Origin of the sequence: Variovorax sp. LjRoot84 (genome assembly GCF_964254305.1) — a bacterium.
Classification (GTDB): Bacteria; Pseudomonadota; Gammaproteobacteria; order Burkholderiales; family Burkholderiaceae_C; genus Variovorax.
In genome coordinates, this window is record NZ_CAXUTE020000001.1 from 1200649 (window position 1) to 1253806 (window position 53158).

At 66.0% G+C, this 53158-nt stretch carries 61 protein-coding genes and 1 tRNA gene (2 of these 62 running past the window's edge); 24 read left to right on the forward strand and 38 right to left on the reverse strand.

Annotation, left to right across the window (positions count from 1 at the left end; genetic code table 11):
• The 7 genes from ACSQ9I_RS06085 to ACSQ9I_RS06115 all read right to left on the reverse strand — a co-directional run.
• Window positions 1-686 carry the 5' portion of a phage tail sheath protein gene (locus ACSQ9I_RS06085; RefSeq protein ID WP_436312569.1) on the reverse strand. It extends 493 nt beyond the left edge of the window, so the window shows 686 of its 1179 coding nt (coding positions 1-686); the start codon lies at window positions 684-686; the stop codon falls past the left edge of the window.
• 69 nt (window positions 687-755) lie between these two features.
• The gene (locus tag ACSQ9I_RS06090) at window positions 756-1394 is read right to left on the reverse strand and encodes a hypothetical protein (RefSeq protein ID WP_436312570.1); all 639 of its coding nucleotides are present in this window, start codon (window positions 1392-1394) and stop codon (window positions 756-758) included.
• A gap of 17 nt (window positions 1395-1411) precedes the next feature.
• Window positions 1412-2488, reverse strand: coding sequence for a hypothetical protein (locus ACSQ9I_RS06095; RefSeq protein ID WP_436312571.1), 1077 nt, complete (start codon window positions 2486-2488; stop codon window positions 1412-1414).
• A 13-nt stretch (window positions 2489-2501) separates the two neighbouring features.
• Window positions 2502-3068 carry a phage tail protein I gene (locus ACSQ9I_RS06100; RefSeq protein WP_436312572.1) on the reverse strand — a complete coding sequence of 189 codons (567 nt, stop codon included), beginning with the start codon at window positions 3066-3068 and terminating at the stop codon, window positions 2502-2504.
• Entirely contained in the window at window positions 3061-3951 is an 891-nt protein-coding gene (locus ACSQ9I_RS06105) for a baseplate assembly protein (protein WP_436312573.1), read from the reverse strand. The genes ACSQ9I_RS06100 and ACSQ9I_RS06105 overlap by 8 nt, the downstream gene beginning before the upstream one ends.
• The gene (locus ACSQ9I_RS06110) at window positions 3948-4301 is read right to left on the reverse strand and encodes a GPW/gp25 family protein (RefSeq protein WP_436312574.1); all 354 of its coding nucleotides are present in this window, start codon (window positions 4299-4301) and stop codon (window positions 3948-3950) included. Before ACSQ9I_RS06110 ends, ACSQ9I_RS06105 begins: the two co-directional genes overlap by 4 nt.
• 5 nt (window positions 4302-4306) lie before the next feature.
• Window positions 4307-5080: a phage baseplate assembly protein V gene (locus ACSQ9I_RS06115; RefSeq protein ID WP_436312575.1), complete on the reverse strand. Its 774-nt coding sequence runs from the start codon at window positions 5078-5080 to the stop codon at window positions 4307-4309.
• A gap of 412 nt (window positions 5081-5492) precedes the next feature.
• Between ACSQ9I_RS06115 and ACSQ9I_RS06120 the strand changes: the two genes are divergently transcribed.
• Window positions 5493-6185 (forward strand): EAL domain-containing protein, encoded by a 693-nt coding sequence (locus ACSQ9I_RS06120; RefSeq protein ID WP_436312576.1) that lies wholly within the window; start codon window positions 5493-5495, stop codon window positions 6183-6185.
• 197 nt (window positions 6186-6382) lie between these two features.
• The gene (locus ACSQ9I_RS06125) at window positions 6383-6679 is read left to right on the forward strand and encodes a hypothetical protein (RefSeq protein WP_436312577.1); all 297 of its coding nucleotides are present in this window, start codon (window positions 6383-6385) and stop codon (window positions 6677-6679) included.
• Between the two features lie 48 nt (window positions 6680-6727).
• On the opposite strand, the gene ACSQ9I_RS06130 is transcribed toward ACSQ9I_RS06125, so the two are convergent.
• The 11 genes from ACSQ9I_RS06130 to ACSQ9I_RS06180 form a co-directional block, all read right to left on the reverse strand.
• On the reverse strand, window positions 6728-7186 hold the full coding sequence (locus tag ACSQ9I_RS06130) for a phage virion morphogenesis protein (protein WP_436312578.1): 459 nt from the start codon (window positions 7184-7186) through the stop codon (window positions 6728-6730).
• Window positions 7187-7196: 10 nt separating this feature from the next.
• A complete protein-coding gene (locus tag ACSQ9I_RS06135) occupies window positions 7197-7709 on the reverse strand; it encodes a phage tail protein (protein ID WP_436312579.1) in 513 nt (170 codons plus the stop codon).
• Window positions 7693-8247: a lysis system i-spanin subunit Rz gene (locus ACSQ9I_RS06140; RefSeq protein ID WP_436312580.1), complete on the reverse strand. Its 555-nt coding sequence runs from the start codon at window positions 8245-8247 to the stop codon at window positions 7693-7695. The genes ACSQ9I_RS06135 and ACSQ9I_RS06140 overlap by 17 nt, the downstream gene beginning before the upstream one ends.
• Complete coding sequence (locus tag ACSQ9I_RS06145; protein WP_436312581.1) at window positions 8244-8816, reverse strand: lysozyme; 573 nt, start codon at window positions 8814-8816, stop codon at window positions 8244-8246. Before ACSQ9I_RS06145 ends, ACSQ9I_RS06140 begins: the two co-directional genes overlap by 4 nt.
• Complete coding sequence (locus ACSQ9I_RS06150; protein WP_436312582.1) at window positions 8813-9121, reverse strand: hypothetical protein; 309 nt, start codon at window positions 9119-9121, stop codon at window positions 8813-8815. The genes ACSQ9I_RS06145 and ACSQ9I_RS06150 overlap by 4 nt, the downstream gene beginning before the upstream one ends.
• Window positions 9118-9543 carry a hypothetical protein gene (locus ACSQ9I_RS06155; RefSeq protein ID WP_436312583.1) on the reverse strand — a complete coding sequence of 142 codons (426 nt, stop codon included), beginning with the start codon at window positions 9541-9543 and terminating at the stop codon, window positions 9118-9120. Before ACSQ9I_RS06155 ends, ACSQ9I_RS06150 begins: the two co-directional genes overlap by 4 nt.
• A gap of 1 nt (window position 9544) precedes the next feature.
• A complete protein-coding gene (locus ACSQ9I_RS06160; RefSeq protein WP_436312584.1) occupies window positions 9545-9748 on the reverse strand; it encodes a tail protein X in 204 nt (67 codons plus the stop codon).
• Window positions 9748-10218: a head completion/stabilization protein gene (locus ACSQ9I_RS06165; RefSeq protein ID WP_436312585.1), complete on the reverse strand. Its 471-nt coding sequence runs from the start codon at window positions 10216-10218 to the stop codon at window positions 9748-9750. Before ACSQ9I_RS06165 ends, ACSQ9I_RS06160 begins: the two co-directional genes overlap by 1 nt.
• Window positions 10219-10333: 115 nt before the next feature.
• Complete coding sequence (gene gpM / locus ACSQ9I_RS06170) at window positions 10334-11050, reverse strand: phage terminase small subunit (protein WP_436312586.1); 717 nt, start codon at window positions 11048-11050, stop codon at window positions 10334-10336.
• Window positions 11051-11055: 5 nt separating this feature from the next.
• Complete coding sequence (locus ACSQ9I_RS06175) at window positions 11056-12063, reverse strand: phage major capsid protein, P2 family (RefSeq protein WP_436312587.1); 1008 nt, start codon at window positions 12061-12063, stop codon at window positions 11056-11058.
• 78 nt (window positions 12064-12141) lie between these two features.
• Window positions 12142-12984 (reverse strand): GPO family capsid scaffolding protein, encoded by an 843-nt coding sequence (locus ACSQ9I_RS06180; RefSeq protein WP_436312588.1) that lies wholly within the window; start codon window positions 12982-12984, stop codon window positions 12142-12144.
• Between the two features lie 213 nt (window positions 12985-13197).
• Between ACSQ9I_RS06180 and ACSQ9I_RS06185 the strand changes: the two genes are divergently transcribed.
• The 3 genes from ACSQ9I_RS06185 (at window position 13198) to ACSQ9I_RS06195 (ending at window position 16892) form a co-directional block, all read left to right on the forward strand.
• Window positions 13198-14934, forward strand: a complete 1737-nt coding sequence (locus ACSQ9I_RS06185; protein ID WP_436315717.1) for a terminase ATPase subunit family protein — start codon at window positions 13198-13200, stop codon at window positions 14932-14934.
• Window positions 14934-15971 carry a phage portal protein gene (locus ACSQ9I_RS06190; protein ID WP_436312589.1) on the forward strand — a complete coding sequence of 346 codons (1038 nt, stop codon included), beginning with the start codon at window positions 14934-14936 and terminating at the stop codon, window positions 15969-15971. Before ACSQ9I_RS06185 ends, ACSQ9I_RS06190 begins: the two co-directional genes overlap by 1 nt.
• Before the next feature lie 150 nt (window positions 15972-16121).
• Window positions 16122-16892: a DNA adenine methylase gene (locus ACSQ9I_RS06195; protein ID WP_436312590.1), complete on the forward strand. Its 771-nt coding sequence runs from the start codon at window positions 16122-16124 to the stop codon at window positions 16890-16892.
• A gap of 122 nt (window positions 16893-17014) precedes the next feature.
• Here ACSQ9I_RS06195 and ACSQ9I_RS06200 read toward each other — a convergent pair whose 3' ends face one another.
• Together ACSQ9I_RS06200 and ACSQ9I_RS06205 are read right to left on the reverse strand one after the other, a co-directional pair.
• Window positions 17015-17320 carry a hypothetical protein gene (locus tag ACSQ9I_RS06200; protein WP_436312591.1) on the reverse strand — a complete coding sequence of 102 codons (306 nt, stop codon included), beginning with the start codon at window positions 17318-17320 and terminating at the stop codon, window positions 17015-17017.
• A 35-nt stretch (window positions 17321-17355) separates the two neighbouring features.
• Window positions 17356-17736 carry a hypothetical protein gene (locus ACSQ9I_RS06205; RefSeq protein ID WP_436312592.1) on the reverse strand — a complete coding sequence of 127 codons (381 nt, stop codon included), beginning with the start codon at window positions 17734-17736 and terminating at the stop codon, window positions 17356-17358.
• A 1093-nt stretch (window positions 17737-18829) separates the two neighbouring features.
• Between ACSQ9I_RS06205 and ACSQ9I_RS06210 the strand changes: the two genes are divergently transcribed.
• Together ACSQ9I_RS06210 and ACSQ9I_RS06215 are read left to right on the forward strand one after the other, a co-directional pair.
• Window positions 18830-19600, forward strand: coding sequence for an RES family NAD+ phosphorylase (locus ACSQ9I_RS06210; RefSeq protein ID WP_436312593.1), 771 nt, complete (start codon window positions 18830-18832; stop codon window positions 19598-19600).
• Window positions 19601-19610: 10 nt separating this feature from the next.
• The gene (locus ACSQ9I_RS06215; RefSeq protein WP_436312594.1) at window positions 19611-20129 is read left to right on the forward strand and encodes a hypothetical protein; all 519 of its coding nucleotides are present in this window, start codon (window positions 19611-19613) and stop codon (window positions 20127-20129) included.
• 156 nt (window positions 20130-20285) lie between these two features.
• Here the strand turns inward: ACSQ9I_RS06215 and ACSQ9I_RS06220 are convergent, their stop codons facing one another.
• Window positions 20286-20771 carry a hypothetical protein gene (locus tag ACSQ9I_RS06220; protein ID WP_436312595.1) on the reverse strand — a complete coding sequence of 162 codons (486 nt, stop codon included), beginning with the start codon at window positions 20769-20771 and terminating at the stop codon, window positions 20286-20288.
• Between the two features lie 162 nt (window positions 20772-20933).
• On the opposite strand from ACSQ9I_RS06220, the gene ACSQ9I_RS06225 reads away from it, so the two are divergent.
• The 3 genes from ACSQ9I_RS06225 (at window position 20934) to greB (ending at window position 22606) form a co-directional block, all read left to right on the forward strand.
• Entirely contained in the window at window positions 20934-21326 is a 393-nt protein-coding gene (locus tag ACSQ9I_RS06225; protein WP_436312596.1) for a MerR family transcriptional regulator, read from the forward strand.
• A gap of 123 nt (window positions 21327-21449) precedes the next feature.
• Window positions 21450-21755: a hypothetical protein gene (locus ACSQ9I_RS06230; protein ID WP_436312597.1), complete on the forward strand. Its 306-nt coding sequence runs from the start codon at window positions 21450-21452 to the stop codon at window positions 21753-21755.
• Window positions 21756-22036: 281 nt separating this feature from the next.
• Window positions 22037-22606, forward strand: coding sequence for a transcription elongation factor GreB (gene greB, locus ACSQ9I_RS06235; RefSeq protein ID WP_436312598.1), 570 nt, complete (start codon window positions 22037-22039; stop codon window positions 22604-22606).
• Here the strand turns inward: greB and ACSQ9I_RS06240 are convergent.
• From ACSQ9I_RS06240 to ACSQ9I_RS06255, 4 genes are all read right to left on the reverse strand, one after another.
• On the reverse strand, window positions 22603-24858 hold the full coding sequence (locus ACSQ9I_RS06240; protein ID WP_436293905.1) for a RelA/SpoT family protein: 2256 nt from the start codon (window positions 24856-24858) through the stop codon (window positions 22603-22605). The two genes, greB and ACSQ9I_RS06240, sit on opposite strands and share 4 nt — an antisense overlap.
• 92 nt (window positions 24859-24950) lie before the next feature.
• A complete protein-coding gene (gene rpoZ / locus ACSQ9I_RS06245) occupies window positions 24951-25154 on the reverse strand; it encodes a DNA-directed RNA polymerase subunit omega (RefSeq protein ID WP_093109017.1) in 204 nt (67 codons plus the stop codon).
• 30 nt (window positions 25155-25184) lie between these two features.
• Window positions 25185-25805, reverse strand: a complete 621-nt coding sequence (gmk, locus tag ACSQ9I_RS06250) for a guanylate kinase (protein WP_093109016.1) — start codon at window positions 25803-25805, stop codon at window positions 25185-25187.
• 15 nt (window positions 25806-25820) lie between these two features.
• Window positions 25821-26738, reverse strand: a complete 918-nt coding sequence (locus tag ACSQ9I_RS06255; protein ID WP_436312599.1) for a YicC/YloC family endoribonuclease — start codon at window positions 26736-26738, stop codon at window positions 25821-25823.
• Window positions 26739-26829: 91 nt separating this feature from the next.
• Here ACSQ9I_RS06255 and ACSQ9I_RS06260 point away from each other — a divergent pair, with 91 nt between their 5' ends.
• The 7 genes from ACSQ9I_RS06260 to ACSQ9I_RS06290 all read left to right on the forward strand — a co-directional run bounded on the left by ACSQ9I_RS06260 (window position 26830) and on the right by ACSQ9I_RS06290 (window position 32147).
• Window positions 26830-27837, forward strand: a complete 1008-nt coding sequence (locus ACSQ9I_RS06260) for a serine/threonine protein kinase (RefSeq protein ID WP_093109014.1) — start codon at window positions 26830-26832, stop codon at window positions 27835-27837.
• The gene (locus ACSQ9I_RS06265; RefSeq protein ID WP_093109013.1) at window positions 27834-28739 is read left to right on the forward strand and encodes a PP2C family protein-serine/threonine phosphatase; all 906 of its coding nucleotides are present in this window, start codon (window positions 27834-27836) and stop codon (window positions 28737-28739) included. Before ACSQ9I_RS06260 ends, ACSQ9I_RS06265 begins: the two co-directional genes overlap by 4 nt.
• Window positions 28740-28766: 27 nt before the next feature.
• Window positions 28767-29498, forward strand: a complete 732-nt coding sequence (gene rph, locus ACSQ9I_RS06270) for a ribonuclease PH (RefSeq protein WP_436312600.1) — start codon at window positions 28767-28769, stop codon at window positions 29496-29498.
• A complete protein-coding gene (gene rdgB, locus ACSQ9I_RS06275; protein ID WP_436312601.1) occupies window positions 29495-30094 on the forward strand; it encodes an RdgB/HAM1 family non-canonical purine NTP pyrophosphatase in 600 nt (199 codons plus the stop codon). The genes rph and rdgB overlap by 4 nt, the downstream gene beginning before the upstream one ends.
• A 77-nt stretch (window positions 30095-30171) precedes the next feature.
• Entirely contained in the window at window positions 30172-31350 is a 1179-nt protein-coding gene (gene hemW / locus ACSQ9I_RS06280) for a radical SAM family heme chaperone HemW (RefSeq protein ID WP_436315718.1), read from the forward strand.
• A 10-nt stretch (window positions 31351-31360) separates the two neighbouring features.
• Window positions 31361-32023, forward strand: a complete 663-nt coding sequence (locus ACSQ9I_RS06285) for a TetR/AcrR family transcriptional regulator (protein WP_436308617.1) — start codon at window positions 31361-31363, stop codon at window positions 32021-32023.
• A gap of 39 nt (window positions 32024-32062) precedes the next feature.
• Window positions 32063-32147, forward strand: a tRNA-Ser gene (locus ACSQ9I_RS06290).
• A gap of 22 nt (window positions 32148-32169) precedes the next feature.
• Here the strand turns inward: ACSQ9I_RS06290 and ACSQ9I_RS06295 are convergent.
• Window positions 32170-33201 carry a tannase/feruloyl esterase family alpha/beta hydrolase gene (locus ACSQ9I_RS06295; RefSeq protein ID WP_436312602.1) on the reverse strand — a complete coding sequence of 344 codons (1032 nt, stop codon included), beginning with the start codon at window positions 33199-33201 and terminating at the stop codon, window positions 32170-32172.
• A 425-nt stretch (window positions 33202-33626) separates the two neighbouring features.
• Between ACSQ9I_RS06295 and ACSQ9I_RS06300 the strand changes: the two genes are divergently transcribed.
• On the forward strand, window positions 33627-35456 hold the full coding sequence (locus ACSQ9I_RS06300) for a pectate lyase (RefSeq protein WP_436312603.1): 1830 nt from the start codon (window positions 33627-33629) through the stop codon (window positions 35454-35456).
• A 65-nt stretch (window positions 35457-35521) separates the two neighbouring features.
• On the opposite strand, the gene ACSQ9I_RS06305 is transcribed toward ACSQ9I_RS06300, so the two are convergent.
• Genes ACSQ9I_RS06305 through ACSQ9I_RS06315 form a run of 3 tightly spaced genes read right to left on the reverse strand, consistent with a single transcriptional unit; the run spans window position 35522 to window position 38965 of the window.
• Entirely contained in the window at window positions 35522-36301 is a 780-nt protein-coding gene (locus ACSQ9I_RS06305; protein ID WP_093109008.1) for a plasmid replication/partition related protein, read from the reverse strand.
• A 33-nt stretch (window positions 36302-36334) separates the two neighbouring features.
• Window positions 36335-37174, reverse strand: a complete 840-nt coding sequence (locus ACSQ9I_RS06310; protein ID WP_436312604.1) for a GNAT family N-acetyltransferase — start codon at window positions 37172-37174, stop codon at window positions 36335-36337.
• On the reverse strand, window positions 37175-38965 hold the full coding sequence (locus tag ACSQ9I_RS06315) for an acyclic terpene utilization AtuA family protein (RefSeq protein WP_436312605.1): 1791 nt from the start codon (window positions 38963-38965) through the stop codon (window positions 37175-37177).
• Window positions 38966-39095: 130 nt separating this feature from the next.
• Between ACSQ9I_RS06315 and ACSQ9I_RS06320 the strand changes: the two genes are divergently transcribed.
• The 3 genes from ACSQ9I_RS06320 to ACSQ9I_RS06330 are packed head-to-tail and all read left to right on the forward strand — an operon-like array spanning window position 39096 to window position 43885.
• Window positions 39096-40271, forward strand: coding sequence for an acyl-CoA dehydrogenase family protein (locus tag ACSQ9I_RS06320; protein ID WP_436312606.1), 1176 nt, complete (start codon window positions 39096-39098; stop codon window positions 40269-40271).
• A 19-nt stretch (window positions 40272-40290) separates the two neighbouring features.
• Window positions 40291-41910 carry an acyl-CoA carboxylase subunit beta gene (locus ACSQ9I_RS06325; protein WP_436312607.1) on the forward strand — a complete coding sequence of 540 codons (1620 nt, stop codon included), beginning with the start codon at window positions 40291-40293 and terminating at the stop codon, window positions 41908-41910.
• A 4-nt stretch (window positions 41911-41914) separates the two neighbouring features.
• Window positions 41915-43885 carry an acetyl/propionyl/methylcrotonyl-CoA carboxylase subunit alpha gene (locus ACSQ9I_RS06330; protein ID WP_436312608.1) on the forward strand — a complete coding sequence of 657 codons (1971 nt, stop codon included), beginning with the start codon at window positions 41915-41917 and terminating at the stop codon, window positions 43883-43885.
• Window position 43886: 1 nt separating this feature from the next.
• Here ACSQ9I_RS06330 and ACSQ9I_RS06335 read toward each other — a convergent pair whose 3' ends face one another.
• The 5 genes from ACSQ9I_RS06335 to ureE form a co-directional block, all read right to left on the reverse strand.
• Entirely contained in the window at window positions 43887-44579 is a 693-nt protein-coding gene (locus tag ACSQ9I_RS06335) for an aspartate/glutamate racemase family protein (protein WP_436312609.1), read from the reverse strand.
• 41 nt (window positions 44580-44620) lie between these two features.
• Window positions 44621-44890, reverse strand: a complete 270-nt coding sequence (locus tag ACSQ9I_RS06340; RefSeq protein ID WP_093109002.1) for a hypothetical protein — start codon at window positions 44888-44890, stop codon at window positions 44621-44623.
• A gap of 151 nt (window positions 44891-45041) precedes the next feature.
• Complete coding sequence (gene ureG / locus ACSQ9I_RS06345) at window positions 45042-45692, reverse strand: urease accessory protein UreG (RefSeq protein ID WP_093109001.1); 651 nt, start codon at window positions 45690-45692, stop codon at window positions 45042-45044.
• A 6-nt stretch (window positions 45693-45698) separates the two neighbouring features.
• Window positions 45699-46388 carry an urease accessory protein UreF gene (locus ACSQ9I_RS06350; protein ID WP_436312610.1) on the reverse strand — a complete coding sequence of 230 codons (690 nt, stop codon included), beginning with the start codon at window positions 46386-46388 and terminating at the stop codon, window positions 45699-45701.
• Window positions 46388-46966: an urease accessory protein UreE gene (ureE, locus tag ACSQ9I_RS06355; protein WP_436312611.1), complete on the reverse strand. Its 579-nt coding sequence runs from the start codon at window positions 46964-46966 to the stop codon at window positions 46388-46390. The genes ACSQ9I_RS06350 and ureE overlap by 1 nt, the downstream gene beginning before the upstream one ends.
• 75 nt (window positions 46967-47041) lie before the next feature.
• Between ureE and ACSQ9I_RS06360 the strand changes: the two genes are divergently transcribed.
• Window positions 47042-47266 carry an AbrB/MazE/SpoVT family DNA-binding domain-containing protein gene (locus ACSQ9I_RS06360; RefSeq protein WP_093108998.1) on the forward strand — a complete coding sequence of 75 codons (225 nt, stop codon included), beginning with the start codon at window positions 47042-47044 and terminating at the stop codon, window positions 47264-47266.
• Complete coding sequence (locus ACSQ9I_RS06365; protein ID WP_436312612.1) at window positions 47263-47655, forward strand: type II toxin-antitoxin system death-on-curing family toxin; 393 nt, start codon at window positions 47263-47265, stop codon at window positions 47653-47655. The genes ACSQ9I_RS06360 and ACSQ9I_RS06365 overlap by 4 nt, the downstream gene beginning before the upstream one ends.
• 6 nt (window positions 47656-47661) lie before the next feature.
• Here ACSQ9I_RS06365 and ureC read toward each other — a convergent pair whose 3' ends face one another.
• The 4 genes from ureC to ACSQ9I_RS06385 form a co-directional block, all read right to left on the reverse strand.
• Complete coding sequence (gene ureC / locus ACSQ9I_RS06370) at window positions 47662-49380, reverse strand: urease subunit alpha (protein ID WP_436312613.1); 1719 nt, start codon at window positions 49378-49380, stop codon at window positions 47662-47664.
• Window positions 49381-49382: 2 nt separating this feature from the next.
• Window positions 49383-49688 carry an urease subunit beta gene (locus ACSQ9I_RS06375; RefSeq protein WP_093108995.1) on the reverse strand — a complete coding sequence of 102 codons (306 nt, stop codon included), beginning with the start codon at window positions 49686-49688 and terminating at the stop codon, window positions 49383-49385.
• Between the two features lie 88 nt (window positions 49689-49776).
• Window positions 49777-50373: a HupE/UreJ family protein gene (locus ACSQ9I_RS06380; RefSeq protein ID WP_436312614.1), complete on the reverse strand. Its 597-nt coding sequence runs from the start codon at window positions 50371-50373 to the stop codon at window positions 49777-49779.
• Window positions 50374-50392: 19 nt separating this feature from the next.
• The gene (locus ACSQ9I_RS06385; protein WP_436312615.1) at window positions 50393-50695 is read right to left on the reverse strand and encodes an urease subunit gamma; all 303 of its coding nucleotides are present in this window, start codon (window positions 50693-50695) and stop codon (window positions 50393-50395) included.
• 54 nt (window positions 50696-50749) lie between these two features.
• On the opposite strand from ACSQ9I_RS06385, the gene ACSQ9I_RS06390 reads away from it, so the two are divergent.
• Window positions 50750-53158: the 5' portion of a hybrid sensor histidine kinase/response regulator gene (locus tag ACSQ9I_RS06390; protein WP_436312616.1), read on the forward strand. 1125 nt of this gene lie beyond the right edge of the window; only the first 2409 of its 3534 coding nucleotides appear in the window; its start codon is at window positions 50750-50752; its stop codon lies beyond the right edge, outside the window.

A 53158-nucleotide genomic window follows, 5' to 3' on the forward strand; every position in this document is an offset into this window, starting at 1 on the left:
ACGGCCACGTTCGAGAGGGTCTTGTGCCAGCCGATCTCGGTGTCGATCTTCGAGCGCAGGCCGAGCGCGCGGGCGACGGCCGGGGCCGCGGCGTTGGCGTTGGCAACGCTGTCCCAGGCAAGGAAGTCGGGATAGATGACCATCAGCTCGCGGGCGCCGAACTGGTCGCGGTAGGCGGTGGCTTCTTCGATCGTGTCGCATCCCCAGGCGCTGACGTAGGCGAAGGCGCGCAGGTCCTGGGCGAGCGTGGCGAAGGCGGCGGCCACCGGTTGCGTGTCGAGGCCTGGTGCGCCCAGGATGCGCGGCTTGATGCCGAGCTTCGCCTGCGCGGCAAGCAGCGCCTTCATGCCGGTCTTCTGGCCGCTCGGCAGCACGGTGCCGATCACGTTGGTGGTGGTCGCAGCTTCGTCCGCGCCGAGCTCCACGCGCACGACCACGGTGATCGGCCGCGCCTGGTCGGCAATGGCCTGCAGCGTCTTGGCCAGGGTGCCGCCGGTGCCGGCCTTGGCCAGGGCGCTGTACACGTTGGTCACCAGCACGGGCGTGTTGAGCGGGAAGGCGATGGCGTCGGCGTCGGGCGCCGTGGCCACCAGACCGATGATTGACGTGTTGATGACGCGGATCGGTCGCGTGCCCTCGTTGATCTCGAGGACGCGAACGCCGTGGTGGTAGTCGGTGAGGGCCATGGGTTTTTCCTATGAAGGGTTCGAATTGCTGAGTGGGCGTGCGTGGTCAGTAGGCGGACGGGGGCCGGTTCATTCGGGTTGCTCGATCGGTTCGTCCGGCTGTGGCGGCGCAGGTGGCGCGGGTGGGGCGGGCGGCGCGGGATCCGGCAAGCCTTCGAGCGGCGGCAGGAGGCCGATGAGCGCTTCCTTGCTGGGTTCTTCGGCTTCGCCCGCCTGTACCTGGGCCAGCAGGGCGTAGCAGGCCTCCCACACGAGCGAGCGCCAGGCCCGGAATGCTTTGCCTTCGAGCTGAAACTTCGCCACGGCGGGCTCTTCCGCGTAGGTCACTGCGGTCTTGATGTCGTCGTATCCCAGCGACCGCGCCATGGCGTCCATGTACGCCTGCACTTCCGTGCGCAGTGCCTCCACGCGCTCTTCAAATGTCGGCTGGGGCGGGTCGGACGGCTCGGGGACGGGCGGCAGCTCTGGGTCCGGAACCTCAGCTTCCGGGATCTCGGGGACCGCTTCCAGCGTCCATGCGCCGTTCGACCTGACGGCGCGCATGCCGGCAGGCGTGTTAGGCGGTGCATCCTCCACGGCCAGCAGCGGATTGAGCAGCGCGTACACCGGCTCGCCGGCGCGCTCCGTTTCGACGGGATCGAGCGGGTGCAAGGATTCGCCCATGAACACGCCGGTGGCGGCGTCGAGCAGATAGATGATCTTGGTCATGAGGTGCGGCTTCGGGTTCAGTAGGAGAGCCATGCCGGAAAGGCGATGCTGCGCGGGCGAGCCTCGGAGCCGCTGGCGACGATCGCGAGGCCCGTCGCACTGGCGGATAGCGTGATGCCCGTGCCTGAGACGCTGATGCCGACGTTGTGGGCGTGGTTGCCGGCGGGATCGGTCGTTTGAGCCACTGCGCTGCCGACGTCCGTGTCGCCCGGGGTGCCCGCATAGTTGTTCCTGCCACCCGTCCATCCGTTGTTTGAAAGCGTGTGAGCGTGATAGCCCTGCGCGTCGGTCCAGCCGGTGTGCGCGTGGCCGGAATCGTTCACAACGTGGCTGTGGGTCGCGTTGTTGGTGGCGTGGGTGTGCGACTGGTTGTCGCCGGCAACCCACGAGCGCAGCGCACGACCCGCGTCCACGCCGCGCCCGTTGTCCAGGCAGCGGATGAATTCGCCGCGCAGCTCGACCAGCGCGAAGGTTCCTTCGCCGGAGAGGCCCAGCCGGGCCACCAGGTCCGGATAGTTGGCCTGGCTGTAGCTCACGTCCGCGCGCACGGGCAGGTGGCCCGGAATGCTCGCCGGGTTGTCGTAGCTGTACAGCACCATGCCCGGTTGGTGCCACGGCGCGCGCACATAGGCGGTCCCGTTCCAGATCATCTGCCGCAGGTGCGGCGTGGTGACCGTGATGACATGGCCCACGTACGCGGCAGGCACCGCGGCGAAGCCGCTGCGGAAGGCGTATGCGGGGTGCGGATCGGCCTTCGCTTCGTGCGCTTCGACGGAGTCACCGAGCAGCTCCGCGAGCTCCGCTGCTGTGTGGGCCCAGCGCACCCACTTCGTCGGGTCGGTGCCGGGCGCCACGCCGGTGCTGGCCGCGATGCTCTTCCATGTCTGGCCGCCATGCTGCACGTAGGCGTGCTCGGGGTAGTCGTAGGCGGCCACCCAGGTGCTCACGTTGCGAATGCGCTGGAAGAGCGTGCGGTTCGCGAGCTGCCTTGTCGGCACGTTGTCGATGCCCGTGGGACCGCCGAGGACGGGGTCATCCTCTTCCCATTGGTAGATGCCGTCTTCCCAGAGGCCGGTTTCAGTGAGGTTTGCCATGAAGGTTTCAGTGCTACGCGCTACCGCGGTTGAAGGCGCCATCGCGGCGCGTCGCGCCGTTGTGGCTGTTTGCGACCGCCGCGTAGCGCAGGCCCACGAGGTGGCAGCGCGCCGGCGCGACGGATGGAAGAAGCGAGCGGATGCGCTCGGCCTGGTGGTTCGTGATGGGGCGATCGAACACCACCTTGTAGGTCGCCCAGGTCGAGGAGATCGGCGCCCTCGGGTACTCGCCGTTGTGCGATGCGAAGCCGTTGCGGGTGATGCCGCCGACGCGCTCGATGATGAAAACCTCGCCGAAGCCGAGCGCGCGGATCAGGGCACGGATCGCCCACGGGGTGCCCTTGCGGCGATGGATGTTGATGCTGTCGAGGATGACCGCGCGGCGCGCCTCCTCGCTGCGGGCATCGCTCCAGCCTTCGACGGTCAGTGCCCAGGAGAGCCAGGGCAGCGCCTCGGCCAGGCAATCCCGGGCGCTCCACAGGTGGCGCAGGCCGTCGGTGTCCAGGGCGAGCGTCGACACCGCCGCCAGTGCAGATTCCAGCGCGCTGCGGTTGGGCGGCAGCAGCTGTGCATCAGTCATGGACCACCTCTTCGGTGATCGTGATGCCCGTCACCCGTGCGCATTGCGTTGCGTCGCACAGGATGTCGGCTGCGGGGGAGGTCAGGACCACGCGGTCAATGCCGGGCTGGTGCAGCGCGGCATCAATGCCCGAGCGCGGGAGGCCGGCGGCGAGCCGGCGAACCTTCACGAGCCACGCACCGAGCGCGGTGCGCGCTGCCGCGGCAGCGATATCGCCGGCCGGGCCGCTCTTGCGGTGCAGCACGGCGACGATGTCCGTCTCGATCATCTGCGCGGCTTGCACGGTGACCAGGTCGCACAGCGGGCGGACGTCTTCGGCGCTCAAGGCGTTGCGCACGGTATTGAGCAGGGCCTCGTCGGCGATGCCACTCGCGTTGTCGGCAAGGACCGTGACCCGGACCTGGCCGCTGCCCGGATCCGGGCTGTCGATCCTGGCGTCGGCCACGTGTGCGCTCGCCGTCATCGCGTGAAAGCGATAGCTCTCGCGGGGGCCGGCTGTGGTGATGCCTTCCAGCGCCGCCTGCGCGCGTTCGCGCAGCCTGTCGTCGCTTTCGTAGACGGCCTCGGCGGGCGGGATCGCGCTCGGATCGGCCGGGGTGACCACCAGCCGCTCCACGTCCAGGTTGGCAGCGAGGTTGTCGAGGTCGGTGCCAACCGCATAGGCAAGCATGCTGGCCTTGGCCGCATCGTTGATGCGCTGGCGCATCAGCAGCTCCTGCCAGGCCATGACCTCCAGCAGCTTGATCGCCGGATCGGACTCCAGCACGAGCGTGAAGTCCGGATAGAGCTCCTGGAATTTCGCGAGCCGCTGCTGATAGATCGTCTCGTAGTCGAGCACCTCGATCACGACCGGCGCCGGCAGCAGGGTCAGATCCATGCTCATGCGGCCGCGCCCATCTGAAGCGGCACGCGCAGACCGAGCACGCTGCGGCGCTGGCCGGGCGGCGTATAGATGCCTTCGAGGTCGAGCACGACCTGGCCTGGCCGCTCGCCGCTGAAAATCCGAATGCGCGACAGCCGCAGCCGAGGCTCCCACTTCATGAGCGCGCCGGCCGTCGCCGCGTACAGGCGCACGCGGGTGGCGCCGTTGTCCGGGTGGTCAATCAGCTCGGGCCAGAGGCTTCCGTAGTCGCGGCGCATGACGCGGCTGCCCAGTGGCGTGCCGAGAATGTCGGCGATGCTCTGGCGCAAGTGCTCGATGGCGTCGAGCGGCTTGCCGGTGCTGCGGCTCATCCCACTCATGACACAGGGCCTCCGCTGATGTCGCCACCGGCGACAACGTCAGCCGTTCTGTGCCGCTGTAGGCTGATGTCGCCGGCCACAATGTCGCCGCCGTCCGTGGTGATGCCGTGGCCGTCGATGAACGCCATGTTGCAGTTGACCTGCGCACCCTTGCCGCTGGGGCCGACGCCGGAGCCCACCATGCCGGCCTGCCAGGTGAGCAGGCCCTGCACGACCATCTCGCCTGTGGCGACGGTCCTCGGCGCGTTCAGGGTGATCTCCTGCGAATGCACCTTGGCACTTTCGCTGGCCGTCACATCGGCGGTCTTGCACTTCACCGTGATCGAATCGGGCACGGTGATGTCGGCGGTGCCGCCGCCGGGCAGGGTGACCTTGAGGGCGTGCGCGACGTGGTCGTATTCGAAGACGGCGCCATCCGGGAACGTGGTCCGTTCCACGTCGCCGCTGCTGCCGTTGGCCCGCATGCTGTCGCTGTACAGGCCCACGAGCACGAAGCCCGAGGCCATGTCGCCACCGGGCGAGAGCACCATGCACTGCTCGCCGACGAAGGGTGGCGACCAGTGCCGCACATCGCCTGCGCGGCGTGCAAACCATGGCAGCCAGTTGGTTTCGTTGCCGCCCGACTTCACCCTGCACAGGTGGGCGCCATGGTCCACTGCCATGACGGTGCCAGCGCGCACGAGGTTCTCGATAAGGCGCAGCAGTTCGACGGGCGACGGGGTCTTTCCAGACATGCCGTCGATGGTGCCCAGCATGCGCGCGCGAAGCACGCGATGGCGGTTCTAGATCGGCGTTCTAAAACCGGATTCTTAAGGGTGCTGGATTTTCGAGAGTCGTAGCTGCTGTGACTTAAGTCTTTGTTGCTAATCGAGCGCTGCGTGGCGGAGATCGAGTCATCCGTCGGCGAGAAGAGACACGTCGGCTTTGACTGACAAGTATCCGTTGCCTTATGTGCAAAACTTGCTTACGTTTTTTGATGACGTTGGAGGGCCTCGTGGATCTGTCTGTCTACTTCGCCGGGGGATTCCTGGTGTTGGGCGCCGGTCGGGTGCTCTCAGCCCCTCGAAGAGCCAGCGCCGGTTCTCATCAAGTCTATGGAAGGTATGAAGCGATCCGCCGAGTTGATCGACGCCATCTCCGGCACGCCATTGCGTTGACGTGAACATGCCGGATCTCGGGCCTATGACGGACTTCACGATGGCATTTCAGCCCATCGTGGATGTGGCGCGCAGGGAAATTTTTGCGCACGAGGCACTGGTGCGCGGCACTCAGGGTGAAGGTGCGGCGGCGGTTTTCGCGCGGATCGAACCTGAAGAGCGCTTCGCCTTTGATCAGGCATGTCGCGCCAAGGCGATCGAGCAGGCCGCCACGCTGGGTATGCGGTCGAAGCTCAGCCTCAACGTGCTCCCCAGCGACGTATGCGGCCACGAGGAGTGCTTCCGAAAGGCCATGGAGGTTGCCGAGCGCTGCAATTTTCCGGTTGATCGATTGATCTTCGAGATTACCGAAGCCGAGCGCACCGAAGACATTCCTCGTCTGGTCTCGGTTTTCAAGACCTATAAGCAGTACGGATTCACCTCGGCCATTGATGACTTCGGCGCCGGTTTTGCCGGCTTCGAACTCTTTGCGGGCTTCCAGCCCGAAATCATCAAGATCGACATGCACTTGGTGCGCAATATTCACACCGATCGTGTCCGTCGGGCCATCGTGAAGGGGTTTGTCGCCATCTGTGAGGAACTCGATATCAAGGTGATTGCCGAAGGCGTGGAAGCAGCTGAGGAGGTTCATGTCCTGCGGGAACTGGGCATCGTTCTGTACCAAGGCTACTTCTTCGCAAGGCCCACTATCGAGGCATTGCCCATGGTGAATTGGTAGACGTAGATAACGCTGGAGCGCTTTGAGACCTTGGGAGCGCGGCGGCCTCCTACGCTTGAAATCGCCTCGGATGCGACATCGTTCACTGTTCGGCGCACTGGCGATTAACAGGTACGGCGCTTTGAGCGCACAGTTCATCTTTGGCGTCGTTGTTGTCCACCGGCCGACCCGAGCCTGATCCCTTCTCATAAAGTCCAATGAGAACCTTCATCTGCGGATTGCTTCTCCTGCCGATGGTCTGCGTCGCACAGCCAACATCGACGGCAAGCATCGCATCGGCCACCCTCAGGCTCACGGTGGTCATTCCGCCGGTGTTCCGCGTACTGCAGGTGGCGCCCGTGGCGGGCGGGCATGAATACCGCGTCTGGACCAACACGAAATCGGTGGTCATCAACGGCCGCAAATACCATTTCGACAAGGTCGGGGAGGCGACGCTGACAGTGCGGACGCCGATGAACGGGTCGAATGAGCTGTTCATCGTTCACGGCCTCTAAGGCGAGCTCGGAGCACCAAGCTTTAGCTGTGAAGCAGGCTTTGAGCGGTCATGGTGCCCCACCGAGGTGTTGCAGCAGCAGGTCCTTGACCTGCTCGCGCTCGGCGTCCGTCAGGCCGAGCAGCTGGCGCGCCGTGTAGTCGTACTGCGGCCCACCAGGTTCAACTTCGTCGCGCAGGCCGAGGTGGTGCACGCGCGCGATGCGAGCCGTGCGACCGAGGAATCCCACTGCCACGCCGTCATCGCCAGCCTGAACCCTGAGATGCCGTGCTGCACGCAGCTTCTCAAACATGGTGCGGCGGATGCTGCCCTTCTGCGAGCGAGCCTTCGTGACCTTGCGCGGCTCGTAGGCGCTGCCGTCAGGGTTCTTCTGCGCCGCGATGCGTGCGGCCTGCCCGCGCCGCAGCGCCTGCCCGATGCGGCGCGCCAACGCGCGGCGCTTGGCTGGCGTGAGGGCCGCCAGCAGCGGCGCTGCCCAAGTTTCGAGCGCGGAGAGATCGTCGGCCACGTCAACGACCTCAGTACTGCTGCGGCACGAAATCCCACTCGGCCAGCGGCTTGCCATCTAGCCAGACTTCCCAGTGCTCTGCGTCCTCGACGGTGCCGACGTGCGGCGGCTCCGCGGCATGCGTCACGTCGTAGCGCCGCGTCGTTTCCTTCGAGCTTGGGTCGGTGCCTGGTGCGACGATGACCCGTTCGGTGAGATCGACCTCGATCGACAGGTCGAGCGTTTCCTTGTTCAGGTATTCGGCCTCGAAGCGGATGCTGCGCTCGCGCAGATCGGTGTTCTCGAAGATCTCGATCTGCTGGGTGCGCAGCCAGGCAAGCAGCGGCACCATGATTGCGTCGGCGTGGCTTGCGTAGTCGAGGACCACGAGCTTCAGCTTGTAGCGGTACTCGAAAGAGATCGACCCGGCACCGGCGGCCACGATGCGGCCATCGGTGATGAAGATCGTCAGCTTGTCCGGATCGTTGCGAAGCTCAGGCGTGGCAGCTGTGAGGTGCGCACGCAGACTATGGGGCTTGAGCATCGTCGGTCCATGTCGGTGAGGTCAAGGCGTTGCTGCGGGCGCGGACATCGTTGTAGCGGTCGATGCAGGCATTGAGGTCGACGATTGATCTGTCGCCGTCGCTGGTGATTCGTGCCACAGCTGTCGCAAACGCTGGGTCAAGTTCGGCTCGCGCTTCACCAGCTGCGCCGGCAGGGGCGGGATCTGCAGCGCCGGCGGCCGGGCAGGCGCGAGATCGGGCGAGGGCAGGGACTGACACCCGCACAGTGCCAGTGCGCAGCTGCTCAGCAAGCCGATCGCGTTCAGACGTGACATGTTCAATTTCCTTTCGGTGTTGTTGGTCGCGCGCGGCGAGTACGTCGCCGAGGCTTCGCTGCGCGTCGAGGGTGCGCTCGATCGCGTTGGCTACCGCGCGCGCATTCGCCGTGCGTTCGGTCTGCCATTCGAGGCGGACCGCGTCTTCGCGCGCAGCGCCTCCAAACTGATAGGCCACCGCGGTCCAGGTGACGCCGAGCGCGACCGCGGCGAGAAACGGCAGGGCCTTGAGCAGCCACGTCATGGGAACTTGGCCAGGGCCGCGGCGATGGCGGACTTCGGATCGCAGCCGAGAAAGAGCAGCCGCTCGGCCTCGCGCCGGCGCTGCAGGCCCTTGCGCACCAGGCCGCCGGACTTGTTCCAGCGCGGAAACTCGGCCTCCGCCGCGGCGCGGTTGCCACGATTGAGCACGCGCACGAGCGTTGAATCGCGCATCGCCTCGGCGCCGCAGTTGTAGAAGATCGATACCAGGGCGTCGAATTCCCGCTGGCTGAGCTGCACCCCGACGGCTGAGCGCACTGCCGGCTCGAACTCGCCAGCCATGCACCGCGCGTAGCGGCGATCCGCTTCGGCCTGGTCGATCACGAGGCCGGGCACCACGTCCGGCCCGGTGTCACCCCAGCCGATCGTCCATGGCCTGCCGCTCAGGTGCGCGAGTGCAGGCGGCACGGCAGCCAGGCTGTAGGGGTCGATGCCGGCGCTGCGCAGCGCGGCGAAGAGGGGCGAGCCGGGATCGGGGTAGGCGCGCAGCTTGCACTGCTCGAAGTAGTGGGCGACCTCGTGGCCGTCCGGCCCCATGTGCTGTTTGCTCATGTGTGGCCTTCGTCAGCGCCTCGGCGACCGCGCAGCCCGTTGTTCTCGGAGGGGAACAGCCGATTGATGGCGAAGCCCACCTCCGCGAGGACCGAAAGCACGAGGCCGAGCAGCAACCAGGGGTGCAGCGTGTGCCCGAGATACGCTGCCCAGCTCAAATACCCGCACAGCAGCGACAGCCCAGCGACCTTGACCCGGCGTGCCTTCTCCTTCAGCGGCGCGTCATGGATGTCCGGCGCCCCGTGCACGGCGAGCTGCATGACGGCTGCCAAGCCCAGCAGCACCGCAACGATCCACATCGTCATGGCTTGCCCTTCTCGTCGTGCAGCGGCGCGGGATCGGTAATGCCGGCACCACCGCTTCTGCGCGCCGAGTAGTCGCGGCCGCGAATCGCATCCAGCACGCGCACGAGGAAGCCGAAGGGATCGCGCCGCATGGTGCCTCCCAGCGTGCGCAGGCCCATCCAGATGTCCTCGCTGACGACTGCGCACCCGCCGACGATGGCAAGACGCAAGGTCTCGGAGGCCACGAATCCTTCAATGCCGAGCCCGACGATCACGGCAACCGCAATGCCGGTGAGGACGGCACGCAGGAATCCGCCCCAGCCGCCGTGCCGCTTCTCGACGACACCCTGCGCCAGGCCGGCGAAGAGGCCGACAGCCGCGCTGGTGACGATGATCCCCAGCGTCTGAGGTTCGGCGAAGAGTTTTTTGAGCCAGTCCTGCATATCAGTCCCAGAGCTTCACGGTCGGCCGCGTGGCCACGCTGGTGGGGTGGGCCAGCTCGACCAGCAGGCCGCCCGGCAGGATCGGGCCGCGGTCGGCGAGCCCGGGATTCAGAAGCAGCGTGGCCTCGACCACGCCCTGCGTGCGCTGGAGATTGCGCCAGCACAGCAGGTCGACCGTGTCGCCTTGGAGGGTGCGCACCTGCATCAGATCAACTCCACCGTCGTGCGCCGGAGGCTGAGCAGATCCGAGATCGCCCACCGGACGTCGCGGCGCAGATCGTCGGTGCGCAGCTCCAGCTTGTCGGCGGCCTTGTCGCCGGCGCCGGTCGTGTCGTAGTCGCGGTAGCGCTCGATCAGATCGGCCTGCACATAGCTGTAGACCGCGCGCAGGTAACGGACGACCTGCGCGCTCTTGCCGTCGATGCTCGGCGCGGGCACGTCCTCGAGCTTGGCGTGCCCGAGCAGCTGCTGCGCGCCCTTGTAGCCCGACAGCTCGGCGTTGATGCTGAGCACCGCCGTGAGCGTGCTGTAGCGCAGGCGCTCGGGCGTGGCCGTGCCGTCCACCCGAGCGGTGGCGCGCAGCTTCGCCAGGTCGATGTCCGGGAACCAGCCGTCGTTCGGCAGTTCTGCCTCTTCGGCTGCGGTGGGTGAGGGCGGGTTGCCGAGGAAGTTCATGGCGAGGTGGAAAGCGATCGGTCATGAGGTCGGCGGTGGTCGGGCGTCATCCGTGGGACCGATGGGGGCCTTCAGGAATCAGCCCGAGCCGCCGGGGTTCCGGGGTCCGGAATCGTTACGGCGCCGGCGGCTCGGCAGGAAGCTCGCTTCTCAGCCGGCGCTCCAGGCGCTCGATGTCCTTCTTCACGCCGACCTGGTCGAACAGGACAAGCGCCCGCTGCAGCTGCTCCAGCGCCGCGCGCGCATCTGGTGTCGTGACCTTGTCGTACTCCACGTCCGCCGGGCTGGTCTTGCCCAGGAGGGCATAGCCGAAGGCCTTGTGCAGCTTGGCGCGCGCTTGGTCGGGTGCGTCCAGCCGCTCGGTGCCGAAGAGGACCTGCGGCAGCAGCTCGCGCGCGTCGGTGTTCTCCATCTTTCCCGACAACGCCGCTGCGGCGAACTCGTCGATCAGGATGGTGCCGAGGTTCCGGTCGTACTGGTCGGGCGGTGCGAGTTGGTGGGCCACGGCGTACTGCGCGATCTGGATCGCGCGGCGGTAGTTGCCGGCGTCGATGTGCCACACGAGCACCGTGGTGAGCACCTGGTCCTGCGCGCCGTTGCCACCGGTCAGCGCCCCGTCGACCCACGCGTCGTAGTCCGGCAGAAAGGCGCGCTTGGCCTCGATCTTGCGTTCCACCGACTGGATGTCCTTGAGCGATCGGCGGTGCTCCGCCAACTGGGCCAGCATGAGTTCGTAGGCGCTGCCCTGCAGCTCGCCGCCGGCCGGCGCCGCGGCGGACGCGACGATGGCGAGCTTGCGCTGCAGGCTGCGCTGTGCAGGTGTCTGGCGCATGGCGATCAGCCCGCGATCTCGATGTTCTCGATGAGCGCCGCGAGACCGTAGTCCTCGACCACGAAGGCGTCATTGCTCGATTCGTAGTTCTCGATGCGGTCGCGCTTCGCGTTGTCCTCGACCTTGCGCCGGCGGGCCGAGCGCTGGAAGTAGATGGAAAGATTGTCCAGGCGCGTGACGAGCACCTTGTTGGCCGGGAAGTAGGGCACGGTCACACCGGGCAAGCCACCGAGACGGCGCTGGCTGCGCACGATGTCGGCGGCCAGGATCTCGGTCGGCGCATCGGGATCGCTCACCAGCGGGAAGAGCTTGTCGTGCATCAGGTTGCGCCCGACGATGGCCACCAAGCCGCCGTCTTCGCGATACCACGGGTCCAGGAGGGTCTGGTACGCGTCGTAAACCAGCGCATCGAGGTTCTTGTAGTCACCGGCGGGACCGACCGTGATCTTGTCGGCCGCTGCGCCGTCGTTGAGCACGCGCGCCGGCGCCTCGGTGCGGATGTGCTGCAGCCAGCCGATGTTCACGTCCTGCAGCAGCGGGTTGGCCACCAGGTTGGTGTCCGCCGCGGCGCTCATGCCGTTGAAGCCGATCATGATCCGGTCGAGCGCCTGGCGCTTGACGATCACGTCGCGCACACGGGTCTGGAAGTCGGGGAATTTGGCCCAGGCGTCGAGGGTGGCGTATTTGATGGCCGTGTCGTAGTTGGTTTTCTTGCACTCGTAGCCGCGATCCTCGAGCGTCTCGACCTGGCGCGGCGCGCGGTCGGCGTTGTCGGTGTTGGTGCGGCTTGCGATCGGCCCGCTGACGCCGAGGCCGAGCTTCTCGCCCTTCATCTCGTCGACGCCGATGATGTTGATCTTGCCGAGGAACTCGCTGGACTCCTGAATCTTCGTTTCGAGGGTCTGCTGCACGGTCGGCTCGACCGCGAACTGCTCGCGTGCCGAGGGCACGCCGTTGAGTTCGCTCAGGCGATCCATGAGCTTGTTGAAGACGAGACGGGTGGCGTTTTGCATGGTGGCTCCGGTGATACGTGATGGGCTTGGGCTGGTGGCGCGGTGCTGGCGTTGGGCGTTGGCGTTGGTGGGCGTCGATCAGCAGTCGGTCGGCTGCAGCTTGGCGTCGCCGCCGGTGGCGGGTGGCCGCTGCGAATGCTTGGCCGCGTCGGTGGTGTCGATCGTCTGGAACTTGGCCTTCAGATCCTGGTGCTCGACCTTGAGCGTCGCGAACTTCTTCTGCAGCTCGGCCAGCGCTTTGGAGCCATCGCTGTGTCGCTGCGCGACTTCGCCCAGCGCGGTGCCCATGTCCTCGACCACACCGAGCAGCTCGCCCAGGGTGTCGTCGGTCTTCTTGGTGAAGCCGGCGAACTTCTTCTTGAACGAGTCGCCGAAGCCCTTCACGCGATCGAGCAGCGTGTTGTCGTCGGCTTGCTCCTCGAATTCGAGGGCGACCTCGACCGCTTCTGAGAACAGGCTGTCGGGCGAGGTCTTGCGGCTGGTGAAGGGATTCGCCTTCGGGTTCTGCGCCGCGAAGCTCAGCACCTCCGTGCCCAGGCTGGCCGGGCTGTCGGTGACCGCGAGTCCCACGAGATAGGCCTCGTTGGTGTCGGCAAACTTCGGGTTGACCTCGATCGAGGTGTAGATCTTCTGCTTGGCCTTGGTGGTCATCGCGACCAGGTCGGGCAGGGGGGCGATCTCAGTGAAGAGGGCGAGCTTGCCGTCCTCGACTGCGCGGGCCTCGACCGAGAGCACATCGCCGTAGGCGCGGAACGAGCTGTCGGGATAGATGCCGCGCATGTGTTCGAGCCAGACGCGGGCGCCGTACTTCTTCGGGTCGAAGTTCTTCGCCATCTGCTCGATCCACGAGCGCTCGATGCGGCGACCGTCGGTGGTGGCGCCTTCGGTGGCGACGCGGAACATCTTGGACTTCTGTGCCATGGTGGTGTGCGGGTAGGTTGAGCAAGTGATGGCGCCGATGGTCGGCCGAGCGCGCGCGTGGCTCAACGCAATTGAGTTCTAGACCGGGGATCTAGAACCGAAAGCAGGCCTGCGGGTGTCGCGAAGAGGGGGAAGCGCCCATAGCCTCACCCCATGTCTTCATGCAGCGATGTCGCCGATGCGGTGGTGGCGCCAATCTCGCCGATCACGCCAATGGTCGAGCAGCGCCGTTCTGCCCGTCACCTCTATTGGCAGGGCTGGCGCATTTCCTCGATCGCGGAGTTCCTCGGAATTCCGCGCACGACTGTGCACGGGTGGAAGGATGCCGAGCAATGGGACAAGGCGCAACCGATCGAGCGCGTCGAAGGCGCACTCGAAGCCCGGCTCGTGCAACTGATCGGCAAGGACCAGAAGACCGGCGGCGACTTCAAGGAGATCGATCTGCTCGGCCGGCAGATCGAGCGCATCGCGCGCGTGCACAAGTTCGAGCAGACCGGCAAAGAGGGCGACCTCAATCCCAACATCGAGCGGCGCAACGCAGGACCGAAGAAGAAGCCGCAGCGCAACTTTTTCACCGACGACCAGGCCGAGCAGCTTTTCGAGGCCTTCAAGGATTCGCTCTTCGGACACCAGAAGGTCTGGTATCGCAACGGGCAAGAGCGCACGCGCATGGTGCTCAAGAGCCGGCAGATCGGCGCGACCTGGTACTTCGCCCGCGAGGCGCTGACTGATGCGCTGCAGACCGGGCGCAATCAGATCTTCCTCTCGGCCAGCAAGGCGCAGGCGCACATCTTTCGCCAGTACATCGTGCAGTTCGCGCACGAGGCCTGCGGCGTCTCGCTGACCGGTGATCCGATCATCCTGCCCAACGGCGCCCACATCTACTTCCTCGGGACTAACGCACGCACCGCGCAGGGCTACCACGGCAACTTCTACTTCGACGAGTTCTTCTGGACCCACCGCTTCGAGGAATTGAACAAGGTCGCGAGTGGCATGGCGATGCACAAGCGCTGGCGCAAGACCTATTTCAGCTCGCCGAGCTCGATCCAGCACGAGGCCTACGCACGCTGGAGCGGCGCGCACTTCAACCGCCATCGGCCGAAGGATCAGCGTGTCGAGATCGACCTGTCGCATGCGCGCCTGGTGGGCGGCTTCACCGGCGAGGACAAGGTGTGGCGCAACATCGTCACCATCCTCGACGCCCAGGCGGCCGGGTGCGATCTCTTCGACGTCGACGAGCTGCGGCTCGAATACAACCCCGAGGAATTCGCCAACCTGCTGATGTGCGAGTTCATCGACGACACGCAGTCGGTGTTCCCGATGTCGGAGCTGCAGGCCTGCATGGTCGATTCGTGGGTGGACTGGGCCGACGTCTACAAGCCGCTCGCGCCGCGGCCCTACGGGCACCGGCCGGTGTGGGTGGGCTACGACCCCTCGCACACGGGCGATACGGCCGGCTGCGTGGTGCTGGCGCCGCCCGAGCGGCCCGGCGGCAAGTTCAGGGTGTTGGAGCGCCACCAGTGGCGCGGGCTGGACTTCGAGGCGCAGGCCGAAGCCATCCGCAAGATCACGCTTCGCTACAACGTGACCTTCATTGGCATCGACACCACCGGCCTCGGCCAGGGCGTCTACCAGCTGGTGACCAAGTTCTTCCCGGCCGCCAAGTCGATCAACTACTCGGTCGATGTGAAGACGCGGCTCGTGCTGAAGGCCAAGAGCGTTATCAGCAAGGGCCGCCTCGAGTTCGACGCCGGCTGGGTTGACCTGGCCCACGCCTTCCTCGCGATCCGCAAGACCCTGACGGCCAGCGGCCGAAACATCACCTTCGAAGCCGGCCGCACCGAGGACACCGGCCATGCCGACCTCGCGTGGGCCTGCATGCATGCCCTCGACAACGAGCCGCTCGAAGGCATCACCACTGCGAACAGCAGTTTCATGGAGATCTCCTGATGGAACAGACAGCGCTTGCCGCTTCCGCCAATGCCTCAGCCCGCATGGAGGCGTTCACCTTCGGCGACCCGACGCCGGTGATGGACCGGCGCGAAATCCTCGACTACATCGAGTGCTGGATGAACGGGCGCTGGTACGAGCCGCCGGTGAGCTGGGAGGGCCTGGCCAGGTCGTTCCGCGCCAGCACGCACCACAGCAGTTCCATCTTCTTCAAGCGCAACATCCTGCTGAGCACCTTCGTTCCGCACAAGCTGCTCGATCGAGCGACCTTCAGCGCCTATGCGCTGGACTACCTCATCTTCGGCAACGCGTACCTCGAACGACGGCTGACGCTCACCAACCGCACGGCCGGCCTTAAGCACGCGCTGGCGAAGTACATGCGCCGCGGCGCGGACCTCGACGCCTATTTCTTCGTGCGTGGGTGGAAGGATGAGCACGAGTTTCGCAAGGGCAGCGTCTTTCACATGCGCGAGGCCGACATCAACCAGGAGGTCTACGGCCTGCCCGAGTACCTGAGCGCGCTGCAGTCGGCCTGGCTCAACGAGTCGGCCACGCTGTTCCGGCGGCGCTACTACAACAACGGCAGCCACGCGGGCTTCATCCTCTACATCAGCGACCCGGCGCAGCAGCAGGAGGACATCGATGCGATGCGCACGGCCCTGAAAGAGAGCAGGGGGCCGGGCAACTTTCGGAACCTGTTCCTCTACTCGCCCAATGGCAAGAAGGACGGGGTGCAGTTGATCCCGGTGAGCGAGGTTGCGGCGAAAGATGACTTCTTCAACATCAAGAACGTCAGCCGCGACGACGTACTTGCCGCGCATCGCATCCCGCCGCAGCTGCTGGGCATCGTGCCCAGCAACACCGGCGGCTTCGGCGCTGTGCTGCCGGCGGCCCAGGTATTTGCCCGCAACGAGATCAAGCCGCTACAGGAGCGGTTTCGCGAAATCAATGCGTGGCTCGGCGAGGAGGTGGTGACCTTCTCGGACTACGAGGTGCCCACGGGCGTGGACAAAGCCGAGAGCGCGGCCACGCCCTGATCACAAAAAAAGACGGGCGACCTTTGCAGGTGTTGGAGCACCTGCGCAGGACCCAACGTGCAGGACACGCCTGCAAGCCGGCGAGGCCCGCCACCCTGTACAGAGTGGGCCAAGCCTATCAGTATTTTTTAGAGTCAAAGGCTTGCACAAATGGAATTTTCAGCAAAGCCGCTCGTGCCGTGGATCGGCGGCAAGCGGCGTCTCGCAAAGCACATCCTCCCGCTACTGCCGGAGCACAGCTGCTACGTCGAGCCGTTCGCCGGCGCGGCGGCGATCTTCTTCATGAAGGAGCCGGCAAAGGTCGAGGTGCTCAACGACGTCAACAGCGACCTGGTCAACCTGTACCGCGTGGTGCAGCACCACCTTGACGAGTTCGTGCGGCAGTTTCGTTGGGCTTTGACCAGCCGCGAGCTGTTCGGCTGGCTCAAGGCGACGCCGCCGGCGTCGCTCACGGACATTCAGCGCGCGGCGCGATTCTTCTACCTGCAGAAACTGGCGTTCGGTGCCAAAGTCGAAGGGCAGACCTTCGGCACTGCAACCACCAGCCCGGGGCGGTTGAACCTGCTGCGCATGGAGGAGGATCTGAGCGCAGTCCATCTGCGGCTGCACCAGGTCACCATCGAGCATCTCGACTGGGGAACGTGCGTGCAGCGCTACGACCGCAGCCACACGCTTTTCTATCTCGATCCGCCCTATTGGGGCACAGAGGGCTATGACGTGGCCTTCGAGCTCGAGCAGTACGACCGGATGGCCGAGCTGCTCAAATCCATGAAGGGCAGGGCGGTGGTGAGCGTGAACGACATACCCGAGATGCGCCGAGCTTTCGCAGGCCTGCGCATGCGTCCTTTGTCGATTACCTACACCGTCGGACAACCTGGCCATCGGTCGGCGTCGGACGAATTGATCATCACCAATTTCTAGCCATCGCTGGCAGCCGGGCCCGGGGCGAGCCGGTGGCCCCGCAGCGGGCCGCGCTCCTCTCGCGGCCCATGCACCGTCGCTCGAAGGCGGGCGAGGTCGCGTGTTCTTACGCCCTTCCGCAGTTATCGCTCTGCAAAGCGGTTTGGGAACAGGATTTCAATGACGTCTCGGACGAGTTGCACACCCTTGCTCTTCTCTCCGTGCAGATAGCACTCATGAGCGGCCACCAGCAGGGCATCGACGATTTCCGTTCGCTCTGCACCGAATTCCGGTTCAAAGTGCCGAGCCGCTTCCCGAAGCTCCTGAAACGCATGTTCCAGGTCTCGTACGGCGTCGCCGCTGAATGGTGCTGCCTTTGGGAAATTGTCGGGTGCACCCATCACCACCAGTTGGAGGTGGGCCCTTAGATCAGACAGCCTGTCGATCATTGTCGTTTCCCTCTGTCGAACGCCTGGCCTGTGCCTCAGTCTGCACCGGACAAGATGAGCGCCGCACGGTAGGCGACACGGCCCGCGTCCTTGACCTCATTCACTAGCCTTTTGCGATCACCCATCTGCTCCCGCGGCGAGCTGGTGACGGGCTGTTGAAGCAGCGATCGGCAGACGTCGAGCAGCTGACTTGATGAGGCCAGGCAGCACTGGAGAGCTGCCCATTCGGGACGCGCCCGGTGCGCTTCCGCCTCGATGCGCAGCGCTTCGCTCTGGACCTTAGGCGTCAATGCACCCAGATCGGTTGGGCGGAGGAACGGAACCGTTTCGCGCCCACCGACGATGAACGCCTTTGCCCTCTCGACGGCTGCAATCGCATCCCGAATTAAGTCTTCTCCAGTACTTGTATCGTCCATCTTCCACCCATTCAAATGTTGATTTCCAAGAGGGTATTGGTCGGACCTCCCTCCGATCGATCCTTTCTTATATCTGAGAGCGCAGGGCCACGTGTAGGTCGATTTCGTATTTGTGAATTTGTCCTACGCCAAAGGTTGACGGTTTTCGAACGCCAGGCTGGTCCTGAAGCCATTTGCCGTAAACGACGTCTGACGAGGCTTTGTAGCCAATGACGTCCTCGAATGCGCCCGGGCTTTTGCAGGGGCCGCGCGTTCGTCCTTTGTCGATCACCTAGACGGTCCGGCAACCCGGCCATCGGTCGGGGCTGGGCGACCTGGTGGTCGGCGTGCCGGCGCCGCCGTCGCGCCTGCGAGCGGCCCATCGATCCCCACAAACCCGATCGCCTTCGACGCGCGTACCGAACTTCGGCCGCGGCGCGCGCTCGGGACCCCGCCCCGCCCGCCGGCTAAAAGGGTCGATTTCGACGCCGGTGCCGGCAGTGGCCGCCGCCAAGGCTGGCGCGGCCTCGCGCGGGCTCGCGGGCCGTGTTTCGCCGATGTGACGTGACGGCGTTTGCTGCCGGAGAAGGGTCTGCCGGGGCCACTCCTGTCCCGGGGCGTCGAGGGGGCAAATCCGTTTCGGTTCGGGGAAAACCTGATATTCCTAATCGGAGGGCAAAACCGCCCGGAAACCCGCATGGCGCCTAGCGATCACCGGTTAGGGTGCAAACCTGATATGGCCTAACAAGAACCCTGATATTTCGCTAAGTTGTTGATTTATATAGGGCCAGCCGACGCCGAAAATCAGGAATCACGACCCTGATATGGTTAGGTTTCTGTTAGAAAAATATCAGGTTTGTAGGACACTGCGGAAACCCGCATGGATAAAGGCTTTGAGGCGCTTTTCATCGTGTCGATTAGGAATATCAGGCTTTTCCCGACCCCCCGCCGGAATTCTGGCCCGGGGCGTTTGGTCGAGGCGTGGCAGGACCTGGTGTTGCAAGCGATTTCGATTCGAGCTGGAAGTGGCGGTGCCGCGCCTGACCACCGGGGGACGGGTGGCCTGCAGCCCCCGCGAGTCCCCCACGTCAAACGCTAAACATCCCGAGCACATATGGCGCACGAGTTCCCGTCCTGGCAGAGCTACTACGACTTTGCGAATCGCGTGAGGCGGAAAGAGCGCTACGTGCGAAGCCTGGAAACGGCGGCCTTCTTGGACACACTCGTTTCCACGTCTACAAGCCGCCAGCGCCGTATGGCGGCTGGCACGATTCTCTGGCGCGCCCAACTCGGCTTCGACGTCCGAACGGTTGAGCAAGATGGAACGCAGGGCGAAATGCCGGCACCACACCCGCCGCAGCGAATGAAGCCCCTGCCTATCGCGCCGAAGGACGGCAGGGTCAACCCTGCCGGCATATCGACTCTCTACCTGGCCACTGACGAGAACACCGCAGTATCGGAGGTGCGGCCATGGATCGGCAAGCATGTCTCTGTTGCGCAGTTCGAATTGCTGCGAGACGTTCGCGTTGTTGACTGCTCGCTTGAGCACTCGCAAGACATCCTCATCTACGACGAGGAGCCTGAACCTGGCGAACGCGAGAAGGCAGTTTGGCGTGACGTGGATAGATCGTTCTCCGAGCCTGTTGCCGCAGACGATCCAACTACCGAGTACGTCCCAACACAACTTATTGCAGAGCATTTCCGCGCACACCAAGTCGAGGGTGTCGTCTATCAAAGCCTGCTCGGTGGCGGCAAGAATGTCGCCCTGTTCGATCTCGCCGCCGCAGACTTGCTCAACTGCGCTCTTCACTATGTTCGCGGAGTAAGCTTTAGCTACGACCAGGTCGCCAACCCTTACTTCGTTCGCAAGCACTACCCAGAATGAGGATAGCGATATGAGCACCTATTGCGCATATTCCGACGAGTTTAAGAATCGCCAATCACCACAGTGGTGGTACAACAAAGCTTCGCAACTTCATGCCAGTGCAGCGGTTATTTGGCACTTCGGAGTTGCCAATAAGGTTCCTGATTCGATTAAAAAGGAACTTGGTTTCCCAGCGGGCTTTTCTTTAGATGCCGGCTGCTTTCCTGTATTTCCATTGCTTTGTGGACTTGCTGTTGAAACTCTTCTCAAGGGCATTATTGTCCTTTCGGGAGGTCAAGTAGAGTTCACTCATAATTTGGTTGATCTCGCGGAAAGCGCTGCGCTTGAGCTAGACGAAGCGCTGAAGAAAAATTTGCGTTTCCTTTCGGAAGAGGTGATTTGGAATGGCAAATATCCAGTGCCTACGCGAGAGGATTTCCTACGAAATCACTGTCTTGAAAATTCGGATATCAGTTGGTCCTGGGCTGAGCATAGGAAAATTTGGGATCGCTTCGCCAATGAGTTTTTTGCACGCAAAAGAGGCGCTTAAGGATAGTCTGAGAAACGCGGTATGCCGAAGCTGCTGATCAAGTCTTCCTTCATGGCGATCAATTTTCTGTGCCTTGATGCATTTCGAGGGCGACCGAGGCGTGAAACGCCTCGTCATACAACTCTCCCCCTGTCCTTGTGTGATGTGCATTTCAGGTCATTCTTTCGAATCAGTGCTTCGCTGAGCGGTCATGGCGCCTTGGTCTCCGAGGCTCTCATTCGCGGCAGGATCTGAAAGGGCGAGCGCTGCGCGGTAGGCGGCGCGACCGGCGGTCTTGGCATCGGAGGCCAGCTTCTTCCACCGCCGCTCGCGCTCGCTTGGCGATTGGGTCACTGGTTGCTCAATCAGTGAATGGCAGATGGCAAGCGTTGCCATGGACGACGCAAGGCAGAAGTGGATGGCCGACAGCGTGGGCCGTGTCCGGTAGCTTGCCGTCTCATCGCTGCGGATGCGTTCTTCTTCGTTCGGGCTAAGCGAAAGCAGATCGGTCGGTGCAGTAAACGGCACATCGGGCTCACTGTCCAAAATATGATGGGCTGCCTGCTCAAGGGCGTCTACCGCCTTTTCCAGCAAATCGAGCGAGGTAGAGGAGGTGGTCATGAATTTCTTGGCCTTCTTCTTTGCAGGCTGCGATTTCGTCAAGAAATCTTGAGCCCTTGATTGGGTGCACGGCAGCACGAGCCTGAAGGATCGGCATTCACCAAGCCATGGCCGAACGAGCAGATCACGCAAGCGCGGCTGTCGGACCCTTACGATTGCTCACAATGTAAATTCCGTACCATGGTACAGAGTCAAGGGCGCAGCATGATTCCCGAGATGTCGATAGGGCGCCTTGCCGTGCAGGCGGGTGTGAATGTGGAGACGATCCGCTACTACCAGCGGCGCGGCCTGATGGCTGAACCGGATAAGCCATCCAACGGGCACCGCCGGTACGCTGTCGAGGCAGTCAAGCGGGTGCACTTCATCAAGCGCGCACAGGCGCTCGGCTTCACCCTTGAGGAGGTTGCCGGCTTGCTGAAGCTCGACGAGGCGACTTCCTGTTGCGAAACTCGGGCGTTGGCTGCGCGCAAACTTGACGTCATTGAGAGCAGGCTCGCTGAGCTAGGTGCGATGCGCAACGTGCTGAGCGCACTGGTAAGTGAGTGCGGCGCGGGCGATCGCCCGTGCCCGATCATCCGCACCTTGGCGGCGGACTGATCGCAAGGCGGTCAGGCGACCGGCTGACAGCGAGGGCGTGATCGCCCGTCACTTTGGTTGCCCACCGCAGTGCAGTCGCTGCGGCAGGCGCGCGACGCGACGATTCGCGAAAATGTGCGGCTTATGACGATGATCCTCAAAGTCCCGGGCGCGAGCCCAGAAGAGTTGGCCCGCGGCCTCGCCGCAGCTCAGGCTGTACTAGACGCCGCTGGCGTCACCGACGTGGAAGCAGTCCGGGCATTTCTAGAGCTGGATTTCTGGGACATCAGTTCCTCCAAGGAATTTCGGAAGCTGACACCCAAGGAGATAGCCTCGGCCACTGCACTAGGCGATGCGAGGGCGGCCGCGCTCCGGGCTTGTTGTGCGGGCTGGCCGAAAGTCCCGACGATTCACGAATGGTCGCTGGATGTGATCATCCCGGGAACCTGACCCCGTAGGCGACTCCTTTCTGGCCGGTGGGATAGCCATAGGCTTGGCGCGTATACGCCAGGCGGTGCGTGACTTTTGCGTGACTCTCTTGGGCACAATGCTGCGCAACTAGGCAAATGCGGTCGATGTGGGCGCCGCTATGTCGTTGATTTACATGATGTGGTGACGGCTCTTGCGGGCTACGAACCAAGGGGTCGTGGGTTCAATTCCTGCCAGCCGCACCATCATCAGGAAAGCCCGCAACGAAAGTTGCGGGCTTTTTTTCATTGGAGCTTTCTGCGATGAGCAAGGCATTCACCAAAGAAAACGATGCAGGCGATGATGACGACGGTACGGCCGGCGCCGCGCCGCCTCTCCCCGCCGGGAGCAAGAACTACATTACCCCGCAGGGCTACGCGCGCCTGCGTGCCGAGCTGCTCGAACTGATGGATGTCGAGCGGCCCAAGGTCGTGGAGGCCGTGCACTGGGCGGCCAAGAACGGCGATCGCTCGGAGAACGGCGACTACCTCTACGGAAAGAAGCGGCTGCGCGAGATCGACCGGTGGATCCGCTTTCTCACCAAGCGGCTCGAGGTGGCGGAGGTGACGGACCCTTCGGTCCATCATGGCCGCGACCAGGTCTTCTTCGGCGCCACCGTGCGCTACGCCGACGAGACCGGCGAGGAGCGCGTCGTGACCATCATGGGCATCGATGAAGCCGAAAGCGCGCAAGCGCAGGTCAGCTGGATTTCTCCGATTGCCAGGGCACTGCTGAAGTCGCGGGAGGGGGATGTGGTCAAGCTTGCGACGCCGGGCGGCGTGCACGAGATCGAGATATTGGCGGTGAGCTATCCGCCGCCCGCTGCAGCTTAAGGGGCCGGCACTGTCCGTGCGGCCGCGAGCACGGATGGCGTACGCCGCGCGGCCCGCAGCACGGCCTCGAGATGCGTGCGGTCGCGCACTGCGATCACGAAACGCAGATCGGTGGAGTCCTGCGGAGTTTCGTCGGCCATCTCCACGTGGGTGATGTCAGCCTCCGCGTCCGCCAGCGTTGCGGCGACGCGTGCGAGCACACCTTTGTCGTTGCGCACCGTGATGACGACGCCTGTCTCGAAGGTCCGGACCGGGTCGTCGGCCCATTCCACGGCAAAGAAACGTTCGCTGTCCTTGTGGCGCAAACGTTGGCCAACCCCGCACGCTTCGGTGTGCACGACCAAGCCTTCGCCATGGCCGAGGTAGCCCATGATCGGGTCGTCCGGAATGGGGCGGCAGCAGAGCGCGAAGCGGACCGAGGAGTTCTCGCTGCCGTCCAGCGTGACAGCCCCTTGCGAGACGGCTTCGTGCGCGGTGAAGCGCTCGCGGCTCAGCATCAACGCATCGGGCTTCTCGCCGCGTTCTGCCAGGAGCGCCATGAGCCGCTTCGCAACGATGCTGGCGATGCGCTTGCCGAGACCGATGTCGGTCAGCAACTCCGAACGCGTGCGGTTGCCGGTGAATCGCAGCAGCTTTTCCCAGATCTGCTGGTGCTCCTCGTCATCGTCGGGCAGGTTGCCGAGGCCCTCGGCGCGCAACGCCTGGGCCAGGAGTTTTTCGCCCAGGCCTTCGGATTCGGCATGCGCCAGAGTCTTGAGGTAGTGGCGGATCTTGGAGCGGGCCCGTCCGGTTCGCACGAAGCCGAGCCACGCGGGATTTGGCGTCGACACGGGCGCCGTGATCACCTCGACCACGTCGCCATTCTTTAGCTCGGTGCGCAGCGGAACCTGGTCGCCGTTGATGCGCGCGGCTGAAGTGTGGTCGCCGATGTTGCTGTGGATCGCATAGGCGAAATCGACCACCGTCGCGCCGCGGGGCAGCGCCAGGATCTGGCTCTTGGGCGTGAACACGTAGACCGCGTCGGGAAACAGGTCGACCTTGACGTGATCCCAGAATTCGGCCGCATCGCGCGTTTCATCCTGGATGTCGAGCAGCGACTGGAGCCACTTGGCGCCCAGACGATCGCTGGTCGCCGCGCTGGGCTCGGCCGCCTTGTAGAGCCAGTGAGCTGCCACGCCGGACTCGGCCACCACGTGCATGGCCTCGGTGCGCAGCTGGAATTCGACGTTGACGCCGGCCGGGCCGACCAGCGTGGTGTGCAGCGACTGGTAGCCGTTGAGCTTGGCGATCGCGATGTGGTCCTTGAACTTGCCGGGCAGGGGCTTGTACATCTGGTGCAGGATGCCGAGCCCGGTGTAGCAAGCGATCACCGTCGGCACGATCAGGCGGAAGCCGTAGATGTCGGTCACCTGGGCAAAGCTCAAATGCTTTTCTTCCATCTTGCGGTAGATGGAATAGAGCGTCTTCTCGCGGCCGGCCATCCGCACGCTCATGCCAGCTGCCGCGAAGGCAGTTTCGAGTTCCTGCTGCACCTTCTGAATCAGGTCGCGGCGTCGGCCGCGGGCCTTGGTGACCGCTTTTGCGAGGATCGCATAGCGCCAGGGCCTGAGATGGCGGAACGACAGATCCTGCAGTTCCCTGTAGGTCTGGTTGAGCCCGAGCCGGTGCGCGATGGGCGCGTAGATTTCGATCGTCTCACGCGAGATCCGGGCCCATTTCTCGCGCGGCGCATCGTCGAGCGTGCGCATGTTGTGCGTCCGGTCCGCCAGCTTGACGAGAATCACCCGCACATCGCGCGCCATGGCGAGCAGCATCTTGCGGAAGGACTCGGCCTGGTTCTCCTCGCGCGTGTTGAAGCGGAGCTTGTCCAGCTTGGTGAGGCCGTCGACGAGCTCTGCGACCGGTGCACCGAAGCGCTCGATCAGCTCCGACTTGGTCACGCCGCAATCCTCGATGGCATCGTGCAGCAGGGCGGCCATCAGGGCCTGCGCATCGAGCTTCCATTCGGCGCATTGCGCCGCCACCGCGATAGGATGCGTGATGTAGGGTTCGCCGCTGTTGCGCAGCTGTCCCAAGTGCGCCTCATCGGCGAAGCGGTAGGCGCGGCGCACCTGTTCGACGTCTTCGACGCTCAGGTAGTCGAGCCGGTCTGTCAGCGCAGCGAAGCTGGCGGCAGCCGCGTTCAACGCCGCCGGACTCGGCCGTGGCGTGCCTCGGGGGGCATCGGACTGGGACTTGACAACCACGCTCATGGCTTCCACTTTAGCGTGGCAGTCGATTCGACGCGTCCAGGCATAAAAAAAGCACCGCAAGGCGGTGCTCTTTGTTGCAAGCGTGCGTCAACTCAGCCGGGCACTTTCTTGAGCATCTCGATCCCGATCTTGCCCTCTGCGATCTCGCGCAGGGCAGTGACACCGGGCTTGTTCTTGCTCTCGATCTTCGGCGCGTGGCCCTGGCTCAGCATGCGCGCACGGTAGGTGGCTGCCAGCACCAGCTGGAAGCGGTTCGGAATGTGTTGCAGGCAGTCTTCGACGGTGATGCGGGCCATGAGGATCTTTCGACGTACAGGTGATCGGGATCAGGGAATGTTCAGCGCGGCAAAAGTGTCGGCACGCGCGCGGCGCTGTGCGGAATACCGGAGCCGCTGAGCGTGGACAATCGCCTTGAGGTCAAAAAGTGCGCGCTCAAATAACTCGTTGATTATAACGAAGTCGAATTCGTTTGCGCGTGCCATCTCCTCGGCGGCGTTCTGCAGCCTCAGCTCGATGACCGCGGCGCTGTCCTCCCCGCGCCGTTCGAGCCGGGACCGCAGTTCCTCCCAACTCGGCGGCAGGATGAAGATCGTCACCGCGTTGGCAAAGGTCTTTCGGATCTGGAGCGCGCCCTGGAAGTCGATTTCGAGGATGACGTCCGCGCCTTGGGCGATCCGCTCTTCGATTGCCTTCTTCGAGGTGCCGTAGCGCTGGCCGTGAACGTGCGCCCATTCGACGAAGGCATCGGAGGCGACCATCGCGTCGAACTCCGAGTGCGAAGCGAAAAAGTACTCGCGACCATGCTTTTCCTGGCCGCGCGGGGGGCGGGTGGTGTGCGACACCGATGGCTGCACGGCGGAATCGAGCTCCATCAGGGCCTTGACCAGGCTTGATTTGCCGGCGCCGCTCGGCGCTGCGACCACGAAAATGTTGCCGGGGTAATCCATTCGCTCGTTCTCTACTTATTCGATGTTCTGGACCTGCTCGCGCATCTGCTCGATCAGCACCTTCATGTCGACGCCGATCCGGGTGAGTTCGAGCGTCGCCGATTTGGAGCCCAGGGTGTTGGCCTCGCGATGCAGTTCCTGGATCAGGAAATCGAGGCGTTTGCCGATCTCGCCGCCCTTCTTGACCAGCCGCTCGATCTCTTCGAGGTGCGAGTTAAGGCGCGTCAGCTCCTCGGCGACATCGATGCGGATCGCAAAGGCCGTGGCTTCGGTCATGGCGCGATCCTGCGCCGCTTCCGGTGGCGTGCCGCCGGCGGCGAGGCCCATGGCCTCCTGCCAGCGCTCGAGAAAGCGGGTGCGCTGCTGCTCGACGAGCTTGGGCACCAGCGGCAGCGCCTGCTCGACCAGCTTGCGCAGCTGGGCAAGGTGATCCTGCAGCATCCGCGCAAGCCGGGCGCCTTCGCGTTCGCGCGCCGAAACAAGCGCCTTGAGCGTCTTCTCCGCCACCTCGGACAGCTCAGGCCCCAAGTCACCCTTCGCCTGTGTGTCGCCGGCCGCCAGGCGTAGCACGTCCGCCACGCTGAGTTCCCGGGCAGCCGGCAGCCAGGACTTGATGTTGTCCTGTACGCCGTTGAGCCGCTGCAGCAACTTGGGCGAGGGTTCGCCGATGCCCGCGGTACCGCCGCCTTCGATCGAGGCGCGCAGCTCGACCTTGCCGCGCTTGAGCTGCCCCGTCAGCAGTTCGCGCAAGGCCGGCTCGTGCTGGCGCAACTCCTCGGGCAATTTGAAAGTGAGGTCGAGAAAACGGCTGTTGACCGAGCGAATCTCGACCCCGAGCCGGCCCGCGCCATGGGGCCGCGGCTCGGTGTCGGCGTGGCTGCCCGCGGGGCCGTTCTGGCCGCTGGCATAGCCGGTCATGCTGTAAACTGGCATTGCGCCTCGCTGTGAAATTGTGTGTACGCACCGAGACGACGGCACGGCGTTCGCTTGCCGCACCATCGCCTTCGGGCGAAACTCCCGGATTATGTCAAAGGTCAAACCTTCGCCCCTGTTGCCTGACACGGTCATCGGCGGTTATCGCGTCGTGCGTCGGCTTTCTGCCGGTGGTTTCGGCGTCGTCTACCTCTCCGTCGACCAAAGTGGCCAGCAGGTGGCCATCAAGGAATACCTTCCTTCCTCCCTGGCAACCCGGGGCACCGGCGAGCTTGCGCCCCAGGTGCCGCCCGAAAAGCTGTCGCTCTACCGGCTGGGGCTGAAGAGCTTTTTCGAGGAAGGGCGTTCGCTCGCACAGATCTCGCATGCCTCGGTGGTCAGCGTGCTCAACTTCTTCCGCGAGAACGAAACCGTCTACATGGTCATGAACTACCTGGAGGGCGCCACCCTGCAGGATTTCATCGTGACCGCGCGGGACCTCAAGAAACAGAAGGTCTTCCGTGAGTCCACCATCCGTTCGCTGTTCGACGAGATCCTGCGCGGCCTGCGCATCGTGCACCAGCACAAGATGCTTCACCTGGACATCAAGCCGGCCAACATCTTCGTGACCGACGACGATCGCGCGGTGATGATCGATTTCGGCGCCGCGCGCGAAGTGCTCTCCAAGGAAGGCAACTTCATCCGCCCGATGTACACGCCCGGCTTCGCGGCGCCAGAGATGTACCGCCGCGATTCGTCGATGGGCCCCTGGACCGACATCTACGCCATCGGCGCCTGCATCTATGCCTGCATGCAGGGCTATCCCCCGAACGACGCCCCGCAGCGCATCGAGAAAGACCGGCTCGGTCTGTCGCTCTCGCGCCTGCGCGGCATCTACTCCGACAACCTGATCGAAGTGGTCGAGTGGTGCATGTCGCTCGACCCGCTCTCGCGTCCGCAGTCGGTCTTCGCGCTGCAGAAGGAGCTGAGCCGCGAAGGCGAGCGCCGCTACACCAAGCTCACGGTGAGCGAGAAGGTCCGGCTGTCGATCGACAACATGCGGTCCTTCGAAAAGAAGGGGTTGCCGAAGGCGGCAGCGCCGACGACACGTCCGGCATGAAATTCTCCGTCTTCCAGGTCAGCCGCAAGGGTGGCCGTCTCAAGAACGAAGACCGCATGGGCTACTGCTACACGCGCGAATCGGGCCTCTTCGTGCTGGCGGACGGCATGGGCGGGCATCCCGAAGGCGAGGTGGCGGCCCAGCTGGCGCTGCAGACCATCGCGGCGCTGTACCAGCGCGAGGCGCGACCGATCGTCAAGGACGTCAAGGCATTCCTGACTGCGTCGGTGATGGCCGCGCACCAGCAGATCATGCGCTACGCAGGCAACAAGGGCATGCTCGACACCCCGCGCACGACGGTGGTTGCCGCCGTTCTGCAGGGGACCACCGCCACCTGGATCCATTGCGGCGACTCGCGGCTCTACGTGGTGCGCGACGGCGAGCTGCTGACCCGCACGCGCGACCACTCCCACGCCGAGCGGCCGCGCGCCAACGCCGGGGCCGAGATCGTCAACCGCAACCTGCTGCTGACCTGCTTGGGTTCCCCGACCACGCCGCTGTTCGACATCTCGGCGCCGCTGCAGCTCCAGCGCGGCGACCGCATCATGCTGTGCTCCGACGGCCTCTGGGGCGTGCTGGACGAAGCCCTGATCGTGCACACGCTCTCCTCCGGCAAGCCCGTCTCCGATGCGGCGCCCGACCTGGCCGAGATGGCACTGCGCAACGGCGGCACCCACAGCGACAACGTGACGCTGATCGCGCTCGAGTGGGAGATGCCCGAGGCGACGGGCCAGGCACGCGGCGTGTCGACCGACAGCATCAGCGACGGCGTGTTCGCCTCGACCATCCAGGCCGGCATGCCCTCCGACAGCGAACTCGACGACCTCGACGAGGACGCGATCGAACGCTCGATTGCCGAAATCAACGAGGCGATACGACGCTCCGCTGCGCGCAAAGCCTGATTTTTCTTCCTTCTTTTTTCGCTCCACATGACAGTTTTCGTACGAAGCGGCGGCCGTGCCGCCGACCAGTTGCGCCCCGTGCGCGTCACGCGCGGTTTCACGATTCACGCCGAGGGCTCGGTGCTGATCGAGTTCGGCCAGACGCGCGTGTTGTGCACCGCCTCGGTCGAGGAAAAGGTGCCGCCGCACAAGCGCGGCAGCGGCGAGGGCTGGGTCACGGCCGAGTACGGCATGCTGCCGCGCGCCACGCATACGCGCAGCGATCGAGAAGCGGCGCGCGGCAAGCAGAGCGGCCGCACGCAGGAAATCCAGCGCCTCATCGGCCGCTCCATGCGCGCCGTGTTCGATCTGGCCGCGCTGGGGGAGCGCACGATCCATCTCGACTGCGATGTGCTGCAGGCCGACGGCGGTACGCGCACGGCCGCGATCACCGGAGCCTTCGTGGCGGCGCAGGATGCAGTCGACAAGCTGCTGGCCGCGGGCAAGATCGCGGCCTCGCCCATTCGCGGCCACGTGGCCGCGGTCTCCGTCGGCATCGTGCAGGGCACGCCCTTGCTGGATCTCGAATACATCGAAGACTCGGCCTGCGACACCGACATGAACGTGGTGATGACCGGCGCCGGCCATTTCGTCGAAGTGCAGGGCACGGCCGAAGGAGCGGCCTTCTCGCGCGAAGAGATGAATGCGCTGCTGGTGCTGGCCGAAAAGGGTATCGCCGAATTGACTGCGCTGCAGGCGCAGGCATTGTCGAACGGATGAAGCTGGTTCTGGCCTCCAACAACGCCGGCAAGCTCGCCGAGCTGCAGGCCTTGTTTGCGCCGCTCGGCGTCGAGCTGGTGCGGCAGTCTGAACTCCAGGTCGGCGAGGCCGAGGAACCCTTTCTCACCTTCGTCGAGAACGCGCTGGCCAAGGCGCGCCACGCCTCGGCAGCGACCGGCCTGCCGGCCATCGCGGACGATGCGGGCCTTTGCGTCGAGGCATTCGGCGGGCTGCCCGGCGTGGCCACCGCCTACTACGCCACCCAGTTCGGCTACGAGAAGGGCGACGCGAACAACCTGCGCGCGCTGCTCGAGCAGATGGCCGGCGTCGCCGACCGCCGCGCCGCGCTCGTCAGCACGCTGGTTGCGCTGCGCCGCGCCGACGATCCCGAACCCTTGATCGCGGTGGGCCGCGCCGCGGGCGAGATCACGCGCGAGCCCATCGGCGACAACGGCTTCGGCTTCGATCCGGTCATGTGGCTGCCGCAGTTCGGCAAGACCTTCGCCCAGTTGCCGACCGAAGTGAAGAACGCCAACAGCCATCGCGGCCAGGCGGCGCGCACGATGCTGGCCTTGATGCGGGAGCGCTGGCTGTGAGCCTCGTCGTCCCGATCACCAGCAACGCGCAGGAGCGCGCCGGTGGTGCGGCTCATGCCAACGACGTGCTGCACCTGATGCGGCCGGGGCCGCTGCAGCTGTCGGCGCTGCCGCCGCTGTCGCTCTACGTCCATCTGCCCTGGTGCCTGCGCAAGTGCCCTTACTGCGACTTCAACTCGCACGAGTGGCGCGGCGGCGATGGCGACGCATTGCCGGAGCAACGCTATCTCGATGCGCTGATCGCGGACCTCGACGCCGCTCTGCCCCTGATCTGGGGCCGCAGCGTGCACACCATCTTCATCGGCGGCGGCACGCCCAGCCTTTTCTCGCCGGCCGCCATCGACCGCCTGCTCGGCGACCTGCGTGCCCGGCTCAAGCTCGCGCCCGACTGCGAGATCACGCTGGAGGCCAATCCCGGCACCTTCGAGCGCGATCGCTTCCGGGCCTACCGGGCGGCCGGCGTCACGCGGCTGTCGGTCGGCGTGCAGAGCTTCAACGACGAGCACCTGAAGGCGCTCGGCCGTGTGCACGACCGCGCGCAGGCCATCGCGGCGGTCGAGGAGGCAGCGCTCGCCTTCGACACCTTCAATCTCGACCTGATGTACGCGTTGCCGGGCCAGACCCTGGAGGGCCTCGACGCGGACCTCGATCAGGCGCTGGCGCTGGCGCCGCCGCATCTGTCGGTCTATCACCTGACCATCGAGCCCAACACCTACTTCGCCAAGTTTCCGCCGGTGGTGCCGGAAGACGACGCCGCCTACGCGATGCTCGACCGCATCACCGAGCGCACCGCGCGGAATGGTCTCAACCGCTACGAGATATCGGCCTATGCGCGCGTGGGTCACCATTGCGCGCACAACCTCAACTACTGGCAGTTCGGCGACTACCTCGGCATCGGCGCCGGCGCGCACAGCAAGCTGAGTTTTGCGCACCGCGTGGTGCGGCAGGTCCGCTTCCGGGAGCCGCGTCTCTACATGGACAATGCGCTCGCCGGCCAGGCAGTCGCGCAGAGCGACGAGGTCGGCCTTGCCGAGCTGCCCTTCGAATTCATGCTCAACGCCCTGCGCCTCAAGGAGGGCTTCACGCTGGCGCAGTTCGGCGAACGCACCGGGCTGGCCATCACCGCCATTCAGCGCGGGCTCGAGGAAGCCGAGCGCAAAGGCCTGATCGAGCGTGACCTCGCGCGCGTCTGGCCGACGGCGCGCGGCTTCGACTTCCTGAGCGATCTGCAGGCCATCTTCCTGCCGGATGCGTGAGCGGAAAACCATGCCGAACCGAACGCTCCCGGATGAAACCCAGCGCAGGTCGCGTGGACGACCCAGTCCAGAGCAGGCGGCGGCCCTGCGCGAGTCCTTCCTCGCTGCTGCATTGAAGTCTTTTCTCGAGAACGGCTACGCGGCGACAAGCATCGAGGCCATCGCGCGCGATGCGGGCGTCGCCAAGATCACCATCTACCGCCAGTTCGAGAACAAGGAGGCCTTGTTTCGGGAGGTCGTGCACCGTGCGGTCAGCAGTGCCCGCGACACCATGCAGGCCACTCTCGTGCGGCACGGTGCCGACGAAAGGGAGATCCTGCTCGACCTGGTCGAACGCATGTACCTCGGCGCCACCGAGCCGAAGACGCTGGCCCTGCTGCGCCTGGTGATCGCGGAGGCCGTGCGCTTTCCTGAACTCGCGAAGTCGCTCTATGCCGAGAACAGCTACGTGCTCGCACCGGTGGTCGAGTACCTGGCCGAGGCGCACCGCACCGGAAAGCTGCACGTGCCTTCTCCGGAACTGGCGGCGGTGCAGCTTTCGACGCTGGCCTTTGGCGGCGTGCGTTTCTTCATCTCGAAGCCGCTCGCAGGCCCCGAAGAGCGCCGCGCCTGGGCCACGGGCATTGTGGACCTGGTGATGCGCGGGTGGGCCCCGACTCCGCCCGGCGACTAAAATCGCCCGCACGCCTTCGCGCAAAGCGAAGACAGTCCCGGAGAGTTGGGTGAGTGGTTTAAACCAGCAGTCTTGAAAACTGCCGACGGGCAACCGTCCGTGAGTTCGAATCTCACACTCTCCGCCGGCCAGGTGCGCACCGGCCGCTATCGGCACGCGAAGCTGGAGGCCGATTCGACGCTGTCGCCTACGTAGGCCGCCGTTTTTGGATACGGGCACAGCGGCCGCGTGCGATCGGCCGACCAGTCGGCAGTCAATTCGGTGTTGACCACATTGGCGCCCGCCCCGCGAGCCGCGGCAATGATCGCCGTAGGCGCCTTGCCCTGTTCCACCCACGCGACGAGCGGCGTCAGCATGTCGAACTGGTCGGTGGCTGGGCCGCGCCCGCAATGATTCATGCCGGGCACCGGAAAGAAGCGAGCAAAGCCGGATGCATCGCCGCCGTTCGCCGCGCGCAATTGCTCGTACCAACTTGTCGTGTCGTCCGACGAGAACACCGCATCGCTGGTGCCGTGATAGACGATGAGCTTGCTGCCGCGGGCGCGAAGCGCGGAAGGTTGCTCGGGTTCGGCGGCGTCATGAAGGACATCGATGACTCGGTGTAGAGCGCAGTGCTCGCGAAGATGCTCGGCGCATCGATGTCCATGCTGAATCCGAGCGCGAAATCGATGCCGGACGGGCGGCTCGGTCCCAGCGGCGGGGTGCTGAAAACGAAGCCGACCGCAGCGGTATCCAGGCTTTGCGAATTGGAGAACTCCCACTGGCGCCAATCGGCACGGTTGATGCCGGCATCGTAGGGAAAGCTGCTGTAGATCGCCGTGCCCGCGCTGTTCCTCGCGCCGGAGAAGACGTTGTCGAGCACGCTCTTTTGCGCGGCCGTGAGGCAGCTGCCGTCGCGCGCCGCCGCATGTGGGTACGGCGGTGGCCAGATCGAATGCCTGTTTGCACATCTGGACGTCCGCGACCATCCCGTCCGCCGCTCCGTCCAGTGCGTCGCAACGCGCGAGCACCGCGTTGGCCACCGTGTTCATCTCCGCTTGCGTGAAGGCGGACCGCACGGCCCTCTGAGGTGAGGCGGTTCGTGGGCCATCGATGTGACCGCGAAAACGGGGCTCGTCTTCAATGCCGACGGGGCGAGCATCTTGGACTCCTGGCCCGGGGTGGACCCGGGTAGTCATAACGTTATTTCAAATAATCAATATAGTTTTCAGAGATAACTAAAAAATGGGGGAAACCCGCAGGACCTCGGTCGACACGGCGGCAGCGCGATGGCGTATCACACGTCTATGTCGTCTGATGTCATAAGTGTGCAGACGGACCTGATCCGCAGCCGTTGATTGCACTTCAGTGGCGGGCGTACTGTGCCAGTCATGGTTTCCACCAGTCCTGACCGGAAGCTCAAGTCATACGATGACCGACGACATGCTGCACCGTGGCGCCAAGAATCATGACAACCAGGCGTTCCGGCGCACATGCCGTCGAAACCGTGCCGTGCGCTCGCCGCCCGGCCGGGTCTCGTCCACGGCCCGATCCCCGGCCACCAGGGCATGAGATTCCCCCGGTGTTACCGGAGGTGGGCGAATCCACCTTTTGAGGAGCAGCGATGAAACGCAGAAGATTCGTGATGTCCGGACTCAGCCCGCTGGCCCTGGCCGCCTGCGGTGGCGGCGGCGATGGCGGGGCCCCAGCCCTTGCCAGCGCCGGGAACTCGAAACCCGACGCTGTCGCGGACGAGAAACCTGATGCCGCAGACAAGTTCCGCAAGCGCGTCCGCTCGGCGCTGCGGCAAGCGGTCCGCTTCATGGACGAAGAAGTGTCTTACCGAGGCGGCTACGTCTGGGCCTACCTGCCCGACCTGTCGGTCAGCTGGGGCGAGATGGAGGCCAAACGCACCATGTGCTGGATCCAGCCGCCCGGCACGCCTTCGGCCGGCCACGCCTTCCTAGACGCCTACCACGCGACCGGCGACGAGCTCTTCTACAAGGCCGCCGAGCGCACCGCGCTTGCGCTGATTGCGGCGCAGCATCCGGCCGGCGGCTGGAACTACATCCATGACTTCGCCGGCGAGGCCTCGCTCAAGCATTGGTACGAGACGATCGGCGCCAACGGCTGGCGGCTCGAGGAGTTCCAGCACTACTACGGCAACGCGACCTTCGACGACGCGGGCACCGCGGTGGCGTCGCAGTTCCTGCTGCGCATGTACCTCGAGAAGCGCGATCGGCGCTTCCGCGGCCCGCTGTACAAGGCGATCGACTTCGTGACCGGCGCGCAGTTCAGCAGCGGCATCGCTGACGGCGGCTGGCCGCAACGTTATCCGCCGTTCCCGGGCTCGGTCTCGTCGATGCCGCTGCCCAACCCGCAGCAGCTGCCGCCGGGCGCGACCCAGGGCATGGAAGACGGCGACTACACGCGCCAGATCACGTTCAACGACGACGTGGCCGGCGAGAACATCAAGTTCATGCTGATGTGCGTGGTGGGACTCGGCGAGACCCGCTTGATCGAACCGGTGCAGCGCGCGATGCAATGCCTGCGGCGCCTGCAGCAGCCGGGGCCGCAGGCCGGCTGGGCGCTGCAGCACCTGACCGAGGACCGCGACGGCCGCCCGGCCGGGGCGCCGGCCGGCGCGCGCACCTACGAGCCGCGCTCGCTCGCGACGCACACGACGCAGACCAACGTGCTGCAGCTGTTCCACTACTTCCGGCTGACCGGCGACAGGACGTTCCTGGCGCGGGTGCCGGAAGCGATCGCGTGGCTCAACAGCTGCAAGCTGACGCCCGAGATGATTGCCGACAACCCGCAGCTCGCCGGACGCACGCATCCCACCTTCATCGAGCTGGGGACGAACCAGCCGCGTTTTGTCCACCGCTACGGCTCGAACATCTGGAACGGTGCGTACTACTTCGATCACGACCATCGCGCCACGCTCAGCCACTACTCGGCGGGCCGCAGCGTCAACATCGGCAGTCTTCAGGCAACCTACGACCTGCTCGCGTCGATGAGCGATGCCGCGATTGCCGAGATGACTGCGGGGTCGCCGCTGAAGGTCAGCAGGCCGAGAGACCTGCCGAAGTACTTCTCGCTGCGCGAAGTCGACTTCCCCGACCTGTTCGCGGGCGCGACGATGACCAGCCCGACGGTCACCGAGGCGCAGGCACAGGCGGTGGTCGACGCGCTCGGCGACAAGGACTATTGGCTCTCGCCGATCGCGTTCGTCACCAACCCGTTCCGCGGCAACGGCCCCACCACGCCGTATACGGGCGACGCCTACCGCAGCAAGCACGTGGGCGACGTCTACGACACCTCGCCGTACGACCCGCTCACCCCGCCCGAGATCGAGCCCTACCAGCCGCGCGAGCGGCCGCTGGGCATCTCGACCAGCGACTTCGTCGCCAACACGGGCAAGCTGGTCGCGTTCCTCGCTCCGGTGGTGTGAGAGCGCAGCGGGTGAATCCGCTGTAACAGAAAGGCTGGTGCAGCAGAGGGGCACCAGCCTTTCGGCTAGCCCGTCCGCTGCGCCTGCAGCAGATCGGCCACTTGCCTGCGCAAGTCTTCGTTCTCGGCCGTCAGTTCGGCCACGCGCTGTTCCAGCCGTTGCACGAGATCGGGCTTTGCCGAGTCGTCGGATGGCGCCGATTCCTCGCGCGGCTTGCGCCTGGCCTCGCGGACGCGCTTGGCGACCTGCTTCAGTTCATCCTTGCCGGCGATTGCGGCAGCCACCTGTTCTTCGGCCGGCAAGCTCGCCACGGCCGCCGCGGCATTGATCGAGATCGTGCCGGACTTGACGGCCGCCACCAGCTCGGGCGCGGCCTGCTTGCGGATCTTCTCGATCATCACCACCTGGCTGCTGCTGATGCGAGCGGCCTTGGCGACGGCTTCACGGCTGTTCAATGGCGCGGACGAGTCTGCCGAGGTCTGAACCTCTGCCGGCGCGGTCGCTGCCGGCGTGCGGGCCTGCCGTTCGGCCACGATCTCCTTCTTTCTGAGCGCCAGCACGCCTCGCAGGAAGTCCGAGACGCTGCGTCGGCCCAGGTGCTGGTCGATCATCCACAGGTGCACGTCCTCGATGGATTGGAAGCGCGTGTTCTGCACAGTCTGGAACGGCAGCCCGTGCTTCTGGCAGATGCCGTAGCGGTTGTGGCCATCTACCAGGACATCGCCCCACAGCACCAGTGCATCGCGACAGCCTTCGGCCAGGATGCTTCGCTCCAGCGCTTCGTGTTCCTCGGGGGTCAACGGGTCGATATAGGTTCTTAGTTCTTCGTTGACGACGATATTCATGGATGCGGGATCAGGGATAGGGGCGGCATTCTCTCAGAGCGCGAGTTGCATCTCCACCTGACGGATGCCGGTTGCCAGCCCGCGCGCGGTCACCGCGCGAAACAGGGCGCTGTCCGGCGGCTCGTCGACCAGCCGCCATGTCGTGCCGACGCGCGCGCAGGCGAGGGCGTCCAGCAGATCGGAAGCCGCGGCCTCGTCGAGCGCGCCGGCATCGAGCAGCGCGCTGTTCTCGCTGCCTTCGAGATAGACGGCGTAGCCGACGATGGCGGCGTCCCGCTGCACACCGAGGGCTACTGCCCCCTCGGTCGCGACGGCGCCCAGCACCGTGGGGATTTCGCGGCGCCAGGTCGGACGTGTGTCCGCATTGCACAGCGCATGCGCGGATGCGAGGGCGGCAGCGTCGAGCGCCATACCGGCAGATGCGCGGCCTTGCGCAAGTGTTCCCTCCAGAACCACCAAGGGCCGAATCTCCGCGAAGCCCGCCTTGCGGTAGAGCATCCGGGCCGGGTTCTGTTCGATGACCTCGAGGACGATTTCGCGCATCCCCGCGTCCGACAAGGCCGAGATCTGTGCCTCGAGCAGCGCCCTTGCCAGCCCTTGGCCCCGCTGCGCGCCGGCGATGCCGAAGCCGGCCAAGTAGGCACGCTCCTGCCTGCGGCCCACGAGCGAAATGCCATGGAGCGCGTCGCCGATCAGGAGCAGCCTGGAAAGGTCCAGGTCGGCGCTCGCGCGCCGCAGATGTCTCTCGAAGAGCGGTTCGGTGAAGGCGATCGGAACGAAGTAGTTTTCGTAGGCGCGATTCCAGAGCGCGGTGAGTTCGCTGCGGCCGAATTCGGCGGCGGGGGCGAAGCGGGTGTCGGGCCTGCTCTGCATTCAAAGCCCCGCGGCCAGCGAACGCGGAACCTTGATCCGCATGTCCAGCAGCATCTGCCCCATGCCCTTGCCGAGCGGATCCATGCGCATCGATGAAGGCCCGCCGCCGTCGAGCGCGTCGTGCAGCAGCAGGTTCATCGCGGCGATGCCGGGCAGGTAGAAGCGTTCCACCTTGCCGTGAACCAGGTGCGCGAAATAGGCGCCCACGGCATCGGGCGTCACGCGTTCCCACAGCAGCGGCAGCCATTCGGGGCGGCGTGCGACCAGGCCGATGTTCGAGAGGTTGCCCTTGTCGCCGCTGCGCGCCCAGGCGAGCTGGATGAGGCGCACTTCCTCCATCGGCTCATCGGGATCGATCCATGGAGAGGGCGTTGGCACATCGGGCGCGACACCGTCGCCCGTTCCCGCCGGAACGGGCACCGCATGCCGCTCGCCGTCGAGCACGAAGGCGACCGGCACTGCCTCTTTCTCCAGCAGAAAAGAGAAGGGCTCGATCAGAGGCGACACCGAAGGCCGCCCGCCGCCCGGGCCCGTGGTGCCGGGCGCCCACGAGGTGCCCGCCGGCGCGATCTCGCGCGCGAACATCGCGAGCGCGGCCTTCTGCGGATGATTGGCCACCACCCGCATCATGACCTCGCGCGACGCCCGCGTGCGCGCATGCGGGCCGTAGAGCGACTCGGCGCCGATCACTTCGATGTAGGTGGAGGTGAAGGGCGGCTGCCCGCTCTCGCGCAGGATGCGGCCGGTGCGCTCGATGATCGCCTCGGCCGTGCGTCGGGCCTTCTTCTCGGCATCGATGCCGACGATCACCAGGCTGCCCGCGCAGCGGTAGCCACCCTGCTGGGTCGCCGAAACCTTGTAGCTCGGCGTCGGCGGGCGTCCTTTGGCAGGACTCACGCGCACGCGGTTCTCTCCCTGCTGCTCGATTACGACCTCGCGGAAGTCGCAGCTCACGTCCGGTAGCAGATAGGCGCCGGGGTCGCCGATCTCGTAGAGCAGTTGCTCGGCCACCGCCGCGCGGACCACCTTGCCGCCGGTGCCCTCGGGCTTGGTCAGGACGAAGCTGCCGTCGGCATGGCACTCGACGATCGGGTAGCCGATGTTTGCCCAGTCCGGGATCTCTTCCCAGTCGGTGTGCAGGCCGCCGGTCGCCTGGCAGCCGCACTCGATGATGTGGCCGGCGAGGCTGCCGGAGGCCAGCAGGTCGAAGTCGTCGTGGGTCCAGCCGAATTCGTGCATCAGCGGCCCCAGCGTCACGGCGCTGTCGACGCAGCGTCCGGTGATCACCACCTCGGCACCGGCCGCCAGCGCGGCGGCGATCGGCGCGGCGCCGAGGTAGGCGTTGGCGCTCAGCACCTTCTCGGGCAAGGCTTCGCCGCTGAACATGTCCTGGATGCCGCGCTTGCGCACGGCCGGCATCTGCGCGCCGATGTCGTCGCCCTCGACCACGGCGATGCGCAGCGCGATGCCTTCGGCCTCGGCCATGGCCTGCAGCGCGGCCGCGCAGCCGTGCGGATTGATGCCGCCCGCGTTGCTGATCACCTTGATCCCTTGCCGCTTCACCTCGCCGAGCACCGGCTTCATCGCGATGTCGACGAAGTCGGTGGCCCAGCCCAGCTCGGGCTGCTTGGCGCGCGCCGCCGCCAGGATGGCCATCGTGGTCTCGGCCAGGTAGTCGAACACCAGGTAGTCGAGCCGCCCTCCCTTCACCAGTTGCGGCGTGGCCACCATGCTGTCGCCCCAGAAGCCGGAGGCGCCGCCGATGCGGACGATCTTGCTGCTGCTTGTCATGGAGATGCAGCTTAGCGATCCGCCGCGCGCTGCGCTTGCGTCAACTCGCTAGTGGACCAGGGCCGCAGCCACTACGCGCAAGACCTGGGCGCGCCGGGCCGCTAGCCTTGGTCGCGACAAGGAGTCGTCAATGGACTTTCTCGATGCGCCGCCGCTGCCCTTCTATTTCAGTCCCGATCACGAGCAGTTCCGCGCCAGCGTCCGCGACTTCATCTCGCGCGAGATCACGCCCAACGTGAACGCGTGGGACGAGGCCGAGACCTTTCCGCGCTCGCTCTATGCGCGCTCGGCCGAACTCGGCATCCTGGGGCTGGGCTATCCGGAGGAATACGGCGGCACGCCGGCCGACGTGTTCTACCAGCTCGTGGTGGCCGAGGAGTTCGCGCGCTGCGGTTCTGGCGGCGTGCAGGCCTCGATGAACTCGCACGGCATCGCGCTGCCGCCGATTCTTGCCGCGGGCAGCGAAGAGTTGAAACGCCGCGTCATCCCGCCGGTGCTCGCGGGCCGCAAGATTGCTGCGCTGGCCGTCACCGAGCCCTCGGGCGGCTCCGACGTGGCCAACCTGAAGACCACCGCGATCCGCGACGGCGATCACTACATCGTGAACGGCGAGAAGACCTTCATCACCTCGGGCGTGCGCGCCGACTTCATCACGACTGCGGTGCGCACCGCCCCGAAGGTCTTGGGCGCCGGCGGCATCTCGGCGCTGGTGATCGAGGGTGGCACGCCGGGGCTCACCCGCACGCCGCTCAAGAAGATGGGCTGGTGGAGTTCCGACACCGCGCACCTTCGCTTCGACGACTGCCGGGTGCCGGTGGCCAACCTCGTGGGCGAGGAGAACCGCGGCTTCAAGCTCTTCATGCGCAACTTCAACACCGAGCGCCTGCTGATGGCGTCGCTGGCCTGCGGCTATGCCGAGGTCTGTCTGGAGGAGGCTGTGGACTGGGCGCGCCAGCGCACGATCGGCGGCACGGCGCTGTCCGAGCGGCAGGTGGTGCGCCACAAGCTGATGGACATGATCCTGCGCATCGACGCCGCGCGCACGCTCGTCTACGACCTGGCCTACCGCATCGAGCACCAGCTCGCCGACCCGGCGCAACTGGTGGCGCGCATCTGCCTGGCCAAGGTGCAGGCGACGCAGGCCATGCAGTTCTGTGCCGACCAGGCGGTGCAGCTGCTGGGCGGCATGGGCTACATGCGCGGCACGAAGAGCGAGCGCATCTACCGCGAGGTCAAGGTGATGATGATCGGCGGCGGATCGGAAGAGGTCATGAAGGACCTGGCCGCGCGGCAGCTGGGCCTTTGAGGCGCAAGGAAAAAAGAACATGGCAAGCATCGAGTCGACCATCTATCCCGACAGCGAATCCTTCCAGGCCAACCGCGAGGGCATGCTGGCCCTGCTCGAACGCGTGCGCGCCTGCGAGCAGCGCAGCGCGGCGAGCTCGGCCCGATCGCGCGAGCGCTTCGAGCAACGCGGCCAGCTGCTGCCGCGCGATCGGGTTTCGCTGCTGCTCGATCCGGGCTCGCCTTTTCTCGAAATCGCATCGCTGGCCGGTCTCGGCCTGGACAAGCCCGAGCTCGACCAGAGCGTGCCGGGCGGCGGCATCATCGGCGGCATCGGCTGGGTCTCGGGCGTGCGCGTAATGGTCAATGCCTCCGACTCAGGCATCGATGCCGGCGCGCTGCAGCCCATGGGCCTCGACAAGGCGCTGCGCATGCAGGAGCTCGCGCTCGAGAACAAGCTGCCTTACGTCCAGCTGGTCGAGAGCGCAGGCGCCAACCTGCTCACCTACAAGGTCGAGGAGTTCATCAAGGGCGGCAGCCTGTTCCGCAACCTCGCGCGCATGTCGGCGGCCGGCCTGCCGGTGATCACGGTGACGCACGGCTCCTCCACCGCTGGCGGCGCCTACCAGACGGGCCTGTCGGACTACATCGTGATGGTGCGGGGCCGCTCGCGCGCCTTTCTCGCCGGGCCGCCGCTGCTGAAGGCCGCGACCGGCGAGATCGCGACCGAGGAGGAGCTGGGCGGCGCCCTCATGCACACCTCGATCTCGGGCCTCGGTGACTACCTGGCCGAAGACGATCGCGACGCGATCCGCATCGCGCGCGAGATCCTCGCCCACATCGACTGGAACCGCGAGCTGCCGGCCGAGGCGCCGCGCCGCTTCAAGCCGCCGCGCCACGACGCCGAGGAGCTGCTGGGCATCATGCCCATGGATCCCAAGCGCCCGGTCGACATGCGGCAGGTGATCGCGCGCATCGCCGACGACTCCGAGTTCCTGGCCTTCGGCGAGAACTACGGCAGCGCCACCGTGGTCGGCCACATCAAGATCGAGGGGCTGCCGCTCGGCGTCGTCACCAACAACGGCCCCATCGACAGCGCCGGCGCCAACAAGGCAACCCACTTCATCCAGGCCTGCTGCCAGTCGAAGACGCCGATCCTCTATCTCAACAACACCACCGGCTTCATGGTGGGCAAGGCGCATGAGGAGGCCGGCATGATCAAGCACGGCTCCAAGATGATCCAGGCCGTGACCAACGCCACCGTGCCGCAGATCACGCTCTATTGCGGCGCCTCCTACGGCGCCGGCAACTACGGCATGTGCGGGCGCGGCTTCCATCCGCGCTTCTGCTTCTCGTGGCCCAACGCGAGGACGGCCGTGATGGGCGCCGAGCAGGCGGCCGGCACCATGGTCATGGTCACCGAGGCCGCGATGAAGCGCAAGGGCGCGGTGGACCAGGCCAAGCTCGACGAGCTGGAGCGCCGCATCATCGAGCGCTTCGAGAGCCAGACCAGCGTGTTCACCACCAGCGCGCGCCTGCTCGACGACGGCGTGATCGATCCGCGCGACACGCGCGCCGTGATCGCCCAGGTGCTCTCGATCTGCCGCGATGCCGAGCTGCGCCGGCCGCAGGCGATGCAGTTCTCCGTGGCGCGTCCCTGAGTTCATGGCCATGCCATCCACACCCTTCCGCAAGATCCTCATCGCCAACCGCGGCGAGATCGCGCTGCGCATCATCCGCAGCGCGCGTGCCCTCGGCTTTCGCACCGTGGCCGTGTATTCCACCGCCGATGCCGATGCGCGCCACGTGCAGGAGGCCGACCAGGCGGTCTGCATCGGCGAGCCCTTGCCGTCGCAGTCGTACCTGTGCATCCCAGCGATTCTCGAAGCGGCCGCATTGGCGGGCGCGGACGCGGTGCATCCGGGCTACGGCTTTCTGGCCGAGAACGAAGCCTTCGCCCGTGCCTGCAAGAAGGCCGGGCTGGTGTTCATCGGCCCTTCGCCCGAGGCGATCGCCGCGATGGGCCACAAGGCCGGTGCCAAGACATTGATGCAGGCCGCCGGCGTGCCCTGCATTCCGGGCTACCAGGGCGACGACCAGAGCGATGCACGCTTCGCCGCGGAAGCCGAGCGCATCGGCTTCCCGGTGATGATCAAGGCCGCCGCCGGCGGCGGCGGGCGCGGCATGCGGCTGGCGCCCTCGGCGAAGGCGTTTCCCGCGCTGCTGCAGAGCGCGCGCTCCGAAGCGGAAGCTGCCTTCGGCAACCCGGAGCTCATCCTCGAGCGCGCGATCGTCGCGCCGCGCCACATCGAGATCCAGGTCTTCGCCGACCGCCACGGCCATGCCATCCATCTCGGCGAGCGCGACTGCTCGGTGCAGCGCCGCCACCAGAAGATCATCGAGGAGGCGCCCTCGCCGGCGGTGGATGCGGTGCTGCGCGAGCGCATGGGTGCGACGGCCGTAGCGGCAGTGAAGGCCATCGGCTACGAGGGCGCTGGCACCCTCGAATTCCTGCTCGACGGCGAGGGCAACTACTACTTCATGGAGATGAACACGCGGCTGCAGGTGGAGCATCCGGTCACCGAGGCCATCACCGGACTCGACCTGGTGGAGCTGCAGCTGCGCGTGGCGGCCGGCGAGCCCTTGCCGCTCGCGCAGCAGGAGGTGCGCTTCGACGGCCACGCGATCGAGGTCCGCCTCTGTGCAGAAGATGTTGCGCAAGGCTTCATGCCCCAGAGCGGCACCATGGCGCTGTGGCAGATGCCGCCGCAGTTGCGCGTGGAAGATGCGCTGCGCCCGGGCGCCGAGATTCCGCCCTTCTACGACTCGATGATCGCCAAGCTCATCGCGCACGGCCGCACGCGCGAGGAGGCGCGGCGCAAGCTGATGGCCGGCCTCGAGGATGCGGTGGCGCTGGGCGTGACGACCAATCAGCTCTTCCTGCAGCGCTGCCTTGCGCACCCGGTGTTCGCGGCCGGCGGTGCGAGCACCGCCTTCATCGACCAGCAGCAGGAAGAGCTGCTCGCATCGGACAGCGCCACGCAGGACCGTGCCGCCGCGCTCGCGGCCGTGCTGCTCTGCGACGTTGCCGGAGAGCGGCCGTCCCAAGGGCGCCCCCTGACGCACACGCTGCCGATCTCGCTGCGCTTCACGCTCGACGGCCGGATGCTCGGCGGCGGCGTCGTGCGCGCGCATCCCGATCGGTTCAGCGTGGGCATCGACGAAGGCGTCTTCGAGATCGATCGAGTCGAACGGGTGCAGACTTCGGTGCGCTTCGTCTGCAACGGCCTGGCCGAGCGCGCGGTCTGCCATCGCGACGGCCCCCTGCTGCTCCTGCACTACCGGGGCCGCCAATTGCGCGTGGAAGACCACACGCGCGCGGCCGCGCTCAAGTCCGGTGACGCAGCCGGCGACGGCAAGCTGCGCGCATCGATGAACGGCCGCGTGGTCGCGGTGATGGTGGCTGTCGGCGACAGCGTCGAGGCCGGCCAGCCCATGGTGACCCTGGAAGCCATGAAGATGGAGCACGTGCATGCGGCGCCGTCGTCGGGCCGGGTGACGGCATTGCATGTGAAGACCGGCGACCAGGTCGCGGCCAGCCGCGTGGTGGCCGAACTGGCGATCGAGGCGCCCTGAACTAGGCCTGCACCGCCCGACGCAGCGCTGCCCGCGCCAGAAGGCGCGTGGAGTCGAGCAGCGGCAGCGGTGAATTGGTGTCGTTGACGATCAACGGAATCTCGGTGCAGCCGAGGATGACGGCATCGCAGCCCTCGTCCTTCATGCGCCCGATGAGCTGCTGGAAGCGGTCCACCGCCTCGGGCTTGAACACGCCGTAGACCAGCTCGTCCATGATGATGCGCTGGATGTCGTCGCGTTCGGCATCGCTCGGCCGCATGCAGGCCAGCCCGCGCGCCGCCAGCTTTTCGGGATAGACCTCGCTGTCGACCAGCCAGCGCGTGCCGGTCAGGCCGAGCCGGCGATAGCCGCGTTCGACGGCCTCGGCCGCAACCACTTCGGCGATGTGCAGCCAGGGCAGCGGCGAGCGCGCTTCGATGAGCGGCAGCGCCTGGTGGATGGTGTTGTCGGGGCAGACCAGGAAGTCGGCGCCGGTCTTCGCGAGCTTGTGGGCCGAGGCGAGCATCAGTTCGCCCACGCCCTGCAGGTCGCCGCGGTCCAGGCACTCGACGTACTCGGCGAGCGAGGGCGTGTGCATCGAGACCTCGGGATGGGCATGCGGGCCCAGAAGCTGCGCGCCGTCGGCGCAAATGGTCTTGTAGCAAAGGGCCGCGCCTTCGGCGGAGCAGCCGACGATTCCGATGTGCTGGGGCATGGCCGGATTCTCCACCGGCGAAGGCGCAGGCCGCCTTCCCGCTAGAAACCGCTGGCCTGGAAGTCCGTGCTGTGCAGGCAGATGGCGGCCATCGGGTTCTCGCGGTAGCGGGCGGTCGCCAGCGCGTCGATGGAGTCGGCGTTCTCCGCATAGGCGCGCACCAGTTCGGTGTCGCCCTCAGGTGCATGGAAGCGGGCGTGCAGCGCCTCTTCGTCGATCCGGGCAATGATGCGTGCGCCGTCGTACCCGTCGGGGTAGATCGCGAACTGGACGCTGCTGGTCGCGGGATGGAAGGTTGCTTCGGAGGCCATAGGAACTTTCGTATTCGTTACGGAAGTATCGGATTTCCGGGCTCAGCAAGAAATAAGCCCGAAGCTCTATGACGTCTCGAAGATGTGATGCATTTCTCGAATCGCCGCGACAAATGGGGGCCGAAGCGCTCTCGTCTATGCGTGCGCCCGCTCAGTCGCCGACGAGCATGCCGCGCTCTTCGATGAAGGCCACGACCTCGGCCAGACCGGTGTGGGTCTTGAGGTTGGTCATCACGAAGGGCCGCTGCTTGCGCATGCGTCGGGTGTCGGCCTCCATCACCCCGAGGTCGGCGCCCACGTAGGGCGCGAGGTCGGTCTTGTTGATCACGAACAGGTCGCTCTTGGTGATGCCGGGGCCACCCTTGCGCGGGATCTTCTCGCCGGCCGCGACGTCGATCACGTAGATCGTGAGGTCGCTGAGTTCGGGGCTGAAGGTGGCGGCCAGGTTGTCGCCGCCGCTCTCGACGAAGACCACGTCGGCGTCGGGGAACTCGCCCAACATGCGATCGATGGCTTCGAGATTGATCGAGGCGTCCTCACGGATCGCGGTGTGCGGGCAGCCGCCGGTCTCCACGCCCATGATGCGCTCGGCCGGCAATGCGCCAGCCACCGTCAGCAGGCGCTGGTCTTCCTTGGTGTAGATGTCGTTGGTGATGGCGATCAGGTCGTACTTGTCGCGCATCGCCTTGCAGAGCATCTCGAGCAGCGTGGTCTTGCCGGAGCCGACCGGCCCGCCGATGCCCACGCGCAGCGGCGGCAGTCTCTTGGTGCGGTGGGGGATGTGGTGCAGGGCGGAGGACATGATGGTTCAGCTTCTAAAGAGGCGCGAATACTGGGTTTCGTGGCGCGCCGACAGCACGGCGAGCATGGGGGAAAAGGCCTGGCGTTCATCATCCGCCAGTGTGAGCGCACTCTCGACTGCTGTGGGAATTTCCGCGGCCAGCCGGCCCAGCATGCGCTGGCCGGCGCTTTGCCCCAGCGGCACGGCCTTGACCGCCGCCGCCACCATGTTCTCGGCCCAGCCGAAGGCGAAGGCCAGGCAGGCGTCGCGCACCGGTGCCCCGGTGCGGCTGGCGGCGAAGGCGAAGGCTACGGGATAGCTTGCGGGCAGGCTGTCGAAGACGCTCGCGGCGTCGGCATGGTGCAGCTTGAGCCATTCGACGAAGGAACGGCCCATCTGCTCGGTCTGCAGCTGGAACTCGGCGGATTCGCGGGTCTGGAACACCCAGTCGTTGAGCGCGCGGATGCGTGCCGTGTCGCCGCTGCGCCAGGCGGGAACCGCCTGCGCCACGACCGCGAGGTCGGCGCGCGCCAGGCTCAGATGGAGCTGGTCGGCCAGCCAGTCGGAGGCCGCCGCTTCGGTGGCGAGGCCGGCCCATTCGATGCCCGCTTCCAGCCCCTCCGAATAGGAGAAGCCGCCGACGGGCAGCGCCGGCGAGGCCAGCCAGATCAGCTGCAGCAAGCTGGCAGCGGACAGGGCGCCCGGCGCGTCGTCCATCAGTGCGAGTGGCCGTGGGAATGATCGTGGCCGTGATCGTGCGCATGCGGCGCCGCGTAGGCGTCCGGATGCAGCACCGGCCCCACCGGCGCGGCGCCATGCGAATGCCCATGGCCGCCGCCATGCGCGCCATACGCACCGCCTTCGGGTTCGAAAGCCTCCTCGGCTTCGCGCACGATCAGGTGCATCGAGCGCAGCATGCCGGCCAGCACGTGGTCGGGTTCGATCTTCAGGTGGTCGGGCTTGAGCTCGATCGGCACGTGCCGGTTGCCCAGGTGGTAGGCCGCGCGCGTCAGGTCGAAGGGCGTGCCGTGCTCGCTGCAATGCGTGATCACCAGCACCGGCTGTTTGGCTGCGATCACCTTGATCAGCGAGCCGTCTTCGGCCACCAGCACGTCGCCGCCGCGCACCGCGGTGCCGCGCGGCAGGAACACGCCGATCTGCCGGCCTTGCGAATCGGTGACATCGAAGCGGCTCTTCTGGCGCACGTCCCAGTCGAGTTCGACGGTGGCGGCGCGCTTGAGCAGCACCGGCGCGAGGCCGCCGCCTTGGGGCATGAGTTTGTTGGCTGTGAGCATGGGCAATGTAGAAGGGCTTGATGCCGCGGTTGATCCTCGATAATATAACAACAGTTATAACTTCAGGGAATCGCGATGTCGGCGCTCAAACTAACGCAAATTGGTAACTCCGTGGGCGTGATCCTGCCCAAGGAAGTGCTGGCGCGCTTGAAGGTCGAGAAGGGGGACACGCTGTTCATGACCGAGGCTGCAAACGGTGTGACGCTGACACCGTACGACCCCGACGTGGAGGAGCAACTGAAACTGGGGCGCGAGTTCATGCGTGAGTTTCGGGACACGTTCCATCAGCTCGCCAAATGAGGGAGTGGCGCTGGATCGACCAGCGGTCTCTGATGCTGTTGCACGATGAGAGCCTGGCGGAGCATGGCGGTGCCCCAGGCTTGCGTGACGAAGGGTTGTTCCAGTCTGCATTGGCGCGGCCCCGCAATCTGGTTGCCTGCGGCAAGCCTGATCTCGCCGATCTGGCTGCAGCCTACGGCGTCGGGCTTGCCAAGAATCATCCATTTGTCGATGGCAACAAGCGCGCTGCGTTCCTTGCTGTGGGTTTGTTTCTCGCACTGAATGGTCAGCGATTGGTTGCTGCTCAAGCTGAAGCGACCTTGGTGATGTTCGACGTCGCCGCCAGCGCGATCGACGAGCAAGGCTTCGCCGCCTGGATTCGAGAGCACTTGCAGGCGCGAACCGGCTGAGCTGCTTCAGAACAAAAAGTACCGCTGCGCCATCGGCAGCGAAACCGCCGGATCGCAGACGAGCAGCTGCCCGTCGGCGCGCACCGCATAGGTCTGCGCATCGATCTCCATCTTCGGCGTGTAGGCGTTGTGCACCATGTGCTGCTTGCGGATGCCGCGGATGTTCTTCACCGCGCTCAGGGTCTTGGCAAGCCCGTAGCGCTCGCCGATGCCGGCGGCCAGGCCGGCCTGCGAGACGAAGGTCAGCGAGCTCTTCGCCAGCGAGCCGCCGAAGGCGCCGAACATCGGGCGGTAGTGCACCGGCTGCGGTGTCGGAATGGATGCGTTGGGATCGCCCATCGCGGCCATCGCGATCGTGCCGCCCTTCAGGATCGCGAAGGGCTTGACGCCGAAGAAGGCCGGCTTCCACACCACCAGGTCGGCCCACTTGCCGACCTCGATGCTGCCCACCTCGTGCGCGATGCCGTGCGCGATGGCGGGGTTGATCGTGTACTTGGCGACGTAGCGCTTGGCGCGGAAGTTGTCGTTGCGCGCGCCGTCTTCCGGCAGCTTGCCGCGCTGGCCCTTCATCTTGTGGGCGGTCTGCCAGCAGCGGATGACGACCTCGCCGACCCGGCCCATGGCCTGGCTGTCGGAGCTGAACATGCTGATCGCGCCGAGGTCGTGCAGGATGTCTTCGGCCGCGATCGTTTCCTTGCGGATGCGGCTTTCGGCGAAGGCCAGGTCTTCGGGGATGCCGGCATCGAGGTGATGGCACACCATCAACATGTCGACGTGTTCGTCGAGCGTGTTCACGGTGTAGGGCATGGTGGGGTTGGTGGAGGAGGGCAGGAAGTTCGGCTCGCCCACCACGCGCAGGATGTCGGGCGCATGGCCGCCGCCCGCGCCTTCGGTGTGGAAGGCGCAGATCGCGCGGCCCTTCACGGCCGCGATGGTGTTCTCGACGAAGCCGGATTCGTTCAGCGTGTCGCTGTGGATCGCGACCTGCGTGTCGGTGGCGTCGGCCACGTCGAGGCAGTTGCTGATCGCCGCCGGCGTGGTGCCCCAGTCTTCATGCAGCTTGAGGCCCATGACGCCGGCATCGATCTGCTCGTGCAGCGCAGCCGGCAGGCTCGCGTTGCCCTTGCCGAGGAAGCCGAGGTTCATCGAAAAGGCGTCGGCCGCCTGGAGCATGCGCTCGATGTGCCAGGGCCCCGGCGTCGCGGTGGTCGCGAAGGTGCCGGTTGCGGGGCCGGTGCCGCCGCCGAGCATGGTGGTGACGCCGGACGCGAGCGCCTCTTCGATCTGCTGCGGGCAGATGAAGTGGATGTGGCTGTCGATGCCGCCGGCGGTGACGATGTTGCCCTCGCAGCTGATGACCTCGGTGCCCGGGCCGATGACGATGTCCACGCCAGGCTGCACGTCCGGGTTGCCGGCCTTGCCGATCGCGACGATGCGACCGCCCCGAAGGCCGATGTCGGCCTTGACGATGCCCCAGTGGTCGAGGATCAGCGCGTTGGTCATCACCGTGTCGACCGTGCCCTCAGCCCTCGTGCGCTGCGACTGCGCCATGCCGTCGCGGATGGTCTTGCCGCCGCCGAACTTGACCTCCTCGCCGTAGCCACCGGCGCGCAGGGTGTAGTCCTCTTCCACCTCGATCACGAGATCGGTGTCCGCCAGGCGCACGCGGTCGCCCACGGTGGGGCCGAAGATTTCGGCGTAGGCACGCCGGCCGATCGTTGCCATGTTTAGAGCTTTCCTTGAACCAGTCCGCGGAAACCGTAGACGAGGCGGTCGCCGGCGAAATCCACCAGTTCGACCGTGCGCTGCTGCCCCGGCTCGAAGCGCACCGCGGTGCCCGAGGCGATGTTCAGGCGCATGCCGCGCGCAGCCTCGCGGTCGAAGCCCAGCGCGCCGTTGGTCTCGGCGAAGTGGTAGTGCGAGCCGACCTGGATCGGACGGTCGGCGGTGTTCTGCACCACCAGCGTGATCGCGCGGCGGCCGGGATTGAGGACGTGATCGCCCTCGTCGGTGATGAGTTCGCCGGGAATCATGATGCCTCCGCCGCCGGGCCGCCCCAAGGCGGAGGCGCCTCCCCCTCGGGGGGTGGCGAAGCACACGAAGTGGCGAGCCGGGGGGCGGTCATACAACGCCGCCGAGCAGTGCAACGCCGAAGATCGCCACCGCTGCGCCCGCAACGCGCGGCACCCAACGGTTCGCATGGCGCAGCGACCAGCCGATCGCGATGCCGGCCGCATGCAGCAGCACCGTCGCAGCGAGCATGCCGGCCAGGGTGAGCGCGGCACCGGATTCGCCTGCCAGCTCCTGACCATGCGCGACGCCATGGAACACGGCGAACAGGCCGACCAGCGCGGCGGCGGCCAGCGCCGGCAGGCGGCGCTGCGTGACGACCAGCAGGCCCAGCCCCAGCAGCGACGCAGCGATCAGGGGCTCGACGACCGGGAGTTGCACGCCCGCCAACCCGAGCAACGCGCCGGCCAGCAGCATCAGCGCGAAGCCCAGCGGCGCCCACAGCAGGTCGGGCCAGGCACGGCGCGCGGTGAGCGCGCTCCACAGGCCGACCGCCACCATCGCAGCCAGGTGGTCAAACCCCGTCAGCGGGTGCAGGAAGCCGGACATGAATCCGTGGTGCAGGCCGGCATCGGCGCCGGTGTGGGCGGCCGCGGCCAACGGCAGCGCCGCAATCAAGAGCAGAGGGGCTTGGCGAAGAAGGCGCATGGTGGTGGCGGGTGGTTTTTCAAACGATGGGTTGGTGCACGGTCACGAGCTTGGTGCCGTCCGGAAAGGTGGCCTCGACCTGGATGTCCGGAATCATGTCGGCCACCCCGTCCATCACGTCGGCGCGCGACAGGACGCTGCGGCCCTCGCTCATCAGGGCGGCCACGCTCTTGCCGTCGCGCGCACCTTCCATCACGGCAGCCGAGATCAGCGCCACGGCTTCGGGGTAGTTGAGCTTCAGCCCGCGTGCGCGGCGCCGTTCGGCCAGCAGGGCGGCCGTGAAGATCAACAATTTGTCTTTTTCTCGCGGTGTGAGTTCCATGAGCGGCGATGTTGCAACACTCGTGCCGTGGCACGAAAGCTGCACTTTGAACCGGTGGACTCTACCGCCGTTCCCCCGCTCCCGAGCGACGAAGCCCCGCAGCGCATCGTCAAGGTTCGGCGCGACTACAACAGCTGGGTGGCGCGCGAAACGCTCGAGGACTATGCCCTGCGCTACACCCCCCAGCGCTTTCGGCGCATGTCGGAATGGCGCGTGGCGAGCACGGCCTTCGGCGGCGCGGCCTCCTTCCTGATCCTCGAAGCGGTCGGCGCCACGCTGCTGGTGCAGTACGGCTTCATCAATGCGGCCTGGGCGATCCTGGTCACCGGGCTCATCATCTTCCTGGCCGGCCTGCCGATCAGCGTCTATGCGGCGCGCTACGGCGTCGACATGGACCTGCTCACGCGCGGCGCCGGCTTCGGCTACATCGGCTCCACGCTGACCTCGCTGATCTACGCCTCCTTCACCTTCATCTTCTTCGCGCTCGAGGCGGCGGTGATGGCCTATGCGCTCGAGCTGGCGCTGGGCATCCCCGTGGTGTGGGGCTACCTGGTCTGCGCGCTGGTGGTGATTCCGCTGGTCACGCACGGCATCTCGGCCATCAGCCGGCTGCAGGTGTGGACCCAGCCGATCTGGCTCGTGATGCTGGTGGTGCCCTTCGGCTATGTGCTGGTGCGCGATCCTGGTGCGTTCGACGGCATCGTGCACTACAACGGCGTCAAGCCCGGCGCCATCGGATTCGATCTGCACCTGTTCGGTGCCGCCCTCACCGTCGGCATCGCGCTGATCACGCAGATGGGCGAGCAGGCCGACTACCTGCGTTTCATGCCGGTCCGCACCGCTGCCAACCGCGGGCGCTGGTGGGCCGGCGTGCTCGTCGGCGGGCCGGGCTGGGTGGTGCTGGGCGTGCTCAAGATGCTGGGCGGCGCGCTGCTCGCCTACCTCGCCATCGGCCACATGGTGCCGCCCGAGCGTGCGGTCGACCCCAATCAAATGTACCTGGCCGCCTACGAGTACGTGTTCCCCCAATACGGCTGGGCGGTGGCCGCGACGGCGCTGTTCGTCGTGATCTCGCAGCTCAAGATCAACGTCACCAACGCCTATGCGGGCTCGCTCGCCTGGAGCAATTTCTTCTCGCGCGTCACGCACAGTCATCCGGGCCGCGTGGTGTGGGTGGTGTTCAATGCGCTGATCGCCTTCATGCTGATGGAGATGAACGTGTTCGAGGCGCTGGGCGACGTGCTCGGCCTCTACGCCAACATCGCGATCGCCTGGATGATGGCGGTGGTGGCGGATCTCGTCGTCAACAAGCCGCTGGGCCTCTCGCCGCCGGGCATCGAGTTCAAGCGCGCGCACCTGTGGGACATCAACCCGGTCGGCGTCGGCGCGATGGCGCTGGCCTCGGCCCTGTCGATCACGGCGCACCTGGGTGTGTTCGGGCCGATGGCGCAGGCCTTCTCGGCGCTGATCGCGCTGGGCACCGCCTTCGTCGCGGCGCCGCTGATCGCCTGGGCCACGCGCGGCAAGTACTACATCGCGCGGGTGTCCGACGACTGCGGCTCGGCGCCTTTCGAACCGGCCACCGGCCGCGCGGCGGTGCGCTGGGCGCGCGTCGAATCGGAGGCCGGCAGCTACCGGCGCCTCAGCACGCAGCGCTGCGTGATCTGCGAGCGCGAGTACGAAGGCCCCGACATGGCGCACTGCCCCGCCTACCAGGGCGCGATCTGCTCGCTGTGCTGCACGCTCGACGCGCGCTGCGGTGATCTCTGCAAGCCGCAGGCGAGCCTCTCGGCGCAATGGTCGGGCGCGCTGCGCTGGCTGCTGCCGCGTCGCGTCTGGCCCTACCTCGATACCGGGCTCGGCCACTTCCTGCTGCTGATGCTGATCGTGGTGCCGCTCCTCGCTGCGGTCTTCGGCGTGCTCTACCAGCAGGAACTGCGCGGCCTGGGCGAAGGGGTGCTGGCCGAAGCGGCGAACCCCGCGCACCTGCGCTCGGGCTTTCTCAAGGCCTACATGGCGCTGCTGCTGATCGCCGGCATCGTCGCCTGGTGGCTGGTGCTCGCGCACCAGAGCCGCAAGGTGGCGCAGGAAGAATCGAACCGCCAGACCCACCTGCTGGTGCGCGAGATCGAGCTTCACCGCGAGACCGACCGCGCCTTGCAGGCCGCCAAGCAGACGGCCGAGCAGGCGCGCGAGCAGGCGGACCAGGCGAACCAGGCCAAGAGCCGCTACATCAGCGCCATCAGCCACGAGCTGCGCACGCCGCTCAACAGCATCCTGGGCTATGCGCAGCTGATGGGGGAAGACGCGGCCGTGCCGCCGCACCGGCAGCAGGCGGTGGCGGTCATCAAGCGCGGCGGCGAGCACCTGCTGTCGCTGATCGAAGGCACGCTCGACATCGCGCACATCGAGGCTGGCAAGCTCACGCTGCATGCCAGGCCGATGGAGTTCGCCGAGCTCATG

Bases quoted from the DNA above. Each gene is read 5' to 3' on its own strand.
- ACSQ9I_RS06255 (WP_436312599.1), bottom strand. From the start codon at position 26,738: ATGCCAGTTTACAGCATGACCGGCTATGCCAGCGGCCAGAACGGCCCC.
- ACSQ9I_RS06305 (WP_093109008.1), bottom strand. From the start codon at position 36,301: ATGAATATCGTCGTCAACGAAGAACTAAGAACCTATATCGACCCGTTG.
- ACSQ9I_RS06185 (WP_436315717.1), top strand. From the start codon at position 13,198: ATGGTCGAGCAGCGCCGTTCTGCCCGTCACCTCTATTGGCAGGGCTGG.
- ACSQ9I_RS06225 (WP_436312596.1), top strand. From the start codon at position 20,934: ATGATTCCCGAGATGTCGATAGGGCGCCTTGCCGTGCAGGCGGGTGTG.
- ACSQ9I_RS06095 (WP_436312571.1), bottom strand. From the start codon at position 2,488: ATGGCAAACCTCACTGAAACCGGCCTCTGGGAAGACGGCATCTACCAA.
- ACSQ9I_RS06385 (WP_436312615.1), bottom strand. From the start codon at position 50,695: ATGGAACTCACACCGCGAGAAAAAGACAAATTGTTGATCTTCACGGCC.
- ureG (WP_093109001.1), bottom strand. From the start codon at position 45,692: ATGTCCTCCGCCCTGCACCACATCCCCCACCGCACCAAGAGACTGCCG.
- ACSQ9I_RS06295 (WP_436312602.1), bottom strand. From the start codon at position 33,201: ATGACTACCCGGGTCCACCCCGGGCCAGGAGTCCAAGATGCTCGCCCC.
- ACSQ9I_RS06330 (WP_436312608.1), top strand. From the start codon at position 41,915: ATGGCCATGCCATCCACACCCTTCCGCAAGATCCTCATCGCCAACCGC.
- ACSQ9I_RS06325 (WP_436312607.1), top strand. From the start codon at position 40,291: ATGGCAAGCATCGAGTCGACCATCTATCCCGACAGCGAATCCTTCCAG.
- hemW (WP_436315718.1), top strand. From the start codon at position 30,172: ATGCGGCCGGGGCCGCTGCAGCTGTCGGCGCTGCCGCCGCTGTCGCTC.
- ACSQ9I_RS06140 (WP_436312580.1), bottom strand. From the start codon at position 8,247: ATGACGTGGCTGCTCAAGGCCCTGCCGTTTCTCGCCGCGGTCGCGCTC.
- ACSQ9I_RS06100 (WP_436312572.1), bottom strand. From the start codon at position 3,068: ATGACTGATGCACAGCTGCTGCCGCCCAACCGCAGCGCGCTGGAATCT.
- ACSQ9I_RS06200 (WP_436312591.1), bottom strand. From the start codon at position 17,320: ATGATCGACAGGCTGTCTGATCTAAGGGCCCACCTCCAACTGGTGGTG.
- rpoZ (WP_093109017.1), bottom strand. From the start codon at position 25,154: ATGGCCCGCATCACCGTCGAAGACTGCCTGCAACACATTCCGAACCGC.
- gpM (WP_436312586.1), bottom strand. From the start codon at position 11,050: ATGCGCCAGACACCTGCACAGCGCAGCCTGCAGCGCAAGCTCGCCATC.
- ACSQ9I_RS06150 (WP_436312582.1), bottom strand. From the start codon at position 9,121: ATGACGATGTGGATCGTTGCGGTGCTGCTGGGCTTGGCAGCCGTCATG.
- ACSQ9I_RS06105 (WP_436312573.1), bottom strand. From the start codon at position 3,951: ATGAGCATGGATCTGACCCTGCTGCCGGCGCCGGTCGTGATCGAGGTG.
- ACSQ9I_RS06215 (WP_436312594.1), top strand. From the start codon at position 19,611: ATGAGCACCTATTGCGCATATTCCGACGAGTTTAAGAATCGCCAATCA.
- rdgB (WP_436312601.1), top strand. From the start codon at position 29,495: ATGAAGCTGGTTCTGGCCTCCAACAACGCCGGCAAGCTCGCCGAGCTG.
- gmk (WP_093109016.1), bottom strand. From the start codon at position 25,805: ATGGATTACCCCGGCAACATTTTCGTGGTCGCAGCGCCGAGCGGCGCC.
- ACSQ9I_RS06145 (WP_436312581.1), bottom strand. From the start codon at position 8,816: ATGAGCAAACAGCACATGGGGCCGGACGGCCACGAGGTCGCCCACTAC.
- ACSQ9I_RS06320 (WP_436312606.1), top strand. From the start codon at position 39,096: ATGGACTTTCTCGATGCGCCGCCGCTGCCCTTCTATTTCAGTCCCGAT.
- ACSQ9I_RS06360 (WP_093108998.1), top strand. From the start codon at position 47,042: ATGTCGGCGCTCAAACTAACGCAAATTGGTAACTCCGTGGGCGTGATC.
- greB (WP_436312598.1), top strand. From the start codon at position 22,037: ATGAGCAAGGCATTCACCAAAGAAAACGATGCAGGCGATGATGACGAC.
- ACSQ9I_RS06340 (WP_093109002.1), bottom strand. From the start codon at position 44,890: ATGGCCTCCGAAGCAACCTTCCATCCCGCGACCAGCAGCGTCCAGTTC.
- ACSQ9I_RS06155 (WP_436312583.1), bottom strand. From the start codon at position 9,543: ATGCAGGACTGGCTCAAAAAACTCTTCGCCGAACCTCAGACGCTGGGG.
- ACSQ9I_RS06285 (WP_436308617.1), top strand. From the start codon at position 31,361: ATGCCGAACCGAACGCTCCCGGATGAAACCCAGCGCAGGTCGCGTGGA.
- ACSQ9I_RS06380 (WP_436312614.1), bottom strand. From the start codon at position 50,373: ATGCGCCTTCTTCGCCAAGCCCCTCTGCTCTTGATTGCGGCGCTGCCG.
- ACSQ9I_RS06230 (WP_436312597.1), top strand. From the start codon at position 21,450: ATGACGATGATCCTCAAAGTCCCGGGCGCGAGCCCAGAAGAGTTGGCC.
- rph (WP_436312600.1), top strand. From the start codon at position 28,767: ATGACAGTTTTCGTACGAAGCGGCGGCCGTGCCGCCGACCAGTTGCGC.
- ACSQ9I_RS06365 (WP_436312612.1), top strand. From the start codon at position 47,263: ATGAGGGAGTGGCGCTGGATCGACCAGCGGTCTCTGATGCTGTTGCAC.
- ACSQ9I_RS06260 (WP_093109014.1), top strand. From the start codon at position 26,830: ATGTCAAAGGTCAAACCTTCGCCCCTGTTGCCTGACACGGTCATCGGC.
- ACSQ9I_RS06315 (WP_436312605.1), bottom strand. From the start codon at position 38,965: ATGACAAGCAGCAGCAAGATCGTCCGCATCGGCGGCGCCTCCGGCTTC.
- ACSQ9I_RS06310 (WP_436312604.1), bottom strand. From the start codon at position 37,174: ATGCAGAGCAGGCCCGACACCCGCTTCGCCCCCGCCGCCGAATTCGGC.
- ACSQ9I_RS06195 (WP_436312590.1), top strand. From the start codon at position 16,122: ATGGAATTTTCAGCAAAGCCGCTCGTGCCGTGGATCGGCGGCAAGCGG.
- ACSQ9I_RS06175 (WP_436312587.1), bottom strand. From the start codon at position 12,063: ATGCAAAACGCCACCCGTCTCGTCTTCAACAAGCTCATGGATCGCCTG.
- ACSQ9I_RS06090 (WP_436312570.1), bottom strand. From the start codon at position 1,394: ATGACCAAGATCATCTATCTGCTCGACGCCGCCACCGGCGTGTTCATG.
- ureC (WP_436312613.1), bottom strand. From the start codon at position 49,380: ATGGCAACGATCGGCCGGCGTGCCTACGCCGAAATCTTCGGCCCCACC.
- ACSQ9I_RS06165 (WP_436312585.1), bottom strand. From the start codon at position 10,218: ATGAACTTCCTCGGCAACCCGCCCTCACCCACCGCAGCCGAAGAGGCA.
- ACSQ9I_RS06160 (WP_436312584.1), bottom strand. From the start codon at position 9,748: ATGCAGGTGCGCACCCTCCAAGGCGACACGGTCGACCTGCTGTGCTGG.
- ACSQ9I_RS06210 (WP_436312593.1), top strand. From the start codon at position 18,830: ATGGCGCACGAGTTCCCGTCCTGGCAGAGCTACTACGACTTTGCGAAT.
- ACSQ9I_RS06125 (WP_436312577.1), top strand. From the start codon at position 6,383: ATGAGAACCTTCATCTGCGGATTGCTTCTCCTGCCGATGGTCTGCGTC.
- ACSQ9I_RS06205 (WP_436312592.1), bottom strand. From the start codon at position 17,736: ATGGACGATACAAGTACTGGAGAAGACTTAATTCGGGATGCGATTGCA.
- ACSQ9I_RS06110 (WP_436312574.1), bottom strand. From the start codon at position 4,301: ATGAGCCGCAGCACCGGCAAGCCGCTCGACGCCATCGAGCACTTGCGC.
- ACSQ9I_RS06190 (WP_436312589.1), top strand. From the start codon at position 14,934: ATGGAACAGACAGCGCTTGCCGCTTCCGCCAATGCCTCAGCCCGCATG.
- ACSQ9I_RS06135 (WP_436312579.1), bottom strand. From the start codon at position 7,709: ATGCTCAAGCCCCATAGTCTGCGTGCGCACCTCACAGCTGCCACGCCT.
- ureE (WP_436312611.1), bottom strand. From the start codon at position 46,966: ATGCTCACAGCCAACAAACTCATGCCCCAAGGCGGCGGCCTCGCGCCG.
- ACSQ9I_RS06350 (WP_436312610.1), bottom strand. From the start codon at position 46,388: ATGGACGACGCGCCGGGCGCCCTGTCCGCTGCCAGCTTGCTGCAGCTG.
- ACSQ9I_RS06180 (WP_436312588.1), bottom strand. From the start codon at position 12,984: ATGGCACAGAAGTCCAAGATGTTCCGCGTCGCCACCGAAGGCGCCACC.
- ACSQ9I_RS06300 (WP_436312603.1), top strand. From the start codon at position 33,627: ATGAAACGCAGAAGATTCGTGATGTCCGGACTCAGCCCGCTGGCCCTG.
- ACSQ9I_RS06120 (WP_436312576.1), top strand. From the start codon at position 5,493: ATGACGGACTTCACGATGGCATTTCAGCCCATCGTGGATGTGGCGCGC.
- ACSQ9I_RS06240 (WP_436293905.1), bottom strand. From the start codon at position 24,858: ATGAGCGTGGTTGTCAAGTCCCAGTCCGATGCCCCCCGAGGCACGCCA.
- ACSQ9I_RS06335 (WP_436312609.1), bottom strand. From the start codon at position 44,579: ATGCCCCAGCACATCGGAATCGTCGGCTGCTCCGCCGAAGGCGCGGCC.
- ACSQ9I_RS06265 (WP_093109013.1), top strand. From the start codon at position 27,834: ATGAAATTCTCCGTCTTCCAGGTCAGCCGCAAGGGTGGCCGTCTCAAG.
- ACSQ9I_RS06375 (WP_093108995.1), bottom strand. From the start codon at position 49,688: ATGATTCCCGGCGAACTCATCACCGACGAGGGCGATCACGTCCTCAAT.